The following is a 54,984-nucleotide window of genomic DNA, read 5'->3' as shown; positions in this document are numbered from 1 at the left end:
CTACACCCTGAGCGGCAACGGCGGCTCGTACCAGCAGTGGCGCTGATCGTCCATCAGGTCGAAGAATCGTCGGTTCATGTCAATGATGTGACTGCTCATCATCCCTGAACTGCACTTTCGTCGACCAGGAACTGCCCTCCCCGACGCCTCAATCGCCGGGGAGGGCATCACCATGCTACGGTGCCCGGCCAGGGGCCTGTGCCCGGCGGCGTTCGCTCACGGCCGAACCAGCCCGCCGCCCCGGACCGCCGACCAGAATCGGCCGCAAGACCACTCGCACCCGGAACGACGGGGATGTTCAGTGACAATTAGTACACTCACATCAGCACTCCACCGTAGGACGGAGGGTGACGAACCGTCGGTCGTGTTATCCCCCGCCGATCGGCGGGTGCGGGTCATTCCCTGGGCGGTCGCCCTGACGCTGTTCCTGGTTTACGCGTTCTTCACCGTCCGCCGCCACGACCTGCTGCTCACCAGCGGGTACGACCTCGGAATCTTCGAACAGGGCGTGCGCGGCTACGCCGAGGGCCGCGGCCCGATCGTCGAACTCAAGGGCCCCGGCTTCAATCTGCTGGGTGATCACTTCTCCCCCGTCCTCGCCGCCCTCGCCCCGTTCTACTGGATCTGGCCCTCGGCCAAGACCCTGCTGCTGGCGCAGTCCGCCCTGGTGGCCGTCGCCGCCGTACCGATCTGCCGCTGGGCGCTGCGCGGCGCCGGGACGGCCGTCGCGCTGGCCGCCGGCCTCGGCTACGGGTTCTCCTGGGGGCTCGCCTCGGCGCTCGGGTTCGACTTCCACGAGATCACCTTCGCGGTGCCGCTGATCGCCTTCGCGGTCTGCGCGCTCGGCGAGCGGCGCTGGCTCGCCGCCGCCCTCTGGTCCGCGCCGCTGGTGCTGGTCAAGGAGGACCTCGGCATCACCGTGGCCGCCGTCGGCGCCTACATCCTGTGGCGCGGCGACCGCCGGGTCGGCGCGGCCACCGTGCTGTTCGGCATCGGCGCCTCGCTGCTCGAACTCCTGGTGCTGCTGCCGGCGATGAGCCCCGGGGGCAGCTTCGCGTACTGGGACAACCTGAGCGGCGGCTCGGGCGGCCGCAACCTGCTCACCCTGCCGCTCGACCTGATCACCCCGGGCGAGAAGGTCACCACCGTCCTGCTGCTGCTCGCGCCGACCCTCCTGCTGGCCGCCCGTTCGCCGCTGATGATCGTCGCGCTGCCCACCCTCGGCTGGCGGCTGCTCTCCAACAACCCGGCCTACTGGGGAACCAGTTACCACTACAGCGCGGTGCTGATGCCGATCGTCTTCGCGGCCTTCGTGGACGTCCTGGTGAAGGCGCGGGAACGGGACGGCGTGCTGCCCAGGTGGCTCGCCCGGGCCGCGCCGCCGGTCAGCGCGGTGATCACCCTCGCGCTGCTGCCCGGGTTCGCGTTCAGCCAGCTGTTCACCCTCGACCTGTGGCGCACGCCGGCCCGGGTCGAGGCGGCCCGGTCGGTGCTGGCCACCGTCCCGGACGACGCCCGGGTCGCCGCCTCCAACCGGCTGGTGCCGCAGCTGACCAACCGCTGCGAGGTCATCGTGTTCGGCTGGCCGCAGAAGTGGTCGAGCGCCGAGTGGATCGTGGTCGACGAGGACCAGCCGATGGGCTGGCCACTGTCGCCCGACAAGGAGCGCGAGGAGATCGCCACCGTCAAGCGCAGCGGCTACCGGGTGGTCCGCAGCGACCACGGCATCACCCTGCTGCGGCGCACGCCCGCCGCCACCGCGGTGGCGGCCGAGGCGCCCGCGCCCGGTACACCCGACGCCGGTACGTCCGGAGCCGGTACGTCCGGAGCCGGTACGTCCGGAGCCGGTACACCCGGAGCCGGTACGCCCGCGCCCGGTACGCCCGAGGCCGGCTGACCCGCCGCCCGCCTCCGAACCAGCCCCCGTCTCCGACCAGTTCAGGGATCCCGTGCCAGTCGAAACCGGGCTCAGCCCGTCCACCCGCGCGAACCGGCCGCTGCTGCCGCGCGCCGTCCGTCCGTCCACGCCCGGCAGCACCGGCCCGCTCACCGGGCGCCGGACCGCCGTGCTGACCCTGCTCTGCTTCGCCGTGACCGCGGCCTGCGGACTCCAGCAGTGGTCGGCGGTCCTGCTCGGCGGCTTCGACCTCGGGATCTTCCACCAGGGCGTGGCCGGATACGCGGACTTCGGCCTGCCGATCTCCCCGGTCAAGAGCTACCACCACGAGTTCCCGCCGGGCTTCTCGCTGCTGGGCGACCACTTCTCGCCGATCCTGGCCGCGCTCGCCCCGCTGTACTGGCTCTGGGAGGACCCGCGCACGCTGATCCTCGGCCAGGCGTTACTGCTCGCCGCCGGCGTACCGCTGATCCGCCGGATCGCGGTGCACTGCTTCCCCCGCCCGGCCGGCGGCACCGGGGCGACCGGGGAGAGCACGGAGGGCGGCGCCGGAGCGGGCGGGGCCGGGGAGGGCGAGGCCGCGCACACCCGCGCCGTCCGCCTGGTCGCCGACCTGGCCGGCCTGGCCTACGGCCTCGGCTGGCCGCTGCTGGCCGCCGGGCGCGGAGGCTTCCACGAGGTCGCCTTCGCCGTCCCGCTGACCCTGTTGATGCTCGAACGCGGCCTGGCCCGCCGCTACGGCACCGCCGCCCTCGCCGCCGCCCTGCTCTGCCTCACCAAGGAGGACCTCGGCCTGCTGGTCGGCGTCCACGGCCTCGTCCTGCTCTGGCGCAGCCGCCCGCGCGGCGACCGGCAGGGCGAGCGGGCCGGGGACCGCCGCGGCCTCGCCTACGGCGCCGGTCTGCTGGTCGGCGGCCCGCTGGCCTCCGCGCTGGCGATCGGCTGGCTGATCCCCGCGATGGGCGGACAGCCGGACTACTACTGGGTGTACGGCCCGATCGGCCCGGACGCCGGGACCGCGTTCGGCAACCTGCTCCGCGACCCGCTGCTGCTCTTCGAGGTCGCCACCAACGCCACCATCAAGCCGTTGCTGCTGCTCTGGCTGTTCGGCACCCTGCTGCTGCTGCCGCTGCGCTCCGCGACCACGCTCTGCCTGCTGCCGCTGCTCGCCGAGCGCGTGCTCTCCGACAACCCCAACCACTGGTCGATCGCCCACCACTACGACGCCCTGCTCTGGCCGGTGCTGCTCACCGCCTCTCTGGAGGTGCTCGGCCGCCTGTACGCCCGGGGCGGGACGCACCGCCGCGCCGCCTACGGCCTGGGCGGTGTGGTGGTGGCGGGCTCGCTGGTGTGCAGCCTGCTGCTGGGCGGGCTCAGCCTGCTCACGCCGAGTTCCTGGCGGCCGTCGGCGAGCAACGCCGCCCTGGTCCGGGGCGCCGAACAGATCCCGGACGGCGCGCTGGTGGAGGCCGACAACCAGGTGGTGCCCCGGCTGGTCGGCCGCACCGACGTCGTCCTGGTGGACGCCACACCGCGCGGACGCGACTACGTCCTGATCCGCTCCGACACCCGGACCTTCCCGTTCCAGACCTCGGACGAGCAGGCCGACCGGATCGAGCTGCTGCTCGCCCACGGCTACCGGCAGGTCTGGGCCGAGGACGGGGTGGTGCTGCTGCACCGCGAGAGCGACGAGCCGGTCCCGGGCGAGGCGGTCCCCGGCGAGGACAGCACCCCGGTGAAGGAGATCGTCCCCTCGGACGTCGGCCACAACCTGTTCAAGGGCTGACCACGCGACGGTGTCCCCGGCCGTTCGGCACGGACCGGGGACACCGGCTGCGGGTGGGGTCAGACGGCCACCCGGTGTCGGGTCGGGAGGGACGTCCGCCAGCGCACGAACATGCCGGCCAGGGCGAGCAGGGTGGCGCCCCAGACGATGCTGAAGATCACCAGCATCGGCAGCCAGACCACCTGGGAGGCGACGGCGCCGAGGCCGAGCGAGAGGCCGACCATGAAGACGACGGCCGTCGGACTGAGACTGCACAGCCAGTGCAGGGCCCGGTGCGCCCGGCTCGGGTGCTCCGGCGCGTCGGGGCCGGTGTCCAGGGCCTTGTAGGTGATGAGATCCATCGGGCATCGCCTCCGGGGGCGTCAGGGGAGGTCACGGGGCCTTCCGAGGTCACGAGGCCTTCCGGGGAGTGGCGGACTTCCGGGTCGTGGTCTTCTTCGCGGCGGCCTCGGTGGTCTTCTCGGCCGTCGTGGCCTTCTTCGCCGACGTGGCCTTCTTCGCCGACGTGGTCTTCTTCGCCCCGGCGCGCTTGCGCGGGGCGGGCGCCGTCTCCGCCGACGCCTCCGCCGCCGCGGCGTCCTCCGGCTCCTCGGCGCGGGTGCGGCCCGGGTGGGCGTCCTTGGCCTGCCGCAGGCTGCTGCGCAGCGCCTCCATGAGGTCGATGACGTTGTCCGGCGCCGCCCCCGCCTCCTCCTCGTGCGGCACCTCGACGCCCTGCAGCCGCGCCTCGATCACCTGCTGGAGCGCCTGCTGGTAGTCGTCGTGCAACTGGTCGAGGTCGAAGTCCTCGGACAGCGTCTCCATCAGCGAGCGCGCCATCTTCAGCTCCTGCGGCCGCACGGTGACGCGCTCCTCGGGCGCGATGCCGGCCGCCGGGCGGACCTCGTCGGGCCAGATGCAGGTCTGGAGCACCAGGGTGCCGTCGTGCACCCGCAGCACCGCCGGGGACTCCCGGGTGCGCAGCGCGATCTTGGTGACGGCGATCTGCCCGGACTCGACGAGGGCGTCGCGCAGCAGCGCGTAGGGCTTGGCGGCGGCCTTGTCGGCGACGCCGACGTAGTAGGCCTTGGAGAACATCAGCGGGTCGATCTCGCCCTCGTCGACGAAGGCCAGCACGTCGATGATCTTCTTGCTGGGCAGCGGGAGGTCCGCGAGGTCCTCGTCGGTGAGGGTGACGGTCCGGCCGTCCGGCGACTCGTAGCCCTTGGCGATCTCCGTGTACGGGACCTCCTTCTCCTCCTGCTCGCAGTACCGCTTCATGCGTACCCGGCCGCCGTCCCTGGCGTGCACCTGGTGCAGGGGGACGTCGTGCTCCTTCGTCGCGGAGTACAGGTGGACGGGGATGGAGACCAGGCCGAAGCTGATCGTCCCCTTCCAGGTGGTCTGCATGGGGTCGCTCCTTCCCGGAGCCGTCCCGGCGGTTCGCGCTGACCGGGGCGCCCGGCCCCGGAGGATTCCACTCTGCCCGGGTTTGCCCCGTTCGGCCACAGGATGCCCGCCGGGGCGGCCTTCGCGGGCCGGTCCGGCGGACAATGGACGACGGGGCTCAGGTGGGAGCGCGGGGGCGGGGACGGAGGTGGGCGGATGGCACGGAGCGCCGGATCGGCCCCGCCGCCGGCCGCGACGACGTACCGGGTGCGGTACGCGCTCGCCGGCACGGCGGAGGTGCGGCAGGCCGAGGTCACCGTGCTGCCCGGGTACTCGCGGGAGGACGACATCCCGGCGATCCTGGCCGCCCGGCTCACCGGGCGGCCGGCGGACGCGCGGCGGATCGTCCTGCTGGGGGTCACCGAGGCCCAGGAGTGTGTCAGGCCCGGAGCGAGGCCAGCGTGACGATGGTGATGTCGGACGGCGCGCCGACCCGGACGGGCGGCCCCCAGGCCCCGGCGCCGCGCGTCACGTAGAGCTGGGTGTCGCCGTAGCGCTCCAGCCCGGCGACCGTGGGGTTGGGCAGCTTCGCGATCAGGTTGCCCGGCCAGAGCTGCCCGCCGTGGGTGTGACCGGAGAGCTGGAGGTCGACGCCGTGCCGGACCGCGTCGTGGATGGTGACCGGCTGGTGCGAGAGCAGGACGGCGGTACGGGCCGGGTCGCGGTCGCCGAGCGCCCTGCCGAAGTCGGGGCCGTCGCCCTCCCGCGTCCCGGCGATGTCGTTGACGCCGGCGAGGTCGAAGCCGTCCAGCTCCACCCGGGCGTTGCGCAGCGGGTGGACGCCCAGCTCGCGGACGAAGTCCACCCAGGGCGCCGCGCCGGAGATGTACTCGTGGTTGCCGGTCACGAAGTACGCCCCGTCGCGGGCCCGCAGCTGCGCCAACGGTTCGGCGTCGCGGCCGAGTTCTGGCACCGTGCCGTCGACCAGGTCGCCCACGACGGTGATCAGGTCGGGCTGCGCGGCGTTGATGGTGTCCACGATCCGCTGGGTGTGGGCGCGGCCGAGGATCGGGCCGAGGTGGATGTCGCTGACGACGGCGATCCGGTACCCGTGGGCGCGGGCCGGCAGTTTGGCGAGCGGGACGGTCACCTGCTTGAGCCGGGGTCCGCGCAGCACCCCGTAGGTGCCGGTGCCGACCACGGCCGCCGCCGCGCCGGAGGCGCCGATCGCGACCGCCCGGGCGACGAACAGCCGCCGCTCCGGAGAGGGGGCGACGGGCCTTGACGGACCGTCACCCTCCGGCGCCGGAGCCGCTTCGGCGACCTCCGGGGCCTCCGCACCCTCCGCGGCATCGGCGGCGTCCGGGGTCTTCACGGCCGCCCCGGCCGGTACGGCACGCCGGGTCGGCAGCCGCAGCAGCAGCGGCCGCAGCAGTTCGCCGAGGCCGAGCGCGATCAGCAGGTAGAGCAGCACCGGCAGCCACAGGTAGCCCGGCCAGGCGAACCAGCGTTCGACCGCCATCGGGAACGCCTTCCCGCCGATCAGCGCGCCGACCGAGAGCAACGGCAGCAGGACGGCGAGTACCGTCCCGGCCCGGCGCCAGAGCCCGCCCGGCGCCGAGACGTCGCGCACCAGCCGGCGCCAGAGGTACCAGTGGACGAGGGTCAACAGGGCGAGGACGAGGAGGGCGCCGAGCACCATAAGGACGATCATCACGCGAAAAGTATGGACGGCCGCCTGACAAACCCCGCCGGAGGGCCCCAACCTGCTGGCGCTGCGTCAGATTTGAGCTTTCCGCCAGCTTTTCGCACCTGCGCTGACCTGGCCTATTACGTCCGCTGAACGGACACTTGGCGGCGCCTTGTTCCGATAGCCGGAGGCAGCGGTTAGGTTGCACCGCAATGCGCGGATCCGTCCCCCACCCTCCGGCGTTCGAGCCGAGGGTCAGGCCGCGCTGGAAAGGCACAGGGCACCCTCACGATGCGTGCGGACATCACCACCCGGGCCGGATCCTCACCGGCCGGCTCCTCCGTCTCCGGGCACGGCCACGGCGGCGACGGCCATCTCAAGGCCGGGCTCAAGAACCGGCACCTGTCGATGATCGCCATCGGCGGCGTGATCGGCGCGGGCCTCTTCGTCGGTTCCGGCGCGGGCATCGCCGCCACCGGCCCCGGCATCCTGCTCTCCTACGCGCTGGCCGGTGTGCTGGTCGTCCTGGTGATGCGGATGCTCGGCGAGATGGCCGCGGCCGACCCGCAGAGCGGCTCCTTCTCGGCGTACGCGGACCGGGCACTGGGCCGCTGGGCCGGGTTCACCATCGGCTGGCTGTACTGGTTCTTCTGGGTGGTGGTGCTGGCCGTCGAGGCCACCGCCGGCGCGAAGATCCTCAACAACTGGATGCCGGGCGTGCCGCAGTGGGCGTTCGCACTGATCGTGATGGCCGTGCTGACCGCGACCAACCTGGGCTCGGTCGCCTCCTACGGCGAGTTCGAGTTCTGGTTCGCCGGGATCAAGGTGGTGGCGATCGCCGCCTTCCTGGTGATCGGCACGCTGGCCGTGTTCGGCCTGCTGCCCGGCACCCACGCGGTCGGCGCCTCCAATCTGACCGGCCACGGCGGCTTCCTGCCGCACGGGGTGGGCGCGGTGTTCACCGGCATGCTGACCGTGGTCTTCGCCTTCATGGGCAGCGAGATCGTCACCCTGGCCGCCGGTGAGTCGGAGGACCCGGAGAAGGCGGTCAGCAAGGCGACCAACAGCGTCATCTGGCGGATCGGGATCTTCTACCTCGGCTCGATCCTGCTTGTGGTGACCCTGCTGCCGTGGGACTCCGCCGCCGTCAAGGGCAGCCCCTACGTCGCGGTGCTGGAGCACGTGGGCATCCCGGGCGCCGGCCGGGTGATGGACGTGATCGTGCTGACGGCCGTGCTGTCCTGCCTCAACTCGGGCATGTACACCGCCTCCCGGATGGCCTTCTCGCTGGGGCAGCGCGGCGACGCGCCGAAGGCCTTCGCGACGGTGACCAAGCGCGGCGTGCCGCGGGTGGCGATCCTCTCCTCGGTGGTGTTCGGCTTCGTGGCGGTGTTCTTCAACTACACCTCGCCCGACACCGTCTTCGCCTTCCTGCTGAACTCGTCCGGCGCGGTGGCGCTCTTCGTGTGGCTCGTGATCTGCTTCTCCCAGCTCCGGATGCGCCGGATCATCGAGCGCGAGTGCCCGGAGCGGCTGACCGTCCGGATGTGGCTGTACCCGTACCTCACCTGGACCGCGATCGGCATGATCGGGTTCGTGGTGTCGTACATGTTCACCGACGCCGACGGTCGGAAGCAGATGTACCTGTCGCTGGTCGCCGCGGGCATCGTGCTGGCGGCGTCGGCCGTGGTGGGCCGCCGGCGGCGGGCCGCGGCGGTGGCGTCGGCATCCTGAGCCGGCGCGCGACACCGTCCGCGGGGACCGGGCCCGGGAGCCGTTGCGGAGGCTCCCGGGCCCGGCCCGTTCCCCCCGGCGCCGCCCCGGTTCCCCGCCCCGCCCCTTCCGGTGCCGTTCCGTGACGGGCCGGACATGATCCGGGGATGCCGCAGCCCCTACCCTTTCCCCTCATGCGAGATCTTGCGGCGGGGATGGGGTATCTGGCCAAGGGCCAGAGGTGGGTGGCGCGGCACGGCCGCTGGTGGGCGTTCGGGATGATCCCGGCGCTGATCACGCTGGCCGGCTACGTGGTGGCGCTGTTCCTCCTCGGCGGCTGGGCCGGGGACATCGCCGCGTGGGCCACCCCGTTCGCCGACTCCTGGTCCTCGCTCTCGCAGGGCCTGCTGCGCACCACGCTCGCCGCGCTGGTCTTCGTCGGCGGGCTGCTGCTGTCCGTGCTCACCTTCACCGCGGTCACGCTGCTGGTCGGCCAGCCGTTCTACGAGGCGCTGTGCGCGCGGGTCGACGAGACCGAGGGCGGCGCGCCCGCCCCGCCGGAGGTACCGCTCTGGCGCGAGCTGGTGGTGGCGGCGCGGGACAGCCTCTTCGTCCTGGTGCGGGCCGGCGGCTTCGGCGTGCTGCTGTTCGCGGCCGGGTTCATCCCGGTGGTCGGGCAGACCGTGGTGCCGGTGCTGGGCTTCGCGGTCTCCGGCTTCTTCCTCTCCCTGGAGCTGACCTCGGTCGCGCTGCAGCGGCGCGGGGTGGCGCAGCGCGAGCGGCTGCGGCTGCTGCGCGGGCGGCTGGGGCTGGCCCTCGGCTTCGGCGTGCCGCTGGCGCTGGGCTTCCTGATCCCGCTGGTGACGGTGATCGCCATGCCGGGCGCGGTGGCCGGTGCCACCCTGCTGGCCCGCGACCTGGTGCCGGTGGAGGAGACGCGGCCCCCGGCCGAGGACGGCGACGAGCCGCGGGACGCGGCGGCCGTGCCGGAGCTGCCGGAGTACGAGGTGCGGCGGCCGGTGGCGGGCAACCCGTACGCCGCCGCCGCGCGACCGGTGGAGCCGAACCCGTACCGGAGCGCGTGAGCGGCCCGTCACTCCGCGTCCGATCGGGCCCGGCCCGCGTGTGAGGCCTCCCACAGGGGCCGGGCCGTCTACTGCCGTCGATAGTGGACGCCCGCCCGGCGGGGCTCCGCCGAGCGGGCGCGGGGCACCCCCCGGCGTACGGCGGCACGGACGGCCTGACGGCACCGGGCCTGAACGACGCAGGCGGCGGGCCGGTTCGGACCACTCGTTCGCGGGCGATCTCCGGGATCCGCCCATCGGTTCAGCAAAACGGACAAATCACCATGAAGCGCCCGCCGTCGGCCGGGCGCTTCGCCGTTCCGGTCGCTCGCTCCACTACCGTCCGTCGTAGCAGACGGCTTTGCCGCCCGTGCCGGGCTCTGCCAAGAATGGCCCGTCGCCGGGCAGCGCGGCCGGTCCCCCCGCCGCGCGTCCCCTCCCGCCCCACCGTCCGCACCGGGGCACGCGCCGCGGCCGTCCCGTACGCCGCCGCGGGCCGCTCCCCCGAGCCGGTCCCGCGCGATGCCCGGCGCCGTGCCACCGCCCCGCCCGGGGCCGGCACGCCCCGACGGCCACCGGGGTGCCGACGGCACCCCGACGGCACCCCGACGGAAAAGGATCGTCCGCTCCATGCAGCTCAGCCATGCCCGCCGCAACTCGCTGATCACCGGCATCACCACCCTGGTGGTGGCGAGCGCGGCCACCGCCGCCCTCGCCATCCCGGACAGCGGGACCGCGGTCGCCGAGGCCCCCGCCGCCGCGGTGGTCGGCACCGCCGGCGACACCTCGGCGGACGCGGAGGCCGCCGCGGCGCAGGCACAGGCACAGGCGCAGGCCCAGGCACAGGCGCAGGCGCAGGCGCAGGCGCAGGCCGACGCCCAGGCCGCGGCCACCGCCGCGCAGGCCCAGGCCGAGGCGGACGCCGCCGCCCAGGCACAGGCCGCCGCGCAGGCGCAGGCCGAGGCCCAGGCGAAGGCCCAGGCGGACGCGAAGGCCAGGGCCGACGCCGAGGCCGCCGCCTCCCGCTCGCAGGAGCGCTCCGCCCTGAACAGCAAGCCGTCCTACTCCGGCAGCCCGCGCGAGATCGCCGCCCAGATCGTCCCGGCCGGCCAGCTCCAGTGCTTCAACAACATCGTGTCCCGCGAGAGCAGCTGGAACGTCACCGCCACCAACGCCTCCTCGGGTGCGTACGGCCTGGTCCAGGCGCTGCCCGGCTCCAAGATGGCCTCGGCCGGCGCCGACTGGCGCACCAACCCGGCCACCCAGATCAAGTGGGGCCTGAACTACATGAACTCCCGCTACGGCAGCCCGTGCGGCGCGTGGGCGTTCTGGCAGTCCCACCACTGGTACTGAGCCACCCCTTCGCCCCCCGGGCCCGCAGGCCACCGGCCTGCGGGCCCGGGGCGTTCCTGGCCGAAATCCTGATGGTCCCGGAGGCCCCCGGGCGGAAGAGTGGGGCCATGGATCATGTGAGGCTCTCCGACGGGGTCGTCACGCTCACGCCGTTCGGGCCGGCGGACATCGACGCGCACCTGGCCGGCGAGGACGCGCTGCTGGTGCGGTGGCTGAACGGCGGGCCGAGCACCCGGGCGGGCGTCGAGGAGTACGTGCGGCGGTGCACCGCGCAGTGGGTGTACCGGGGGCCGGCCCGGGTGTTCGGGATCCGGACCGGTCCGGAGCCGGTGCTGGCGGGCACGATAGACCTGCGGTTCGCGATGCCGTGCCTCGGCCCGGGGCAGGTCAACATCGCGTACGGCCTCTACCCGGCCTGGCGCGGGCGGGGACTGGTGACCAGGGCGGTGCACCTGGTGAGCGGGTACGCCGCGCAGGAGGGCGCGCGCGAGGGCGTGATCCGGGTCGACCCGGAGAACCTCGCCTCGGCTGCCGTGGCCCGGCGGGCCGGCTTCCGGTACGTCGGCCGGCTGCCGGAGCCGCCCGGGATCCCGCTCGACCGGTACGTCCGCCCCCTGGCCGGGATACCCTCCGGGGCCCGGACGGCGGCTGCCCACGCGGTCTGAACGAGCCCCCTGGAACAGCCCCTCCAGGCGCCGAGCACGACGGTGACGGCGCGCGCCGGGGCGTGCGTCGTGACGTGGACGCGCCCGGGGCAGCCGGTGAAGATATGGCGTACGTCCGTACGATTTGATGGGTATTGCCCGACCTACGGACCGTCAGGGCTTTGCGACCGTCCGCAGGCGCTCCTACGCTCCCGCGTCATGCCCTCACCCCTGATCAGCGTCGTGATCCCCGCCTATGACCAGCAGAAACAGCTGGCGGACTGCCTGGACTCGCTGCTCGCCCAGTCCTTCCGCGACTTCGAGGTGCTGGTGGTCGTCGACCGCTCCCCCGAGTGCCCGGCGCAGCTCGCCGAGCGCTACGCCGCCCGCCACCCCCAGGTCTCCGTACTGCGCCTGGACGCGGCCGTCGGCGTCGGCGTCAGCCGCAACGCGGGCGCCGGCCACGCCCGGGGCGAGTACCTGCTCTTCCTCGACGCCGACCACCTGCTCGCCCGCGACGCCCTGCGCTCCTTCGCCGACCGGATGGCCGTGACCGGGCCGGTCGACCTGCTGCTCTTCGGCCACACCCGGCAGCACGCCGGGCGCGACTGGCCCGGCGCCGCCGAGGCGCTGCTCGCCGAGGCCGGACCCGAGGTCTTCGGCCCGCTGGAGCACCCCGAGCTGCTGGGCGCGCCCGCGCTGATCTGGGACCGCCTGGTCGGCCGCGCGCACTGGCACCAGCAGGGCCTCACCTTCCCCGACGGCCGCTACGAGGAGATCCCGCCGGTGCACCGGGCGATGCTGACGGCCGGCCGGATCGCCGTCCTGCCGCGCGCCTGCGTGCAGCTGCGCCGCCGGGAGACCGTCCACCCGACCGGCTCCCCGGGCGACAGCAGCTTCGACGTCTTCGAGCAGTACGAGCGGACCTTCGCGCTGCTGGACGTCCTGGGCTCCCCGGACGCCGTCCGGGATGCGCTGTTCACCCGGATGATCCGGCACTACCTGTTCGTCTTCGAGCTGGCCGGCTGCGTCGCCCGCGCCGAGCGCCCGCAGTTCTTCCACCGGGCGGCCGAGCACCACCGCCGCTTCCAGCCCCCCGGCCACCGCCGCCCGGGCGGCCGCGAGGGCGTCAAGTTCTCCCTGCTGGCGGGCGGTGCCTACCCGGCGTTCGAGGTCGCCAAGCTCTCCCACATCGCCGCCGGCACCCTCACCGGAGCCGCCCGCCGCCGCTGACGCCCGGTAGGGGGGTGTGTGGTGGATCGGCCCCGGCCGTCACCGCGGCCCGCGGTACTCCAGGCGGACGGCGTCGAGGTCCACCGGCCGCTCGTAGTACGCCTCGGCCCAGTCGCGGAAGGCCTCCGGGGTGCCGTCGAGCAGCAGCCGGAACAGGTGGCCGGCGCCGTCCGGGTCCTCGCCGTCGGCGGGGTCGAAGCGGACGTCCCCGGTGCGCCACCGGTCGTCGCCGGCCTCCCGCCACAGGCAGACCGTCACATCGGGCACGTCGCCGTCGGCCACCTCCCCGAGCAGGGGGCGGAACACCTCCGGCACCGCGTCGAGCACGCCCGGCCACACCGTGCCGTCCCCCGCGTGCGGGCTCAGCGGCGACTCGTGGTCGAAGCCCAGGGCCATCGCGCCGTCGGCCGTGAAGACGATCGTGTAGGAATCCCCCGCACCGTTGTCCATCCAGGCGACCTCGCGGCCCGGCGCCCCGTCGGCGGCGAAGCCGTGCCGGCGGTACGGGTCGTCGGGCGCGAGCGCGGCCTCCGCCGCGGCCAGCGCGCGGCAGAGGTCGCGCAGGGCGGGAACGGCCGGCAGCCGTCGGGCGACGTCATGCACACTCATGGCCGAATTCCAGCAGACGCCTCCGACAACGGCGCCGCGGACCGGGTGGTCAGCGGTGCGCGGTGCCGCCGTCGGCGGCGAGGGCCGCGGCGATCCGGCGCAGGCTGTCGGCGCGGACGTCGTCCGGCAGCGGCGGCAGGAGGTCCATCCACAGCGGCAGGGTGGAGCCGACCAGCTGCCGCTGGCCCTCGGGTCGGGCGATCAGCCACAGGTGCAGGTGGGCCGCGCCGTCGCCCCAGCGGCTCACGTGGACCCGGCCGATGCCGCCGAGTCCGAGGATCGCCCGCTCCACGCGCTGGAGCACCGGGCCGAGCTCGGCGGCCCGGGCCGGCGGGAGGTCGAGCAGGTCGTGGTGGCCGCGCGGGTTGAGCAGCAGCACGGCGGGCAGGCCGTGCGGCTCGCCGTAGGCGCGCAGCCGCCAGTGCTCGTCGGTCCAGACGAAGTCCTCGTCCGTGCGGCCGCACTCACCGCACTCCGCCGGCCCCGCCTCGCCGTGCCGGGGCGGTTCGGGCAGCTCGGGGGCGTCCAGCGTCCGCGCCCGCAGCTCGCCGCCCTCGGAGGGCTCGTACGGGAAGATCGACCAGGACGGCGCGGCGTCCTCGGGTATCGGCAGCCGCTCGCCGACCGGCAGGTGGGCGAGGAAGGGGTGGGGGGCTTCGTGAGGGTCGGTGATCATGGAAAGGACACTGCCAGACGCCCCGGGTGCCCGGCCAGCCCTTTCCCGGTACCGCCCGCCGTTCGCGGCTGCGATGATCGGCACAGTCACGAAGCCGCACCGCCGCACCGCCGCACCGCTCAGCGTTCACCGCCCGGGAGGACCCGCCCGTGAGCCGCCCCGACACCGCGCCCGGCACCGACCTGGCCCGCGAGCTGTCCGCCGTACTGCGCGGCGACGTCCGCTTCGGCGCCGCCGAGCGCACCGCCTACAGCCACGACGCCTCCAACTACCGCCAGCTGCCGCTCGGCGTGGTCAAGCCCGCCGACCTGGACGACGTGCGGACCGCGCTCGCGCTGTGCCGTCGCTACGAGGTGCCGGTGGTGGCGCGCGGCGCCGGGACGAGCATCGGCGGGCAGGCGATCGGCCCCGGCGCGGTGGTGCTCGACTTCCGCCGCCACCTCGGCGCCGTCCTCGGCGTGGACCCGGAGCGCCGCACCGCACGGGTCGAGCCCGGCGCCGTGCTGGACGACCTGCAGCGCGCCGCGCGACCGTACGGGCTGCGCTTCGGGCCGGACCCGTCCACGCACAGCCGCTGCACCCTCGGCGGCATGATCGGCAACGACTCCTGCGGCGCGCACTCGGTGGCCTGGGGCCGGACCGCCGACAACGTCGAGTCGCTGGACCTGCTGCTCGCCGACGGCACCGAGCTGACCGTCGGCGGCCCGCTCGGCCCGGACGAACGCGCCGCGCTCGCCGCCCTGCCCGGACGCGTCGGCCAACTCCACCACCGGCTCCAGGAGTTCACCGACCGGAACCTGTCCGTCATCCGCCGGGGCATGCCCGCGCTGCCGCGCCGGGTCTCCGGCTACCCGCTGGACGCGCTGCTCCCCGAACGCGGCCACCACCTGGCCCGGGCGCTCACCGGCACCGAGGGCACCTGCGCCCTGCTGCTCGGCGCCACCGTCAAGCTGGTCGAGGACCCGCCCGCGCGCGCCCTGGTGGTGGCCGGCTACCCGGACGAGACGGCCGCCGCCGACGCCGTCCCCGCCCTGCTGCCGCTCGGCCCGCTCACCGTCGAGGGCATGGCCGCCGACCTGCTCGCCGCGCTGCTCGCCGCCGGTCCGCGCCCGCCCGCCCTGGACCGGCTGCCCGACGGCGCCTGCTGGCTCTTCCTGGAGGCCGGCGGCGCCACCCCCGCCGAGGCGCTGGACGCGGCCCACCGGCTCGCCGACGCCGTCCGGCGCGAACGCACCGCCAACGCCGCCGTGGTGACCGACCCGGCCGAGCAGCGCCAGCTGTGGGGCGTGCGGGAGGCGGGCGCCGGCACCGTCACCCGGTTGCCCGGGGGCGGTGAGGCGTGGCCCGGCTGGGAGGACTCCGCCGTCCCGCCGGAGCGGCTCGGCGACTACCTCCGCGAGCTGCGCGCCCTGCTGCGCCGGCACAGCCTGCGCGGCGTCCCGTACGGGCACTTCGGCGAGGGCTGCGTCCACCTGCGGATCGACTTCCCGCTCGCCCAGCCCCACGGGGTGCTGGTGTTCCGGGAGTTCCTGGAGCAGGCCGCCGATCTGGTGGTCTCGCACGGGGGTTCGCTCTCCGGCGAGCACGGCGACGGCCAGGCCCGCGCCGAACTGCTTCCACGCATGTACCCGGCCGAAGTCATCGACCTGTTCCGGGAGTTCAAGCGGATCTGGGACCCCGAGCGGCTGCTCAACCCCGGCAACCTGGTCGACCCGCGCCCGCTCGACACCGACCTGCGGTTCACCGGGCCGGCGCCGACGCTGCCGCTCGCCCTGCCGTACGAGCAGGACGGCGGCAGCCTCGCCAAGGCGGTGCGCCGCTGCGTGGGCGTCGCCAAGTGCGTCGATACGAGCACCGGGGTGATGTGCCCCAGCTACATGGCCACCGGCGAGGAACGGCACTCCACCCGCGGCCGGGCCCGGCTGCTCGCCGAAATGCTGCGCGGCGGCGGCCCGTTCGGCGGTGCGATCGCGGACGGCTGGCGCTCGGCGGAGGTCCGCGAGGCACTGGACCTCTGCCTCGGCTGCAAGGGCTGCGCGAGCGACTGCCCGGTCCACGTCGACATGGCCACCTACCGGACCGAGTTCCTGTACCAGCACTACCGGCACCGGCCGCGGCCCGCCGCGCACTACGCGCTGGGCCGGCTGCCGCTCTGGCTGCGCGGCACGTCCCTGGCACCCGCCCTGGCGCCCGCCGTGGCCAACACCCTCGCCCGCTCACCCGCCGCCGGGGCGCTCAAGCGGCTCGCCGGGATCGACCCGCGCCGGGTGCTGCCGGTCCTGCCGCCGGAGACCTTCACCCGCTGGTACCGGCGCCACCGCGCCGCCGCCGGACCGGCCCCGGCGGGTGCGCCGCCCGTGCTGCTCTGGCCGGACACCTTCGCCAACCACCTGCAGCCGGAGGTGCTGCGCGCCGCCGTCGAGGTGCTGGAGCACCTGGGCTTCGACGTCCGGCTGCCGGCAGGACCGGTCTGCTGCGGCCTGACCTGGTACTCCACCGGCCAACTCCCCGGCGCCCGCCGGGTGATGCGGCGCAGCCTGGCCGCGCTCGCCGCCACCGGTCTGCCCGCCGGCACACCCGTCGTCGGACTCGACCCGAGCTGCACCGCGACGCTGCGCGAGGAGGTGCCGCGCCTGCTCGGCCCCGAGGGCCGCCCGCTGGCCGAACGGACCCGTACGTTCGCCGAGTTCATCGACGAGTACGCGCCCGACGCGCCGCTGCCGCAGCTGCCGGTGGACGCCGTCACCCAGACCCACTGCCACCAGCACGCGGTGCTCGGCAGCGCGGCGGACCGCCGGGTGGAGCGGCGGATGGGCGTCAACAACCGGGTGCTGGACTCGGGTTGCTGCGGGCTGGCGGGCAACTTCGGCTTCGAACGCGGCCACTACGAGGTCTCGGTGGCGATCGCCGAGCGCGTCCTGCTACCCGAGCTGCGCGCCGCCGGGCCGGACACCGTGGTCCTCGCGGACGGCTTCAGCTGCCGCACCCAGATCGCCCAACTCGCCGAGGGCCGCCGGGCGCTGCACCTGGCGGAGCTGATGCGGCGGGCGCTGCACGCGCAGACGTACGACGGCCGGCGGACCCCTCGGTGACGGCGAGACCGACGGCGAGCCCGACGGCGAAACCCTGACACCGTGCGGCGCGGCCGTCACAATGACGGCATGACCACGCTCAGCACCGCCGAGGCGGACCGCATCCTGGCCGACAACTTCGCCCCCTGGGTGCGGGCCCTCGGCCTCTCGGTCGTCGGGACCGGCGAGCGCCACGCCGTGCTGCGGCTTCCCTGGTCCGACCACCTGGCCCGGGAGGGCGGCGCGCTGTCCGGGCAGGCCCTGATGGCCGCCGCCGACACCGCCTGCGTGATCGCGCTCTCGGCGGCCCGCGGCGGCTTCGGCCCGATGACCACCGTCCAGCAGTCGACCAGCTTCCAGCGCGCGGTGACCGGGCGGGACGTCCTGGTCACCGCCCGGGTCACCAGGCTCGGCCGGCGGATCGCCTTCCTGGACATCGGCCTGACCGCGGAGGGCGAGGAGGACGAGGCGGCCCACGCCACCGCGGTCTACGCGCTGGCCTGAGCCTCCTCATGGGGTCCTCGGAAGGTCCTCACACGGTCTGCCGGTCCTCACGCGGTCTGCGGTGTCTCCAGCACCTCCTTCGAGCGCGGCGAGTCCTCGGCGCAGACCGCCGTCACGAACTCCGCCACCAGGGCCTGGGGCATGCCGCGCGCGATGTCCGCCTCGCTGATCATGCCGACCAGCTCGTGCTCCGGGTGGTTGATCACCGGCAGCCGGCGCACCCGGTACTGCTCCATCACCCGCAGCACCTGCTCGACGTCCTCGTCCGCCTCCACCGTCATCGGCCGCCCCTGGGCCACGTCCCCGGCCGTCACCCGCTCCGCGTCGAGGCCCTCGGCCACGCACTTGAGCACGATGTCCCGGTCGGTGAGGATGCCCAGGAGCTTCTGCCGCTCTCCGCAGATCGGCAGTGCCCCGACTCCGCGTTCCTTCATGATCCGGGCCGCGGCGGCGAGCGTCTCGTGCTCGCCCACGCATTCGGCGCCCCGGTGCATGATGTCGCCCGCATTGGTCATGATCGGCCTCCTGACGTGCCTGCCACTGCCACTTCTCCATCGTGGTCCGGCGCCGGGAGCCCCGCCACCGGGCCCGCTACGTCCTTCCGCCGCTCTTCCCGCCGTCGTTCTCGCCGACGTCCTTGCCGGCGTCCTTGCCGTCTCCGGCGCGCCGCTCCGGCGGATCCAGCGGCGAGCTGTCCAGCACCTCCTCCAGCGGAGGAAGTTCGAGCTGCTCCATACCCGGCAGCGGCGGCGCCTCGACCTTCCCGGGCTCCACCGAGTCCACGCCGTCCGCCCCGGAGCCGCCCTGCTCCGCGCCGCGCCGGTGCGTCTCGGCGGCGCTGTCCAGGAACCGCAGCAGCTCCACCGGGAACGGCAGCACCAGCGTCGAGTTCTTCTCCGCCGCGACCTCCACCACCGTCTGCAACAGCCGCAGTTGGAGCGCCGCCGGGGTCTCGCTCATCACCGCGGCCGCCTCCGACAGCCGCGCGGACGCCTGGTACTCGCCGTCCGCCGTGATGATCCGCGCCCGCCGCTCCCGCTCGGCCTCCGCCTGCCGGGACATCGAGCGCTTCATCGCCTCCGGCAGGGCGACGTCCTTGATCTCCACCCGGTCGATCTCGATCCCCCAGCCCAGCGCCGGACTGTCGATCATCAACTCCAGGCCCTGGTTGATCGGTTCGCGGTTGGCCAGCAGGTCGTCCAGCTCGCTCTTGCCGATGATCGACCGCAGCGAGGTCTGCGCCACCTGGGAGATCGCGAAGTTGTAGTCCTGCACGTTGACGATCGCCTTCACCGGGTCCACCACCCGGAAGTACACGACGGCGTCCACCCGGACGGTCACGTTGTCCCGGGTGATGCCCTCCTGCGCCGGGATCGGCAGCGTCACGATCTGCACGTTCACCCGGCGCAGCCGGTCCGCGACCGGCACCAGCGCGACCAGCCCCGGATCGCGCACCTCGTCGCGCACCCGGCCGAAACGGAACACCACGCCCCGCTGGAACTGCTGCACGACCCGCAGGCTCATCCCTCCCACCACGGCCGTCAGCAACAGCACCACGACGATGACCCCGACCACCACATCGACGACCATGACGGCCTCCTCGCGCAGCAGCGAGCACCGGCCGTCGCCGACCCGCTCCGGCCGACGGCCACCGGAACCACTGGTTCCACGCTACGCCTGCCCGGCCGGCGCCAGAACGAACCCGGTGCGCGGGCCTAGGATCGTCGCCATGCCGCAGTCCCCCGCGCGCCCGCCGGACCCTGCACGCCCGCCGGCCCCCGCCGACGACCCGGGCCACCCGCGCCACCCCGCCGAGGCGGCCGCCCGCGCCGTGGACCTCGCCGCCCTCGACCGGGTCGTCACCGGCTGCCGGGCCTGCCCGCGGCTGGTCGAGTGGCGCGAGGAGACCGCCCGCACCAAGCGCCGCGCCTACCTGGACTGGGACTACTGGGCCCGCCCCATCCCCGGCTTCGGCCCGCCCGACGCCCCGCTCCTCCTGGTCGGCCTCGCCCCCGCCGCGCACGGCGCCAACCGCACCGGCCGGATCTTCACCGGCGACCCCTCCGGCGACCTGCTCTACGCCGCCCTGCACCGACTGGGCCTCGCCAACCGCGCCGAGTCCGTCCGCCACGGCGACGGCCTGGCCCTGCACGGCGTGCGGATCACCGACCCGGTCCGCTGTGCCCCGCCCGACAACAGGCCCAGCACCGCCGAACGCGACACCTGCCGCCCCTGGATCACCCGCGAACTCGAACTCTGCCGCCCCACCGTACGCAGCGTCGTCGCCCTCGGCGGCTTCGCCTGGCAGGCCCTGCTCCCCGCACTCGACGCGGCCGGCTGGACGCTCCCCCGACCCCGGCCGCCGTTCGGCCACGGCGCCCATGTCACCCTGCCGGCCCGCGACGGCGGCCCGCCGCTGGAGCTGTTCGGCTGCTACCACGTGAGCCCGCGCAACACCAACACCGGCCGCCTCAGCACCGCCATGCTGCGCGACCTGCTCCGCACCGCCGCCCGCACCGCCGGCCTCGACCCGGCCGAGGAGTAGCCCCGCCCCTCAACCGAACCGCGCCAGCTTCGGCCGGGCGGCCCTCGCCCACACCTTGGGCAGCGCGAGCCGGGCCCGCTCCGCCTCCGCCAGCTGCTGCCCGTAGAGCACGCCGTAGGCGAACGGCTCCTCGGTCGCGACCGCCCGGTCCCGCAGCGCGGCCGACGCCACCACCGCGTCCTGGTGCTCCCCCAGCACCTCCTGGACGGCCTTCATCCGCTCCACGTACCGCTCCGCCGCCCGGCCCGCCACCGGCACCGCGGTCTCGCCCGCGTACCGGGCGCGCTTGGCCGCCTTCCGGGCCTCGTGCAGGGCCGCGTCCGGTGCCGAGGCGTCCATGAGCGCCGACCGCACCCGCTCCGCGGTCCGCCGCTGCTCGCGCCCGGCCACCCGGGCCAGCTCCGGACCGGCCGCCCGGTCCGCCCGTCGGCGCAGCGGCGGGTCGGCCAGCAGCGCCGCCAGGCCGGCCGCCAGGGCGCGGCGGCGCGGGCTGTCCAGCGCGGCCACCACCTCCGGCCGGACCCGCCGGTACTCGGCCCGCCCCCAGTGCTCCAACTCCGCCGCGATCCGCTCGGGCCCGCACTCCGCGGGCAGCTCCCGTGCCCGTGCCGCCAGCCGCTCCCCCAGCACCTCCCGGTCCCGGGCCCGCCCCAGCGCCGCCGCGAGCCACCGCAGCTCGGCCACCAACTCGTCCGCGGCCCCGGGCGCGAGCAGCCGTCGGTAGGTGCGGAAGGCACTGCGCAACCGCCGGCACGCGACCCGCATCCGGTGCACCGCGTCCGGCTCGTCCGCCCGCACCGCCTCGTCCAGCCCGGCCAGCACCTCGGCCTGCGCCCGGATCCGCCCGAGCACGACCTCACCCGCGGTGACCACATCACCCGCCATCCGCCCGCACCCCCTCCAGGGGCCGTCGAGAACCCCTCCAGGCTAGCCCGCCCACCCCACCCGCGACCAAGCCGGCAGCTCGAATTGGCAGGAGCACACGGCGCGGCGGCAACCGGCACGGGAAGTCGATCCGGCCGACTTCTGATGCCACCGCCCCACAGGTAGTGGCCGGCGAGGGAAGTCGGGGGCTGGGACCTCGTGGGGGCGGGTCAGGGGCGGAGTTGGACGGCGAGGGACATGGTGTAGCCGACGAGGGCGGCGAAGAAGACGACGGCGGTGGTGTAGCGGGCGGTGAAGGGGAGGCCGGCGAGGGCGGGGTAGAGGAGGACGGCGGTGCCGGCGGCGAGGTCGGCGAGGTAGAGGCCCCGGGGTGGGACGGTGCCGGTGGTGCGGGCGGCCCAGCCGGTGGCGACCAGGAAGCCGGTGAGCAGGATGAAGCCGGACAGCAGGCCGGAGCCGATGCTGGAGAGCACGGGGTGGGGTTCGGGCGGGAGTTCGCCCTCGGGGACGGCCGGGCGCACCCGGTGGGCGATGGCGAGGGCGCCGACGGCGAAGGTCACACACGCGGCGGCGCTCAGCAGGGGCGCGGGGTTCATCGGCGGCTCCGGGAGGTCGTGTGGTGGTGGCCGAGCGCGGCCGCGAGGGCGGCCGGGAGGAGGACGGTGAGGACGAGCACGGCCGTCCAGGCGGTCGCGTCGAGCTCGCCGGCGGGCGGTGCGGCGGGCGGCGGGGGCGCCGCGGCAACCACCGCGACGGTGGCCGTCGGGCCGGGGGCGGGCGGCGGGGCCGGGGGCGGGGGTTGCGCCGTCCAGCTCGGCGAGGTCTGCACCGGGGCGGGGGCGGGCGGCCGGACGGGCGGCACCGCTTCCACGGTGATCGGGGCCCGGGGCGGCAGCGGGGGCGGTTTCACCGCGTGCGGCGGTGGCGGGGGCGGGGTCGGCGAGGCGGTCGGGGCAGCCGGGGAGGTCGGCACCGCCGGAGGAGACGGGGGCGGAGCGGGCGTGGACAGCGGCGAGGGCGAGGGGACCGGCAAGGGCTCCGGGGAGGGAGTCGGCGCGGCGGTCGGCACCACAGGCGTCGGCGCCGGCGTCGACGCCGGCGTCGACGTCGGCGAGGGCGGCGGGACCGACGGCGTCGGCGACGGGCAGTGCCACGGCCAGGCCCACGACGGCCACGGCGGCGACGGCCGCGGCGGCACCGTCGGCCCCGGGCCAAGGGCGTAGTCCATCGCCCGATTGTCGGACCGCCCCACCACCCCCGTCAGGGCCTGACGGCCCCTCACCCGACCGGCGCCCCGCCAAACCCATCGCCGCGGTGAACTCCCCACCCCCGGCTACCGAACACACGACCGATGCGGGACAACCTGTACCCGGATCCGGCCGTAACCGGGGACGCACCCTCGTGCCCGATGTAAACGCCGTGACATACTCCCGAACGTGATGACGACCTCCACCCACACGACGAGGGCCCTGCGGGCCGCGGTGTTCACCGCGCTCGCCGTGCCGCTGTCCGCGCTGGGCCAGGTCCTCATCACCGGCCGTCCGCTGCCGCTGGCGCTGGTGGGGATGGCCACCGCCGTCGTCTTCCTGGTCTCGGCCGCGCTGGCCGGCGGGGAACGGCGGCTGTCGCAGATCGCGGCCGTGATGGTCCCGGTCGAACTGCTGCTCAACACGACCTTCAATCTGGGCCAGACCAGCTGTGGTCCGGTCCTCGGCGGCGACCTCCCGGCCCGCGGCATGAACCTGCTGGTCTGCGGCGGCGGCTCGGTGGACGGATCGTCGCTGTTCTACGGCCAGTTGGGCCATTCCGGACGACTGGCACCCGCCGCCACCCAGGTACTGCTCCTGCTGGTGCACCTGGTGATCGCGCTGGCCGCCGCCGCCTGGCTGCGGCTCGGGGACGCCGCCCTGTCGAGCCTCGGGCGGGCGCTGCGCGCACTGCGCCAGGCCGTCGCCGCGCCGCTGCGGGCGCTGGTCCTGCTGCTCGTCCCGGCGCCGGCCCGGCCGGTGCTGCGGGTGCCGCTGCCGGTCTCGGACCGCCGCCGCCCGCGCCGCGAGGACGTGGTGCTGAGCCCGGCGCCGCGCCGCGGCCCGCCGTTGCTCGCGCCTGCCTGCTGACGAGCCCCTGGAACCCGGTCCCTCGCCCGAAGTCCGAAGAAGCGACGGCCGGTCCTCCGTGGGCCCGCGGCGGGCGGCGCACGACTCCGCCTCCCGTCCAGTCACCCCTCCGCCCTCGCGCGCCCGTGCTCAGCACGCCGTGCCGCGCGCCGGAGCGGGACACCCCCGCGCGCCCTGCTGCGCGCCCCCAATACGGAGTTGACCGAGCATGGCCCAGCCCACCCAGAAGCCCGCCCAGAAGCCCTCCCGCAAGCAGGCCCAGAAGATCAGCGCCCGCGAGCGCATCCAGGAGGCCCAGCGCCAGGAGAAGCAGGCCGCCAAGCGCCGTCAGCGGATCGTCGTCGGCGTCTCGGCCGCCGTCGCGCTCGCCCTCGTCGGCGGCACCGCGCTCGCGATCAGCATGGCCGACGACAAGAAGTCCTCCTCGACCGCGGCCGAGCCGACCGCGCTGGTCGTGCCGGCCAACACCTCCGGTCCGGACGGCACCGTGATCACCTACGGCAAGCCCGATGCCGCGCACACCCTCCAGGTGTTCGAGGACTTCCGCTGCCCGGTCTGCAAGACCTTCGAGGCCGCCAACGGCGACACCGTCAAGAAGCTGGCGGACGAGGGCACCGTCAAGGTCGAGTACCACCTGGCCGCGTTCCTGGACAAGAACCTCAGCGGGAAGGGCTCGCGCACCGCGCTGGCCGCGATCGGCGCGGCGGTGAACGAGGGCGTGGACAAGTTCAAGGCCTACCACGACGTGCTGTACGCCAACCAGCCGGACGAGCGCGAGGACGCGTTCGGCGACGTCAACCACCTGCTGCAGCTGGCCGACCAGGTGCCGGGGCTGAAGACGGACGCGTTCGTCAAGGCGGTCACCGACCGGACGTACGCGCCGTGGGCGAAGAAGGTCGCGGACGCGTTCAACGACAGCGGGGTGACCGGGACCCCGACGGTGAAGGTGGACGGCAAGCCGCTCACCCTGTTCAGCGGCAACCGCGCGATGACGCCGGAGCAGTTCACCGCCCAGGTGAAGCAGGCCGCGGGCTTGCAGTGAGCACCACCGGCCCGGCCGATTCCCGGCCGGGCCGGCCCCTTCCTCACCCACGGAGTGCTCTGCCATGACCGCATCGACCGCTCTGACCCCCTCCTCCCCGTCCTCCCGCCCCGCCTCCCCCGCGCCGGCCGCGCCCGGTTCGGCGCCGATCGGCGCGGGCCGCGCGTTCTCGCTCTTCCTCCTGATCGCCGCCCTGATCGGGCTGGCCGCCTCGGCCGTGCTGACCTTCGACAAGCTCCGCATCCTGGAGGACCCCTCCTACATCCCGAGCTGCAACCTCAACCCGGTGATCAGCTGCGGCTCGGTGATGCGCACCGACCAGGCCGAGGTGTTCGGCTTCCCCAACCCGCTGCTCGGGCTGGCCGCGTTCGGCGCGCTGGCGGCGGTCGGTGCCGGGCTGCTGGCGGGGGCCGCGTACCGCCGGTGGTTCTGGCTCGGCCTGCAGGCGGGGACGCTGTTCGGAGTGGGCTTCGTGCACTGGCTGATCGACCAGGCGCTGTACGACATCGGCGCGCTCTGCCCGTACTGCATGGTGGTCTGGGCGACGGTGGTGACGCTGTTCTGGTACACCACGCTGCACAACCTGCGCTCCGGGGTGATCCCGGTCGGACCGCGGCTCCAGCCGGTGGCCCGGGAGGCGGCCCGTTACCACTGGGCGCTGCCGGCACTGTGGGCCGCGGTGATCGCGCTGCTGATCCTCAACCGGTTCTGGTCGTACTGGTCCACGCTGATCTGACGCGACATCACTCCGACGGTCCGGCGGTCCGCCGATCCGTACGGTGTTCGCGTCCCCGTACGCGACCAGTTCTCGCCCTGGACCCGAAGTGTTCGCGAGGCATCGAGTACAGGCCTCCTCCCCTGCTAGAGATGACGTGTCCCCGACGGATCCGGGTCGGCCGCGACTGCGGCGGCCGGGTCCGGTCCGGGGGCACCGTCGTCCCTACACCCGGTGAGAGGAGGTGACCTTCATGAAGAAGATCGCCATTCGCAAGGCGGGCTCCGTCCGTCTGACCAGCGGCGCCTCGCTCTACGGCGGCGGCCCCTGTGGCCCGACCTGGCCGCCCGTGGTGCTCCCGGCCTAGTCCCGAGTGCTACGCCCCGGCGGCGGGCGTTCCAGATCCGCGCCCGCCGCCGGTGGCCCACCGGCCCACCCCGTCGGCGATCCGCTTGGAGGAGCGATGCCAGACCGGCCTGCCACCGCACCGCCACCCGGACCGGCGAGCAGCGGCCACCCGTCCCCCGGACAGCCGCACGGAGAAGGCCCGTTGACCTTCCACCCGCTGGTCTTCCAGCCGGAGGGCGACGAGGTGACGGTCGGCCGGCTCGACGAGGGCACCTTCGTCGTGCTGCCCGCCGACGGCGCCGCCCTGCTGCGACGGCTGGTCGACGGCGCCGAACCCGCCGAGGCCGCCCGGTGGTACGCCCGGAGCTACGGCGAGACGGTCGACATCGCGGAGTTCGTCGCCGACCTCGGCGAGCTGGGCTTCCTGCGCGACCCCGACGAGGCCCCCGCGCCACCGCCCGCGCCGGTGCGCTGGCAGCGGCTGGGCCGTGCGGTGTTCTCCCCCGTCGGCGCCGCGCTCTACCTGGCGCTGCTGGCCGGTTCGGTGGTCACCCTGGCCCGCTCACCCGAACTGGTCCCCGGCTACCGGCACCTGTTCTTCACCCCGTACCTGTCGGTGCTGGTCATCGTGATGTTCCTGGCCCAGGCCCCGCTGATCCTGGTGCACGAGGCCGCGCACGCGCTGGCCGGCCGCCGGCTGGGCCTGCCGTCCCGGCTGTCGGTGGGCCGGCGGCTCTACTTCGTGGTGGTGCAGACCGAGCTCGACGGCCTGGTCACGGTGGACCGCCGGCGCCGGATCCTGCCGATGCTCGCCGGGGTGCTCGCCGATCTGGGCGTCCTGGCCGTGCTGACGCTGGTCGCGGCCGGCACCCGGCACTCCGACGGCGCGCTCTCCGCGGTCGGCGGGGTCGCACTCGGCCTGGCCTACTCCACCGTGCTGCGGGTGATCTGGCAGGCCCTCTTCTTCCTGCGCACCGACGGCTACTACCTCGTCGTCACCGTCCTCGGCTGCGTGGACCTGCACACCACCGCCAAGCAGCTGCTCGCCGACCGCTGGGCGCGGCTGCGCGGCCGCCCGGCCCCGTACGACCCGGAGGGCTGGCACCCCCGGGACCGCGCGGTGGCGCGCTGGTACTCGGTACTGATGGCGCTCGGCTACGCGACGGCCCTGGCGACGCTGGCGGTCAACCTGCCCCCGATCGTGGCCAGGGCGTCCCGGTCGGTGCTCGACCAGCTGTCCGCGGGCGGCGCCCACCGCTGGGCCGGGCTGGCCGACAGCATCGTCTTCCTGTTCCTGACCGTCGGTGAACTCGCCGTCTCCACCGCGCTGTACCTGCGCGAGCGGCGGGCCCGGCGCGCGGCGGCCGCCCCCGACGCGCTCCCAGCGGCCCCCTGATCCCGCCTCGCGATCCCACCCCTGTCCTGCCCCGGCGCCCGCCACCCCTGGAGGTCCGATGTCCACACCGCCCACCGGATCCGGCCACCACGTCCTGGTGACCGGGAGCCTGCGCCGCGACCGCGCCGCCGCCCGCGCCGCGCTGGCACTGCCGGCGCCGCTGCTGCCCGGGCTGCCCGAGGTCTCCGCGCACCGCCGGCTGCGCGGGCCGTACACGGCGGCCGGTACGGTGCTGCGCGCCGTGGTGCCCGCGGCGGCGGATCGCTGGCCGGAACTGGTCGCCGCGCACCAGGTGGAGCTGCTGACCGCCGCGCCGGAGCTGCGCGAGCGGGTGCCGGCCGACCGGGAGACGCTGACCTCGCTGGCCGTCCCGCAGGAGCGGACCAGGTTCTACTCCCGCTGGCGGACGCTGCGCATCGCCCACGGCCTCCAGGAGTTCCTGGCCGAGCTGCTGACCCGGCGGGCCGACGGACCGCACGCCCTGGTCGTCGAGGACCTCGACCACGCCGACCCGACCGACCTGGAGTTCCTCTCCGTCCTGCTCCGCCGCACCGACCCGGCGCTGCTGACCGTGGTCGTGGGCGGGACCGCCGCGTTGCTCGACCCGCTGCCCGTGGACCGGGCGGTGGAGGCCGGCACACCGCTCGGCGAGAACCTGCCCGAGGAACTGGCCCGGCACTGCACCCTGGTCGAGGCCCCGGCCGCCGCCAAGGACGAACCGCAGGACGGGCCACGGCACGAACCGCAGGGCGAGACCGACCCGGGCGCCCTCGCCGCCCGCTACGTGGCCGCGGACGGCACCGACGACGACCCGGCCGTCCTGGCCGGCTACCGGGCGCTGCCCGTGCGCGAGCGTCGCGAGCTGCACGACCGGCGGGCCGCGGAGCTGGCCGCGCTCGGCGAGCCCTCGCTCGACCTCGGCGCCCTCCCCTACCACCTGGAGCACGGCAGCGACGTGGGCGGCGCCGGCCTGCCGGCCCTCGCCAAGGCGATGGACGCCTGCATGCTGCTCGGCTTCTACCACGCCAGCCTGGAGTTCTGCCGCCGCGGCCGCTCCCACCTCGACCCGGTGGCGTTCCCCCAGGCCTGGTGGCACTTCACCGGCAAGATGCCCACCTCGCTGTCCGCCCTCGGGCGCGCCGACGAGGCCGAGGCGGTCTGCCAGGAGGTCCGGGTCCACTCCGTCGACCCGACCGCCCACCTGCAGTGCGCGTACGCGACCGCGATGCTCTACACCCGGCACCGCTCCCCGGACCGCCGCGACCACGAGCGGGCGGTCGCCTGGATCAACCAGGCCATCGCCATCGCCTCACTGCTGCCGGACCCGCGCCAACGCGCCTTCAACACCGTCTTCCACAACAACGGCCTGGCCCTCGTCGAGGCGCACCGCGGCCGCCCGCAGGCCGCGCTCGACCTGGTCACCGCCGGGCTGGCGGAGCTCGACCGGGACCTCGGCGCGGACGAGCACGGCCTGCACCGCTCGGTGCTGCGGCACAACCGCTCCACCGTGCTGACCGGTCTCGGCCGGCTCGACGAGGCGCTCGCCGACCTGCGGTCCGTCATCGAGAGCGACCCGAACTACCCCGAGTACCACTTCGACCTCGGCAACCTGCTGCGCCGGCGCGGCGACGAGGAGGGCGCCCTGGCCGCGTACGAGACGGCGCTGCGGCTCGGCCCGCCGTTCCCCGAGGTGTACTACAACCGCGGCGACGTGCGCTGCTCGCTGGGCGACGTCGAGGGCGCGCTCGACGACTTCGGCTACGTGCTGGTGCTGGACCCGAGCTTCGTCGACGCCTACGTCAACCGGGCCGGGCTGCTGCTGGACGAGGGCGACGTGGCGGGGGCCGAGCGCGACGCCCTGGCCGGCCTGGCACTGGCCCCCGAGAACGCCCACCTGCTGGCGGTGCTGGGCCGGGTGCACGCCGAGCAGGACGACCAGCGCTCGGCGATCGAGGCCTTCGACCGGGCGCTGAGCACCGATCCGGACCTGCTGCCCGCGCTCTGCGGGCGCGCCGGGGCCGCCTACCGGGCGGGCGAGCCGGAGGCCGCGCTGGCCGACCTCCAGCACGCCGTCAGCCTCGCGCCCGGGGATCCGCTGGTCCGCTACAACCGCGCCTACGTGCTGCTGCGCACGGACCGCTGGGAGGCGGCGCTGGCCGACCTGGACATCGCCGCCGAGCTGCTCCCGGACGACGAGGACGTGCTCGCCGCCCGCGCCGAGTGCCTGGCCCGGCGCGCCGCGACCACCGGCTGACGGTGCGCCCGTCGCGTTCCTCACCCGCGCCAGCGGTCGACCACGACGCGGGTGCGGGAGAGGACCGCGACGGCGAGCCGGGCGGCCGCGTCCAGCACCGAATCGGGCGCGGGCGGCCGGTGCGGGCCGCCGCCGGGGACCGCCCGGGCGGTCCCCGGCGCGACAGGCGGGGCCGGTGCGACAGGCGGGGCCGACGGGGCCGACGGGGCCGGTGCCGACGGCGCCGCGGCAACCGCCGGACGGTCGGTCAGCCGGCGGGCCCGGTCGGCCAGGGCGCGCCGGCGCAGCGGCAGCAGCGTGCCCGGCGGCAGACCGAAGCACTCCTCGTAGGAGCCGGTCAGCGACTCGGAGGGGATCCGGCGGCCGGCCTCGATGTCGGAGAAGACGCTGTGCGCGCTGTAGCCGAGCCGCTGGGCGAGCGCCCGCATCGACAGTCCGCGCTCCAGCCGCAGCCGCCGCAGCGCCGTTCCGAACTCCTCGCCCGCCAATTCCGCGCGGGCCGCTTCCGAATCCGGCCGGGCGGCCTTGTCGGACACTCCCGCGAATAACTCACGACCGTCGCCCGGGAAGGCCCGGCGCCGGCCTCCGGCGGAGTTCTGAAACACCATGGAATCACCGCATTCCTGAAATCGTGCGCTGCCCTGGAAACTCACGGTCGCCGCCGCCCGGGCCGTGTTCCTCCGGGCAGAACGGCGCTGACCTCGGCCGATCCCGGCCGAGGCGGAGCGGCCGACACCCCCCGAAAGGCCGGAGCGGATTCACCCCCCAGAAACCTGGGGGGTCTTCCGGCCCTGTTTCCGGCGCCCATCCCCCGGGGCGTCGGAAATATCGGTGACAGCCTTGCGCAATAGTCCCGCAACAGGGATCAGCATGCCCCTCGGCGCCGCCCCCGTCAATGGCGTGAAGCATCGTCCGAAAGGCCCACCGAATTCCCGCTGGACGCCTTTCGCCGCAGGCCTAACCGAAGACCGCCCGGCGGAAGGCGTTGCGCAGGTCGGTGAGCGGCCGGAAGTCCCGGTCGTAGTGCACCTTGTTGGTGAGCAGCAGCGCCCAGCGGCCGCGGCGGCGGGAGACCCAGACGCCGGTACCGGTGAAGCCGTAGTGGACGAAGGTGCCCTCGGCGGGGTCGGTTCCGGCGGCGCAGAGCCAGGACAGGCCGCGGGCGGGTGCCAGCCCACCGGTCTGCACCCGCAGCGATTCGGCGATCCACGGCTCGCCCCACGGAGCCTCCGCCCCGGCGGGCGGGGCGAGCAGCGCGGCGAGGAAGCGTTCCAGGTCACGGGCGGTGGAGAAGGCGCCGGCGTTGCCGGAGACGCCGCCGAGCAGCCGGGCCGAGGGGTCGTGGACGACCCCGCGCAGCACCGCGCCGGCCGCCGCTTCGTACTCGGTGGGAGCGGTGCGGGCGGCGAGCTCCGGTGCGAGCGGGCCGTAGCGGGTGTCCGTCATGCCGAGCGGCCGCCAGGTCTGCCGGGCGGCGAGCTCGTCGAGCGGAGCGCCGGCCAGGTGCTCGACCAGGTGGCCGAGCAGCACGGCGGCCCGGTCGGTGTACTCGACGGCGGCGCCGGGCGGACGGTGCAGCGGGGCGGCCAGCACACCGGACCGGATCGCCGCCGGGTCGCTCCCGTAGAGCTCGGCGAACCGGGTGCGCAGCGGCAGTCCCGCTGTATGAGTAAGGAGTTGACGGGCCGTCAGCACTCCGGCGGGGCGACCCTCGGCCGGCGGCCAGTACGCCCCGACGGGCCGGTCCAGCGGAAGGCGGCCGGCCTGCCACAGGGCGCCGGCGCACGGCCAGAGCGCGACGATCTTGGTGACACTGGCCAGGTCGAAGACCGTGTCGTGGTCCATGAGCCGCTCGCCGTACGGGCCTCGGCCGAAGACGCCGGCCCGGCCGCGGCCCCGGACACCCTCCGCGTCGCCGACCGACCAGACGCCGCCGGTCCCGACGGTGCGCAGGCCGGTCGCGACCAGTCGTTCCAACGGGCCGCCGGGAGCCGCGAGTTCGGCGAGCGGGGCGGGTCGCACCGATCCGGTCATGCGTGCCGCCCCCTGTCCCGCGGTCCCTCCCGAGCGGGCCCCTCGGACCCGTCGGGAGGCTACCCGTCCGGAGCCCGGGTCAGACGGCGGGCGCGCCGTCGAACTCCTTGCCCAGGCAGATGCTCTGCTCGTGCTCGCGGTAGAGGCCGAACTTCTCGATCGCCGCGTAGCCCTCGGAGGCGTAGAGGGCGACGGCCTCCGGCTGCTCGGTGCCGGTCTCCAGGATGAACCGGGTGCGCCCGGCCTCGGCGGCGGTCCGCTCCAGGTGGCGCAGCACCACCCGGGCCAGCCCCCGGCCGCGGGCCACCGGCCGGACGAACATCCGCTTCAGCTCGGCGTCGGTGGCGCGGATGCCGAACGGCGCGGCCTGCTTGGCCCGCCAGCCGCCGCAGGCGACCGGCTCGCCGTCCAGGTAGGCGACCAGGAAGAGCCCGGCCGGCGGGTCGAAGTGCTCGGGGTGCAGCTCGGTGAGGTCGGCCTCGCCGTACCGGCGCACGTACTCCTGCTGCACCTCGGCCGCGAGGAGCTGGGCGTCGGGGTGGCCGAAGCCGGTGATCCGGATCTCTATGCTGCCGCCCTTCGCGTCGCGCGCGAAGGTTCCGCCGTTGGTGGTGCTCTCCATGGTGGTCAAGCGTACGGCCCGGGCTCAGCCCGCCTCGGGGCGGCCCTCGAAGCGGGCGACCAGCGCCTCCTTGCCGAACATCCGGGCGGTGTCGACGGCGGACGGGGTGCCCGCGGCGGGGTCGGCGCCGGCGGCGAGCAGCGCGTCGAGCACGTCGTCGCTGCCCTTGAAGACGGCCCCGGCGAGCGGGGTCTGGCCGCGGTCGTTGGCCCGGTTCGGGTCGGCGCCGCGCTCCACCAGGGCGGTGACGGCGGCGGCGTGGCCGTGGTAGGCGGCGAGCATCAGCAGGGTGTCGCCGCGGTCGTTGGTGAGGTTGGCCGGGGCGCCGGCGTCGACGTACGCGGCGAGGGTCGCGGTGTCGCCGGCCCGGGCGGCGTCGAACAGCTTGCCGGCCAGGGCGATCACATCGGCGTCGGGGGTGTCGGTCATCTCGGGGCCTTTCTCCGGGGACGCGCCCGCGCGGGGCCCGTCGGGGGTGGTCGGTGTCGCGCCGGACGCACGGTAGCGCACGCCGCACCGGGCACGAGGCCGCGCGGCCGTTCGGAGGAACTTTCCGGACGGGAGCGGCAAGTCCGGTAAACCACCCATTTGCCCCGTTCCATCCGCTATTACCTTTTGTCACGATTGTGGCACTTTCCGTGGCACCGTCCCCGCACCCTCCCCCGAGGAGCAGCTCGTGATCCTCTCGATTTCCGGCATCGTCCTGTTCGGCACCATCGCCTTCCTCTTCTTCCGCAGGGACGGACTCAAGGTCTCCCATGCCCTCGTCTGCGCCCTCTTCGGCTTCTACGTCGCCGGATCCTCGATCGCACCGAGCATCACCGCCGGCGGCGCCAGCCTCGCCAGCCTGCTCGGCGGCATCAAGTTCTAGCGCGTTCTCCGAGACACCCCCCGGGCCCGGGCGCGGATCCCACCGCCCGGGCCCGGCCGTTGCCGCAAGTCCTTCCCACCGACCGTCCCACCCGCCCGGGGAGCCAGGAATGCCGCTCAACCGCCACCACCTCAGCAAGGGCCGCGACCTCGTCCGCACAGCCGGCGACCACGCCTCCGACATGTTCGCGCCGCTCACCGTCATCGGCCGCGGGCTGCGCCACCACACCGCCTGGGCCAAGGAGCGCTGGCGGAGCACCCCCAAGGACCGGCGCGGCCCGACGCTCTTCCTGACCGCCGCGATGCTGACCGGGATCTACCTGCTGCCGCACGGCCTGCTGTTCGCGCTGATCGCCCTGATGGCCAGCGCCGCCTGGACGGGCCGCGCGCCCAAGGACCCGCCCGCCGCGCCCGAGCCGGACGTCGCCGAGGTCAAGCTCACCGCGCTGTACGCCGCGCTCACCCCGTACCTGGCCGGGCCGGAGGGGTTCGGCCCGCTCTACCACCACGAGGGCGGCTACCGGGACGTCTTCTCCGGGTGGGAGTTCGACGCCGAGGGCCGGCTGGCCCGGCTGGAGATCGCCTACCCGCCCTACTTCACCGACACCGAGCCGGCCGCCCGCACCCGGATCGAGCAGGTCGTCCAGGGCAAGGCCGGCCGGGCCCGGGAGTACCGCTTCGACTGGGACGAGGAGTCCAACAAGCTGCGGATCGCCGCCCTGGCGCCGCTGCCGACGGACATCGCCGCCCAGCGCTTCGTGGCGGCCCCGGGCGAGATCGTGCTCGGCTTCACCGACGAGAACGGCAGCGCCCGCACCATCCCGGTGCACCAGGGCGGGGCGCTCGCCCAGCAGCCGCCGGTGGTCTGGCGCACCGGCCCGCGCTCGGCCGAGCCGCACCTGCTGGCGCTCGGCGTCAGCGGCTACGGCACCTCCAGCCTGATCCGCTCGGTGGCGCTGCAGGCGCTGCCGTTCGCCGACCTGGTGGTGATCGACGGCGCCGGGACCGGCGAGCACGCCTGCCTGGTCAACCGGCCCGGGGTGCACACCGTGGAGACCAGCCTGCACGGCGCGCTGGCCGCGCTGCAGTGGGCGGCCGGCGAGACCGAGCGTCGGCTCACCGTGCTGAACGCCGCCCGGCACGCCGGCACCGCCCCGCCGGAGGACGTCTCCCGGCCGCTGTGGCTGCTGCTCGACCACCCCACCGAGCTGAGCGAGCTGGCCCACGCCGAGGGCCGCCCGGACCCGCAGGACCTGCTGGAGCTGCCGCTGCGGCACGGCCGGGCCGCCCGGGTGACCGTGGTGGTCGCCGACGACGTCGAGGCCCGGGACCGGATCTCCCCCAGCGTGCGGGCCACCACCCGGGCCCGGGTGGTGCTCGGCCCGGCCGGCCCCGAGGAGGGCCACGCGGCGCTCGGCGTGCCGCTGGACATCGTGCCCGCCGCCCAGGCCCCCGCCGGGCGCGGCTACGCCCGGATCGGCGCAGGCGCCCCGGTCCGCCTGCAGGTCCCGGCCACCGTCGATCCGCTGGACGAGGACGCCCCGGCCGCGCTGCGGGACGCGGTGATCGCCCTGCTGCCGCACCGCGACACCCGAACCGAGGCGCCCGCCCCGGCCGAGCCCCCCGCCGGGCCGCGCACCGAGCCGCAGGGAGGGGTGGACCTCGCCAAGGGCCCGGGCGCGCTACGCTTCCGCCCGCTCGCCTGATCGCCCGGCCGGCACCCGAACGGGGAGGGGCGGCGCGGACCGTCACCGCCCGTCCCGGTACGCTCGTCCAGGAACGGCCGACCGATCACCAGATGTGAAATAGGTGACACCTGGGGTGATATCACCGGCCAGATGTGACAAATCGGGCGCCGGTGGGTACAAACAGGGGCGGCACGACAGACGACGCATGTCCCGGGACGGGAATCTTCGTCGGAAGCCGAGCGTTAACCGAACGACGAAGAACAGCGACCACTAGTCCTGTGGGCCATAAGCCCGGGAGGCACGATTCATGAGCGAGCGAGCTCTCCGCGGCACGCGACTCGGGGCCACTAGCTACGAGACCGACCGCGGTATCGACCTGGCTCCCCGCCAGACCGTCGAGTACGCATGTCAGAACGGACACCGATTCGAGGTTCCCTTCTCGGTCGAGGCGGAGATCCCCGCGACCTGGGAATGCCGTTTCTGTGGCCAGGAGGCGGCACTTCTCGACGGCGACGAGCCGGAGGAGAAGAAGGTGAAGCCGACGCGCACCCATTGGGACATGCTGATGGAGCGTCGGACGCGCGAGGAGCTGGAGGAGGTGCTGGCCGAGCGGCTGGCCGTTCTCCGGTCCGGTGGGATGAACCTCGCGGTGCACCCGCGGGACACCCGCAAGAGCGCCTGACCCCGCTCCCGCCCACCGGCGGGGGCACGCGAAAAGGGACCCTGGTCACCAGGGTCCCTTTCGCGTGGCCGGGCCGGGCCACCCGGTTCGGGCGGCCCGGCCCGCGGTCAGCCGTCGATCGGTGGGCGGTAGGTGGTGTCCGGACCCTGCGGACCGGCCTGCGGGCCGTGGCCCGGCTCGACCACCTCGCCCTGGATCACCTTGCCGTCCGGGCGGTGGATGCGCAGCTGCTCCTGCAGCCGCATCGCGTCCGCGAGCGGGTCGGTGCCGACGCCCGCGGTGGAGCGCAGCGCCTTGTCGGCCACCCGGCGCCCGGCCGCCCGCCACAGCGCGCGGGTCGGCGGGAACAGCAGGGTCAGCGCCAGGCCGTCCGAGAGGAAGCCGGGCAGGATCAGCAGCAGGCCGGCCAGCACGGTCAGGCTGGTGCCGGTCTGCGGCTGCTCGGACTTCGGGTCGCGGGTCTGCTCGAAGGCCGCCGACAGCGCCCGCGCGCCGGCCCGCTTGATCAGCGAGCCGCCGATCACCGCGCCGGCGATCAGCAGCAGCACCACGGTCAGGCCGCCCAGCCACGAGCCGACCTGGACCAGCAGCCAGATCTCCAGCACCAGCCAGGCGGTCAGCAGCAGCGGCAGCACCCGCCGCAGCTTCGAGCGCGGCGCCGGACGGGCGGGGGAAGCTTGCTGGGTCACGGTACGAATCCACTCCAGGCGGTGCTCTGCGCGCCGCACGGGAGGTCCGGGCCGGCTACGGCACCACCTGGTCCAACGGTCAGCCGGCGGCCGGTGTTCCATCCGGGGTGCCGGCCGCGTCGCTCCGCCGCCTGCGGGCGAGCAGGACGCCGCCCGCGCAGGCGAGCAGGCCGGCCACGGCGAGGGTCCACTCGGGGACGGCGCCGACCCGGTCGGCGACGGTGGTGCCGTCGCGCAGCGGGACGGTCGCGGACAGCTCGGCCGCGGTCAGCTCCTCGGTGCGCTGGACGACGGTGCCGTCCGGGGCGATCACCGCGCTGATGCCGCTGGTCGCGGCGATCAGCACCGCGCGGCCGTGCTCGACGGCGCGCAGCCGGCTCATCGCGAGCTGCTGCTCCGGCTGGCCGGTCTTGGCGTAGGTGGCGTTGTTGGTCTGTACGACGAGCACCCGGGCACCCTGGTCGACGGTGTCGCGGACGATCTCGTCGTAGGCGACCTCGAAGCAGATGACGTCGCCGATCCGGGCCGGGCCGAGCTGCATGACGCCGTTGTGGTCGCCGGGGTAGAAGTCCCGGGCGACCCGCTGGAGCCGGGTGATGACCTTGGACAGCTGGTCGCGGAAGGGCACGTACTCGCCGAACGGCACCGGGTGCTGCTTGGTGTAGGAGGCGCCGGGGCCGGTCGTCGGGTCCCAGACGATGCCCTCGTTCTGCACGTGCTGCTCGTCGGGGCCGTCCACCAGGGTGCCGACCAGGGTGGGCACGCCGATCGCCCGCACCGCCTCGTCGATCCGCGCGTAGGCCAGCGGGTCGCTGAACGGGTCGAGGTCGGAGGAGTTCTCCGGCCAGATCACGATGTCCGGCTTCTCGGCCCGGCCCGCCTTGATGTCGGCGGCGAGCTTCTCGGTGGCGGCGGCGTGGTTGTTGAGCACCATCATCGGGCGGCCGAGGAAGTCCATGCCGGGGTTGGGCACGTTGCCCTGGACGATGGCGACCTTGACGGTGTCGGCGGGCGCGGTGGGCACCGGCACCAGGTAGCCGGCGAGCAGCGCGGCGACGGCGCCGAGGCCGGCCGCCGCGGCCTGCACGGGGCGGCGCGCGGTACCGCGGCCGGCCGCCCGCACGGCGGCCCAGGCCAGCAGGGTGCCGGAGAGGGCGACCGCGAAGGTCACCAGCGGGGCGCCGCCGAGCGCGGCCAGCGGGGTGTACGGGGTGGCGGTGTTGGCGAACGCCAGCCGGCCCCAGGGGAAGCCGCCGAGCGGCAGCCGGTCGCGGGCCCACTCCTGGGTGATCCACAGGCAGGCGCCCCAGAGCGGCCAGGCGGGCAGCCGGGAGGTGACCGCGAGGCCGGCGCCGAGGACGGCCAGGAACAGCGCCTCGACGACCGAGAGGCCGACGGTGGCGTCCCAGCCGATCACCCGCAGCCAGCTGAGCAGCATCAGGAAGAACGGCAGGCCGAAGGCGAAGCCGGTCCAGGCGGCCTGCCGGGCGGTGCGGCCCCGGGTGAGCAGCGAGAGCGCGGTGACGCCGAGGACCGAGAACGGCCACAGGTCGAAGGGCGGGAAGGCCAGCGCGAGCAGCAGTCCGGCGAGCGCGGCCAGCCCGGTGCGGGGAAGGCCGGCCCGAACTCTGGCGAGGGCGCGGGCGCCGCGGCCCGGGCCTGATGCCTCGTCGGGGGTCTCGGGTGCGGTCCCGGACCGCTCCTGGGTGACGGGCATGGCCACCGTCGCACCATCTCTCTCGCCGCCGCCCCGCGGGGGGTACGGGGACGGCTGTTCGGACGCTGTCCGAAGAAGGTACCCCGGAACGACACCCGGCCGTGAGCTGAGGGTCGTACCGGAGGCGGGCGGGTGGTCCGGGGACCGCCCGCCCGCCTCACCGCCGCCCGGTGCTACTCGGCGGCCAGGTGGACGGTGCGGCCGCGGACCACGGTGCGCAGGCAGGTGGGCAGCGGCTCGCCGGGGGTGAGGTCGGGCAGGCCCGGGGTGCCGGAGCGCGGGTCGGTGGACCAGCCGGCCACCCGGTCGTCCGGGGCCTGGACGACCAGGTCGCCCGCGGCCCAGACGGCGAAGCTGGCGACCGCGCCGGGGACGAGCACGCCGTCCTGGTCGCGGCCGATCGCGCGCCAGCCGCCGCGGGTGTGGGCGGTGAACGCGGCCCGCACCGAGATCCGGTGCTCGGGGGTGCGGTGGAAGGCGGCGGCCCGGACGGTGCCCCAGGGGTCGAGCGCGGTGACCGGGGCGTCCGAGCCGAAGGCCAGCGGGACGCCGGAGCGCAGCAGCGCGGCGAAGGGGTTGAGCGCGGCGGCCCGCTCGGCGCCCAGGCGCTGGACGTACATACCGTCCGGGCCGCCCCAGGCGGCGTCGAAGGCGGGCTGCACGGAGGCGGTCAGGCCGAGTTCGGCGAAGGCGGCGACGGTCTCGTCGTCCAGCGCCTCGGCGTGCTCGACGCGGTGGCGCAGCGCCCGGACGCGCTCGGCGCCGACCCGGTCACCGGCGGCCCGGACGCCCTCGACGACAGCGGCGATCGCGGCGTCGCCGATCGCGTGGAACCCGGCCTGGAGGCCGGCCTCGGTGCAGGCGGCGACATGGTCGGCGACCTGGGCGGCGGTGAGGTAGGCGGCGCCGGTGTGCGCGGCGTCGCTGTAGTCGCGGTGCAGGCAGGCGGTGTGCGAGCCGAGCGCGCCGTCGACGAAGAGGTCGCCGCCGGCGCCGACCGCGCCGAGCCGGCGGGCGGTCTCGACGCCGCCGCGCTCGCCGAGCTCGCCCCAGTAGCCGAACACCTCGGGGCCCTCGCCCTCGGCAGCCAGCTCCAGCAGGGCCGCGAGGTCCTGCTCGGAGGAGACCTCGGGGCCGGCGCACTCGTGCAGGGCGCCGATGCCGAGTTCGGCGGCGCGGGCCAGGGCGGCGCGCTGGGCGCGGCGGCGCTGCTCGGGGGTGAGGCGGCCGAGCGCGGTCTGCCGCACGGCGTGGTGGGCGTCGCGGGTGAGCGGGCCGTCGGCGTCGTGGCCGGGCCGCTCGGCGAGGCCCTCGGTCAGCGCGCGCAGCGCGCTGGTGGCGAGGCCGGAGTGCACGTCGGTGCGGGAGAGGTAGACGGCGGCGCCCGCGGCGGCGGCGTCCAGCTCGGCGAGCGTGGGCGGGCGGCCCTCCGGCCAGCCGGTCTCGTCCCAGCCGTGGCCGATCAGCACGCCGCCGGGCTCCTGCTCGGCGGCGACGAAGGCGCTGATCGCGGCCAGCGCGGCGGCCAGCGAGGGGGCGCCGGTGAGGTCGAGGCCGGTGAGCGCGAGGCCCGCGGAGGTGGTGTGCACATGGGCGTCCACGAAGGCGGGGGTGACCAGGGCGCCGTCCAGTTCGACGATCTCGTCGGCGGTCTGCGCGTACGCCTCGGCGGCGCCGTCGCTGCCGACCCAGGCGACGTGCTCGCCCTCGACGAGCATGGCGGTGGCGAAGGGGTCGGCGGGGCTGTAGACGGCGCCGCCGCGCAGCAGGACGGTCCGGAAGGTGCGTTCGGTCATGCGACCTAGTCTGCACCCCCGCGCGGACCGGTCAGAGCTTCGGGGGTCGGGCCTCGTAGGGGGTGGACAGGACGACGGTGGTGCGGGTGGAGACGCCGGCGGCGCTGCGGATCCGGGCCAGCAGGTCCTCCAGGTCGCCGGGGGCGCCGACCCGGACCTTGAGGATGTAGTTCTCGTCACCGGCGACGCTGTGACAGGCCTCGATCTCGGGCAGATCGGCCAGCCGCTCGGGCGTGTCGTCCGGGGCGCTGGGGTCGAAGGGTTTGACCGAGATGAAGGCGGTGAGCGCCAGGTCGACGGCGTCCGGGTCGACGATCGCGGTGTAACCGCGGATCACCCCGCGCTGTTCGAGCCGGCGCACCCGCTGGTGCACCGCCGAGGTGGACAGGCCGGTGGCCTTGCCCAGGTCCGTGTAGCTCATCCGGCCGTCCTGGAGGAGCAGCTGGACGATGCGTTGGTCGAGATCCTCCACAAGGCGCAAACCTACCCCCTCGGGGGCGCGCGGATCGCGGCACGGGGGGCGCACGGCCTCCGGCCTCGGAGGGCGCGTGCGGCGGCAGGGAGGGGGCGCGCGATGTCACCCGGCGCGCCCCGGGGTGCCGCGGGGCACATGCCGGACGAATGTGGCGAAGGACACACCCGGTGCATCACAGTGCGACGGACCGCAGGGTTATGAGTCCGTTTCGGCGGGAAGTGCTGGTTGTGGCCCCGGGCGACCACGCCGGGCCCGATCCGAGGGGGATCACCATGCGCGTTACCGACGAGCGCCCGACGGGCGCGGACGACGCCCACGATACGACCGACCGCGAGGACCTCGCGGTCCCCTACGAGACCGCGCCGGAGGTGGATCCGGGCGAGGTCGACGGCTGGGAGATCGTCCGGGTGCACTGCCCGTCGTGCCGGCGCCCGATCGCCCTCGTGGGTGACGAGGAGCGGCTGCCGCAGCACGCCGTCCTGCCGCGGCCCTGGCACCCCTTCTCGCCCACCCTCTGCCCCGGTTCGGGCGCGCCGACGGACGACCTCTTCGAGGTGGACAGCGAGGAGGAGGCCGGGTCCGCGGGCCCGGACGCGCTGCTCACGCCGCCGGGCGAACTCGACTGGCGCACCCAGCCGTTCTCCCACGCGATGGTGCACCGCCCGGTCCGCTCGGCCGTCGCGCCGGCCATCCCGGAGCAGCGCGGACGCTTCTCGCGGCGCTGAACCCCCGCCCGCCGCAGGGTCGCCGACGGTACGTCAGAACGGCCCCCGGGCGTCACTCCGCACCCTGGAGCGACGCCCGGGGGCCGTTCCGGGCCGCCCCGCCCGGCGCCCGCGCGGGGCGGGCACCGGGGGCGGCCGGTCAGGGGGCCGGTCGGGGGCCGGGACTACTTGGTGAGGTGGCGGCCGATCACCAGGCGCTGGATCTGGTTGGTGCCCTCGACGATCTGCAGCACCTTGGCCTCGCGCATGAAGCGCTCGGCCGGGAAGTCCTGGGTGTAGCCGTAGCCGCCGAGCACCTGGACGGCGTCGGTGGTCACCCGCATCACGGTGTCGGTGCAGAACAGCTTGGCCATCGCCGCCTCCTTGGAGAACGCCAGACCGGCGTCCCGGCGGCGGGCCGCGGACAGGTAGAGCGCGCGGCCGGCCTCGATCTGGGTGGCCATGTCGGCGAGCATGAACGACAGGCCCTGGAAGTCGGCGATCGGGCGGCCGAACTGGCGCCGGGTGCGCGCGTAGTCGACGGCGACGTCCAGCGCCGCCTGGGCGACCCCGATCGCGCAGGCGGCGATGCCGAGCCGGCCGGAGTCCAGCGCGGCGAGCGCGATCTGGAAGCCCTGGCCCTCGGCGCCGACCAGCCGCTCGCGGGGGACCCGGGCGCCGTCGAAGTGCAGCTGGGCGGTCGGCGAGGACTTCATGCCCATCTTGTGCTCCGGCGGGGCCGCCGAGAGGCCGGGCTGGGTACCGGGCACCAGCAGACAGCTGATCCCGCGCGCCCCCTCCTCGCCGGTGCGCACCAGCGCGCTGTAGAAGTCGGCCTGGCCGCCGTGGGTGATCCAGGCCTTGGTGCCGTTCACCACGTACTCGTCGCCGTCCAGCTCGGCGCGGGTGCGCAGGGCGGCGGCGTCGGAGCCGGACTGCGGCTCGGAGAGGCAGTAGGCGCCGAGCTGCTCGCCGGAGAGCATGCCGGGCAGCCAGCGCTCGCGCTGCTCGTCGGTGCCGAAGGTGGCCAGGGCGTGGCAGGAGAGGGTGTGCACGCTGACACCGAGGCCGACGGCCAGCCAGCCGGACGCCAGCTCCTCCAGGACCTGGAGGTAGACCTCGTAGGGCTGCTCGCCGCCGCCGTACCGCTCGTCGTAGGGCAGCGAGAGCAGGCCGGCCTCACCGAGCGTGCGGAAGACCTCGCGCGGGAACCGGCCGGCGGCCTCGTCCTCCGCGGCGCGCGGCTGCAGCTCGCGCTGGACGAGGTCCCGGCTCAGGCTGAGGAGCTCGCGGGCCTCCTCGCTGGGCAGCTGGCGGTCGACGGCCTTCGCGGGGGAGGTGGTCATGGTGGCTGGTTCGCCTCCTCGGTCGTGCGCCGGGCCGCCCGGGTGTGGTCGGGCCCGCGCGGGGTGTGGCAGCTCGGCGCGGCCGGCACCGGATCGCGGTGAACGGCCGTTCACATGCTCGGCGATGCGAGTATGCCCGATCACGGCCCCGTCGTCACGACCTGCACCGGATCACTGTCCGTATCGGCGCACCGGCCCCCGTAGGGTTGCCGATGTGGCTTCTTCCGAGACTTCCGCCGCCCCGGTAGTGGGGACACGCACCGCCGACGTGCCCGGCCCGCGCGACGCACCCACCGCCCTCGACGCGCTCGCGGCCGGGCTGCGGGCGCTGCCGCCGCGCTGCGGCCCGGTGCGGCTGGTCGCGGTGGACGGACACGCGGGCTCGGGCAAGACGACCTTCACCGGCCGGCTGTCGGCCGCGCTGGGCGGCGCCCCGGTGGTGCACCTGGACGACCTCGCGACGCACGCAGAGCCGTTCGAGTGGTTCGGGCGGCTGCGCGCCCAGGTGCTGGAGCCACTGGCCGCCGGCCGGGACGCGCGGTACGCGGTGTACGACTGGACGCTGCGCCGGTTCGCGGGGACGGCCGCGGTGCCGCTCGCGCCGGTGGTACTGGTCGAGGGGGTGGGCGCCGGGCGGCGCGCCGTGCGCCCGTGGTTGAGCCGGCTGGTGTGGATGGAGCTGGACGCGGCGGCGGCCCGGCGGCGCGGGGAGCAGCGCGACGGTCCGGAGCTGGCGGAGTTCTGGGCCGGCTGGGCCGTCGCCGAATCGGCGCATTTCGCCGCGGACCCGAGCCGCCCGCACGCCGGAACGGTGGTCGACGGGGTGACCGGCCGGATCGCGCCGAGCACCGTCGGTGAACCTTCAACAATCCCCTTGACCTGCGGCGTCGCCAGGAAATAGGTTCACACCCGTTGCCGGAATGACGCGTTCCGCAACCTCGGACCCGGTATCCCCGGCTTGTTCCCCCGTGAGCCGGGGATACCGTCCGGCCTCCCCGCGCCGGATTCGGCCATCCGTCAACGGCCGTCCGCCGGATCGCTTTTGACATCGTGCGGCACCCTTCCGGATCAGCTCCGCGCCGGTACGATTCCTGGCAGGCGCATATGCGCCCCGGGGGCAGACGCCCACCGGCGGGGTCCGCAACACCACCGCACCGGCCGGGCCCCGAGCCACACCGCGGGGGGCGTTGAGTGACGACGGACAGTTCCCAGAGCAGCAACGCGGGCGGCCCGGCACCGAACCGGCTCGCCGACCGCGCCTGGCTGCGTGCCATGGACGCCTACACGGCCGGGGCGTACAGCCGCGCCGAGGAGGAGTTCCGCGCCGCCGTGCGGCTCGACCCCGGCATGGCCGACGCCTGGCTCGGCCTGCACGCGCTGCGCAGCGACACCTCCGGCGCGCTGCTCGCGATGTACCGCCACCGCAAACGGTTCGGCGAGCAGCGCCGCCGGCACGCCCGGCCGCTCAGCTCCTGGTACTGGCTGGGCTGGTGGGTGCAGCCGGTGCTGGAGAGCCCCCGCGACCTCGCCCTCGCGCACGCCTCGCACTGGCTGGACGGTCGCCATCTCGCCGAGCTGGAGCAGGCGTTGGCGCAGTGCCCGACCCCGGCCGAGGACCCTTCGGCGCGTTTCCTGAACGCCTGCCGCTCCTATCTGCTCAAGGACTGGGAGCAGTTGATCCGGGACACCGACCGGCTGCTCGACGACCCGCTGCTCGGCATCGAGGCCGGACTGTTCGCCGGCATGGCGAGGGTCCGGCTGGACATGTGCGCCCAGGCCCAGGCCCCGCTCGCCGCCTCGCTCGCCCGCTGCCGCTCCGAGCAGCCGCAGCGCAAGGAGTTGCGGTACTGGCTGGGCCGCGCCTACGAGGGCGCCGGGCGCAGCGCCGCCGCGTTACCGCTCTACCGGGCGGTGCACCGGGCCGATCCGGCGTTCATGGACACCGCGGCCCGGCTCGCGGCGATCTCGGCCGAGGACGCCGTCGCCGACACCCTGCTGGACGCCGTCGCGGGCGGTGGCCGGGAGGCCGGCCGGACGGGCGGGCCGGAGGAGGACGCGCTGGACGCCGCGCTGCTGGACCAGCCGGACTTCGAGGCGTTCGGCATCGACCCGGTCGGAACGGACGGCGCGAGCGGCTTCCCCGGCGTCCCGGACCCATTCGGCGGGCCGGTCCTCGGCGGGCCGGACCTCGACGATCCGCTCCTGGACGGAGCCGGCGGAGCGGACGGGGCCGACGGCGCAGGCGAGCCGGAGCCGGACGGGACCACGCCGGACGACGACGGCTTCCCGGTCGTCCCGACCGGCGCCGGACCGGGCGGCGCGGGCACCGACAACCGGTCCGGCGGCACCGGCGCACCGCCCCCGCTGGCCGCCGGCGGACGCTCGGGCTCCACCGCGCCGCAGCCCGCCGCCGTCTCCCCCGCGGCGCCCGCGCCGGCGCGCGGCGAGGCCGCGCTCCCCCGGGTCGCCAACGCCTATCCGGCCCTCGAACGCGAGGGCGACCAGACCGAGTTGGACGCCGCGCTGGCCGAACTCTCCCGGATGGTCGGCCTGGAGCCGGTCAAGCGGCAGGTCCGGGCGCTGTCCGCGCAGCTGCGGATGGCCCGGCTGCGCGCCGAGCAGGGCCTGCCGGTCCAGCCGCCCAAACGCCACTTCGTCTTCTCCGGCCCCTCCGGCACCGGCAAGACCACCGTCGCCCGGATCCTCGGCCGGGTCTTCCACGCCCTCGGCCTGCTCTCCGGCGACCATCTGGTGGAGGCCCAACGGGCTGACCTGGTCGGCGAGTTCCTGGGCCAGACCGCCGTCAAGGCGAACGAGCTGATCGACTCCGCGCTGGACGGCGTGCTCTTCATCGACGAGGCCTACAGCCTCTCCAACTCCGGCTACAGCAAGGGCGACGCCTACGGCGACGAGGCGCTCCAGGTGCTGCTCAAGCGCGCCGAGGACAACCGGGACCGGCTGGTGGTGATCCTGGCCGGCTACCCCGAGGGCATGAACCGGCTGCTGGCCGCCAACCCCGGCCTCAACTCCCGCTTCACCACCCGGGTCGACTTCCCCAGCTACCGCCCCGGCGAGCTGACCGCGATCGGCGCGGCGCTCGCCGGGCAGGACGGCGACGGCTGGGACGAGGACGCCGCCGAGGAACTGGCCTCGATCTGCACCCATGTGGTCCGCGAGGGCTGGATCGACGAACTCGGCAACGGCCGGTTCATCCGCACCCTGTACGAGAAGTCCTGCGCCTACCGGGACCTGCGGCTGACCCTGCTGCGCGAGCCGCCCGGCCGGGAGGACCTCGCCACGCTGCGACTGCCGGACCTGGTGCAGGCCTACGGCGAGCTGATCGACGGCCGGGGCTGAGACCGCGGAGCCCGGGGCGGGACCGCGCGCGCACGGCCCCGCCCCGGGCGTCCGGTGCCTCAGCCGGCCAGGGCCGCGGCCTCGGTCTGCGGGTCCAGCCCCACCGTCGGCCGGTCCGGTCGCTGCGGCGCGACGCCGCCGATCGACCGCAGCCAGGCCCAGGTGTCGGCGACCGTGTCGGCCGTCGGCCGGCAGTGCAGCCCGGCGGCCGGCGCCTTGGTGACGGCCGCGCCGTGCATGGCGTCGTGGAACTCGCCCGGCGGGACCCAGAACGGCAGCTGGGTCCACGGCTCGATGCCGGCGGCGGCGATCGCCTCCGGGGCCGTCCAGCGCAGCTCGGCGTCCGAGCCGGTGACCGCCGCGCAGGCCTCCAGCAGCTCGCCCATGCTGCTGTGGCCGGGCGGGGCGACCAGGTCGTACGGGCCGCCGAGGCCGGCCGCGAGGGCGTCCAGGGTCCAGCCGGCGAGGTCGCGGACGTCGATGAACTGGAGCGCGAGCCCGCGCGGGCCGGGCGCGAGCACCGGGCCGCCCCGGGCGATCCGGTTCAGCCACCACGGCAGCCGGCCGATGTTCTCGTAGCGGCCGACGATCAGCCCGGCGCGGACCAGCAGCGCCCGGTCGCCGAAGGCGTCCAGTGCCGCCAGCTCGCCGCCGCGCTTGGACTCGGCGTAGGGCACCTCGCCGTCGTCCGGCGAGCCCGCCCTCGGCCGTGCGGTCCCCGCGCAGGACCCGCGCCCCGGGCGGCGCGGCGTGCGTCCCCCGGTGGAAGACCGTGACCTCCCATCCCCGTTCCAGCGCCGCCTCGGCGACGGCCCGCCCCACGAACTCCGTACCACCCAGCAGGAGAAGTCTCATGCCGACCACCCTGCGGTCAGGGTGGCCGGCATGGGAACGGGCGCACGCTCAGAGCGGAATCGCCGAGAGCGAAGCGTCGGCGGGAACCCGGCGTCCGGCGTTACGCGGCGGAGCGGTGGTCCGGGTCGTGCACCTCGCCGACCAGCTCCTCCAGGACGTCCTCCAGCATCACCACGCCGAGCGTCCGCCCGTCCTGGTCGAGGACGGCCGCGAGGTGGCAGGCGGCCCGGCGCATCGCGCCCAGCGCGTCGTCCAGCGGCATGGTGCCGCGCAGCACGGTGATCGGCCGCCACAGCCGGGCCGGGACGGGCGTGGTCGGGTCCTCGACGTCCAGGATGTCCTTGAGGTGCAGGTATCCGAGGTAGCCGTGGCCCGCCGGGTCACCGTCGGTGACCGGGAAGCGCGAGAAGCCGGTGCGCAGCGCCAGTTCCTCGATCTGCGCGGCGGTCACCTTGGTGTCCACGGTGACCAGCTGCTCGGGGGTGAGCAGGACGTCGGTGAGCGGGCGGCGGCCCAGCTCCAGGGCGTCCTCCAGGCGCTCCTGGCGGTCCTTCTCCAGCAGCCCGGCGTCCCCGGAGTCGGCGAGCAGGTAGATCAGCTGCTCGGTGGTGAACACCGACTCGACCTCGTCCTTGGCCTCCACCTTGAACAGCTTGAGCACGCCGTTGGCGAAGGTGTTGAGGAAGGAGATCACCGGGGCCAGCCAGCGGGCCAGCCGGTCCAGCGGCGGGCCGAGCCAGAGCGCGGCCTTCTCGGGGCCGGCCAGTGCCATGTTCTTCGGCACCATCTCGCCCATCACCATGTGCAGGTAGACCACGACGGCCAGCGCGATGCCGTACGCCAACGGGTGCTGCAGGCCGGCCGGGATGCCGATCGCGTCGAACGGCCCCTCCAGCAGATGGGCGATGGTCGGCTCGGCGAGCGCGCCCAGGCCCAGTGAGCAGACGGTGATGCCGAGCTGGGCGGCGGCGAGCATCGCGGAGACGTTGGACAGCGCGTGCAGCACGGTGCGGGCGCGCTTGTTGCCGGCCTCGGCGAGGGGTTCGATCTGGCTTCGCCGGACCGAGACGACGGCGAACTCGGCGCCGACGAAGAAGGCGTTGCCGAGCAGCAGCAGGACGGCGACGGCCAGTTGGAGCGCGGTCATCGGGTTCCGTCCTCGTCGTCGCCCAGGAAGTGGTGGTGGGCGGTGCGTTCCACCCGGACCCGGCTGGTGCGGTGCCGGTCCACGGCCTCGACGGTGAACCGCCAGCCGGGCAGCTCGGCCTGCTCACCGGGGACCGGCAGCTTGCCGAGCAGGTCGGCGACCAGGCCGGCCAGCGTCTCGTACGGCCCCTCCGGAGCGTGCAGGCCGATGGCCTCCAGTTGGTCGAGCCGGGCGCGGCCGTCGGCCGCCCAGACGGGCTGCCCCTCGACCGGCGGCAGCGACAGCAGCTCGGGGGTGTCGGCCGGGTCGTGCTCGTCCTGCACCGCGCCGACGATCTCCTCGACGATGTCCTCGACGGTGACGACGCCGGCGGTGCCGCCGTACTCGTCGACCACGATGGCCATCGGCTGCAGGCGGCGCAGCTGGTCGAGCAGCCGCTCCGCGGGGAGCGTCTCGGGCACCAGCAGCGGCGGGACGGCGAGGTCGGCGACCCGCACGGTGGCGCGCCGCTCGGCCGGGACGGCCAGCGCGTCCTTGAGCGTGACGGTGCCGGTGACCTCGTCCAGGCTGTCGGTGTAGACCGGGAAGCGGGACAGGCCGGTGGCCCGGGTCAGGTTGAGGACGTCGGCGGCGCTGGCGTCGCGCTGGAGCGCGGAGACGTCGATGCGCGGGGTCATCACGGACTGGGCGGTGAGGTCGCCGAGGCCCAGGGTCCGCACGAACAGGGTGGCCGACTCCTCGTCTATGGCGCCCGCCTTGGCGGAGTGCCGGGCGAGCGAGACCAGTTCGGCGGGGGTGCGGGCGTGGCCCAGCTCCTCCTGCGGCTCGATGCCGAAGGCGCGCACAGTGCGGTCGGCGGAGCCGTTCAGCACGCTGATCAGCGGGCGGCAGGCCCGGGAGAACGCCATGTGCGGAGCGGCGACCGCGCGGGCCACCTGGAGCGGGTGGGAGATCGCCCAGTTCTTCGGGACCAGCTCGCCGATCACCATCTGGACGACGGTGGCGGCCAGCATGCCGATGACCACGGCCGCGCCGCGGGCGGCGCCGGCGGGCAGGCCGATCCCGGTGAACACCGGCTTCAGCAGGGTGGACAGCGCCGGCTCGGCGAGCATGCCGACCACCAGCGAGGTCACGGTGATGCCGAGTTGGGCGCCGGACAGCTCGAAGGAGAGGTGGCGCAGGGCCTTGGAGACCCGGCCGGACTTGGCGTCCCCGGTCTCGGCGCTGCGCTCGACGGCGCCGCGCTCCACGGTCACGAAGGCGAACTCGGCGGCCACGAAGAGGCCGTTGGCGAGGATGAGCAGGAGGGCTGCGAAGAGCAGCAGCCAGGCGGTGATCACAGTGCCGCCTGCCTTCCGTCGGGAGGAAGGAGGGCGGCGCAGGTACTACCGGACGGATCGTCCATGGACGGGGAGTGTCACTCCTCAGGTCGATTTCGGGCAGGGCAATGCCTTTGCCCCGCTTTTACCAGCGTAGACCATACCCGTGCGGACGTCGGATCCGCGTTCGGACCCGCCCGGCGACCGACCGTTGTGCGTCAGCCGCCGTGCTTCAGCTGCCGTGGTGGACGACCAGGTCGCGCAGGGCGCGGGCGTCCGCGATGGCCTGCGCCTTGCCCACGCCGGACTGGATGCCGACGGCGGCCAGCGAGGTGCCGTCGGCGAGGTCGAGGGTGGCCCACGGGTCGCCCTGGCGGAAGTTCACGCCGACGATCTCGGCCCAGGCCAGCCGGCGGCTGCGGACGAAGTTGACCACGGTGACGCCCTCGGCGTCGGCGCTGACCCGCGGGCGGGCCAGCATCAGGCCGACGGCGGCGAACAGCACGCCGCTGACCGCCATCATGATCCGGTCGTTGAGCTGCCAGTTCGCCGGCAGGGCGACCGCCATCACGGCGAACAGCACCACCAGCAGCGCGCAGACCGGCAGCAGCACGGCACGGGTGCGGCGCGGGGCCCAGGTGACGGGGAACTCGGCGGGGGTGGACACGAGGGGCTCCGGGGTGGTTCGTGGGTCGGGCAACGGAAAGGGTGGGGACGCCTGTCGGCGGCCCCACCCTATTCAACCGGTGCTTACCCCCGCGGCCGGGGGCCGGTGGGTGTTCAGAGGCGGCAGGCGTGGATGTTGGTCACCAGGATGGCCCGGGCGCCGATGCCCCACAGGTCGTCCATGATCTGCTGGGCCTCCTTGCGGAGCACCATCGAGCGCACCGCCACCCAGCCCTCGGTGTGCAGCGGGGAGACGGTCGGCGACTCCAGGCCGGGGGTCAGCGCGACGGCGGCGCCGACGTGCTCGGCGCGGATGTCGTAGTCCATCAGCACGTAGCGGCGGGCCACCAGCACGCCCTGCAGACGGCGCAGGAACTGGTCGACGCCCGGGTCCTCGCCGGCGCCCTTGGGGCGGATGACCACGGCGTCGGAGATCAGGATCGGCTCGCCGAAGACCTCCAGGCCGGCGTTGCGCAGGCTGGTGCCGGTCTCCACCACGTCGGCGATCACGTCGGCGACGCCCAGCTGCACCGCGGTCTCCACCGCGCCGTCCAGCTTGGTGACGGTGGCCTTCACCCCGTGGTCGGCGAGGTGCTGCTCGACCAGGCCGGTGTAGGAGGTGGCGATCCGCAGGCCCTCCAGGCCCTTGACGTCCTCGACGTCCACGCCGACCGGGCGGGCGAAGCGGAAGGTCGAGCCGGCGAAGCCGAGCGCGAGCACCTCCTCGGCGTTGGAGTGCGAGTCCAGCAGCAGGTCGCGGCCGGTGATGCCGACGTCGAGGCGGCCGGAGCCGACGTACACCGCGATGTCGCGCGGGCGCAGGAAGAAGAACTCGACCTGGTTGCCCGGGTCGACCAGGACCAGCTCCTTGGCGTCCTTGCGCTGCCGGTAGCCGGCCTCATGGAGCATCTCCGCCGCAGGACCCGAGAGCGAACCCTTGTTGGGGACGGCGATGCGCAGCATGGAGGTCAGTTCCTTACCTGTTCGGTGTGGGTGTAGGGGGTTCCGGGCCGGGGGACCTGAGGGACCGGGGCCCGGAGGTGCGTGCCTAGAGGTACTTGTAGACGTCGTCGAGCGTCAGCCCGCGGGCGACCATCATCACCTGAAGGTGGTAGAGGAGCTGCGAGATCTCCTCGGCGGTCTGCTCGTCGGACTGGAACTCGGCGGCCATCCAGACCTCGGCGGCCTCCTCGACGACCTTCTTGCCGATCGCATGGACGCCCTGCTGGACGAGCTGCGCGGTACGGGAGGACGAGGGGTCGCCGGTGGCGGCCTTCTGCTGGAGCTCGGTGAAGAGCTCCTCGAATGTCTTCGAAGCCATGATGGGACTCACCTTACGGCGTGCGGAGGGACGGACGGTAAACGGTTCCGGACCGTGGACAGTCCGGTGGACGTCCACGGTCCGGAGCGCGGCCCGGCCGGCCGCCTCAGAGCGCGCGCAGGGCGGCGGCGGTGGCGACGGCCGCGGTGACCGCCTCGTGGCCCTTGTCCTCGCCGGAGCCCGGCAGGCCCGCGCGGTCGAGCGCCTGCTCCTCGTTGTCGCAGGTCAGTACGCCGAAGCCGACCGGGACACCGGTGTCCACGGCGACCTGGGTGAGGCCGACGGTGGCGGCCTGGCAGACGTAGTCGAAGTGCGGGGTGCCGCCGCGGATCACCACGCCGAGGGCGATCACGGCGTCGTAGCCGCGCTCGGCGAGGCGCTTGGCGGCGACCGGCAGCTCGAAGGCGCCGGGGACGCGCAGGACGGTCGGCTCGGCGACGCCCAGCTCCTTGAGGGCGCGGTGGGCGCCGTCGAGCAGGCCGTTCATCACCTGCTCGTGCCACTGGGCGGCGATCACGGCGACCTTGAGGCCGGCGGCGTTGTCGATGGTCAGCTCGGGGGCTCCGTGGCCGCTCATGTGCGGGTGCCTTTCGGTGGTTCGGGATCGGTGGTTCGGGATCGCTGGAAGGTCGATGGAGGGCGGTGGCGGCGCTCAGGCGCCGAGGCCGGGCAGGTCGTGGCCCATCCGGTCGCGCTTGGTGCGCAGGTAGCGCGCGTTGTGCTCGCCCGCCGGGATCTCGACCGGCTCGCGGCCCTTGACCTTGAGCCCGTGCTCGGTGAGCGCGGTGAGCTTCTCGGGGTTGTTGGTCAGCAGGGTCAGCGAGCGCACGCCGAGGTCGCAGAGCATCTGCGCGCCGATGCTGTAGTCGCGGGCGTCGGCAGGCAGGCCGAGGTCGAGGTTGGCGTCGACGGTGTCACGGCCCTGCTCCTGGAGCTCGTAGGCGCGCAGCTTGTGCGCCAGGCCGATGCCCCGGCCCTCGTGGCCGCGCAGGTACAGCACCACGCCGCGGCCGGTCTCGGCGACCCGGCGCAGCGAGGACTGCAGCTGGGGGCCGCAGTCGCAGCGCAGCGAGCCGAGCACGTCCCCGGTCAGGCACTCGGAGTGGACCCGGACCAGCACGTCCTCGCCGTCCGGCAGCCGGCCGTCGGCGTCCAGACCGCCCGCGACCAGCGCGATGTGCTCGACGCCGTCGAGGGTGCCCCGGTAGCCGACGGCGGTGAACTCGCCGAAGGCGGTGGGCAGCGCGGTGACGGCGGCGCGCTCGACGTGCAGTTCGGTGCGGCGGCGGTAGGCGATGAGGTCCTCGATGGAGATGATCGCCAGGTTGTGCGCACGGGCGAAGGCGACCAGCTCGGGCAGCCGCGCCATGGTGCCGTCGTCGTTGACCACCTCGGCGATGGCGCCGGCCGGCGCCAGTCCGGCGAGCCGGGCCAGGTCGACGGCGGCCTCGGTGTGGCCGGGGCGGACCAGCACGCCGCCCTCGACGGCGCGCAGCGGGAAGACGTGCCCGGGGCGGGCGAGGTCCTCGGGCCCGGTACCGGGCGAGGAGAGCAGCCGCACGGTGCGGGCCCGGTCGGCGGCCGAGATGCCGGTGTCGACTCCCTCGCGGGCGTCCACCGAGACGGTGTAGGCGGTGCCCTTGCGGTCCTCGTTGACCTGGGTCATCGGGGGGAGCTTGAGCCGGTCCAGTTCGGCGCCGGTCATCGGGGCGCAGATCACGCCGGAGCTGTAGCGGATGGTGAAGGCCATCAGTTCGGGGGTGGCGGCGGAGGCCGCGAAGACGATGTCGCCCTCGTTCTCGCGGTCCTCGTCGTCGACGACGATCACCGCGCGGCCGAGCGCGATGTCGGTGATGGCCCGCTCGACCGGGTCGAGGACGAGTTCGTCGGACTGGTTCTCGGTCATGCCGTTGCTCCCTGCGGGACGGTGGAGGACGTCGGACGCGGCGCGCGGGTGCGCAACCACCACGAGCGCAGCCCGAGCAGGACCAGGACGAAGTAGACGGAGTAGGTGAGGCCGGAGAAGGTGTAGCCGGTGTTGAAGGCGAGCGGCACGCCGACCGCGTCGACCGCGATCCAGGCGAACCAGAACTCCACCCAGCCGCGGGCCTGGGCGACCATGGCCGCCAGGGTGCCGACGAAGATGTAGGCGTCCGCCCACGGGCTCCACGAGCCGAGCGCGGGGATCGTCAGGAAGGCCCAGGCCAGCAGGCCGGTGCCGACCGCCGTGCCGGCGACCAGGGCGGCCCGTTCGGGCCAGGTGGCGAAGCGGACGGCGATCTCCCCGCCGCCCTGCCGGCCGTTGCGCCAGCGCGTCCAGCCCCAGGCGGCCGTGGCGATGACGATCAGCTGCTTGCCGACCAGGCCCGGCACGTCGCCGGACAGGTAGGCGGCGATCAGGACCGCGCCGGAGAGCAGCTGGACCGGCCAGCTCCAGACCGAGCGGCGCCAGCCGAGGGCGAGGCCGGCCAGGCCGAACAGGTTGCCGATCATGTCCGACCACTTCACGGTCTGGCCGAGGACCGTGAAGGCGTCCGAGTTGAGCCAGTTCACCGCTCCTCCCCGGTGACCGTCGGGGGCAGCGTGCGGGACTCCAGCAGCCGCTCCACGTACTTGGCGAGGACGTCGACCTCCAGGTTGACGCTCTCGCCGACGGCCCTGGTGCCGAGCGTCGTCAGCGCGAGGGTGGCCGGGATGAGACTGACGGTGAAGGTGTCGCGGGCGGCCTCGACCACGGTGAGGCTGACGCCGTCGACGGTGATCGAGCCCTTCTCCACCAGGTAGCGGGTGACGGACTCCGGCAGCGAGAAGCGCAGCACCTCCCAGCGGAGGTTCCCGGCAGCGTCCCGCTCCCCCGGCTCGCGGCTCAACAGCCGTCCGGTGGCGTCGACATGACCCTGCACCAGATGGCCGCCGAGCCGGGCGCCGAGCGCCATGGCGCGCTCCAGGTTGACCGACGAGCCGGGCTTCAACTCGCCCAGGCTGGAACGGCGGAGGGTCTCGGCCATCACGTCGGCGCTGAACTCGCCGGTGCCGGCGGCCAGTTCGTCGGGGGTGTCGACAACGGTCAGGCAGACGCCGTTGACCGCGATGGAGTCGCCGTGCCGCGCGCCCTCACAGACCACCGGGCCGCGCAGGCGGATCCGCGAGGAATCGCCGATCTCCTCGATCGACACGACCTCGCCGAGCTCTTCGATGATGCCGGTGAACACCCGGGTTCTCCTCGCGCTTGGGGCGCGGACTCCGGGGTGCGGCATGGGAGATGACGCGGACGGGCACGCTGCCGCACGGTTCGCCGGACGGCCTCGCGACCCGTCGCCGGGCCAGGGCCGCACCGGACACCGGAGGAGGGAAACCCTCGACCGCCGCCGTGCACCATCCCCACGGTCCACCGGGGACCACGGGTGTCGCTCACTCGTCCGCCGCGCACGCCTCCCATCCGGACTTTAACCGTCGGTCCAGGAATTTCACCTGGTCAACCGGCCGCTGGCTGCGGACGGGTCGCGGACTGTAACCGCCGGTTCGGATTTTCACCGACCCCGGAGTGCGCTGAACGTCACTGCTACTTCTGCGGTCATTGTGCCACGACCGGAGCGGGCCCAGGGAGAGGCCCCGGCTGTGGGCTGTTTCACGACCGCGGCGGGAATGCGCGCCGGTGCGCGGGGGCGCAAGCTGGTGGGAGGGGGGCGGATTGCGGGCCGGGCGCGGGCCCGGTCCCCAGGAGGTGCGAGCGTGATGGCCAAGTTCATGGACGTCCACCGAGGGATGGCCGGCATCACCGAGGAGCAGTTGCGGATGGCGCACCGGGCCGACCTGGAGATCCAGGGCACCGAGGGCGTGCAGTTCGAGCAGGCGTGGGCCGACCCGGAGGCGGGCGTCGTCTACTGCCTCTCCGAGGCGCCGTCGAAGGAGGCCGTGCAGCGGGTCCACGAACGCGCCGGGCATCCGGCCGACGAGGTGCACCCCGTCGCGTTCACGGTCTGAGCCGAGCGCGCTACGTTTCCGGTATGACCAGCACACCGGAGATCGCCGTTCCGTCAACTCCCGGCCCGTCCGGCCCGTCCGGCCTGTTCGCCGCCCTCAGCGCGGAGGCCGTGCGCGACGCCGCGCAGCTGCGGGACGTCTACGAGCAGCCGAGCGACCACGCCCGCCGCAAGCAGGTGGACCGCATCCACGACGTCGCCCGGCAGTTGATCGCCTGCTCCTCGCTGGTGCTGGTGGCCAGCGCGGACGCCGCCGGGCGCTGCGACGTCTCGCCGCGCGGCGGGCCGCCCGGACTGGTCTCGGTGCTCGACGACTTCACCCTGGCGATCCCGGACGCGACCGGCAACAAGCGGCTGGACACCCTGCACAACGTCGTCGAGACCGGCCGGGTCGGGCTGATCTTCGTGGTTCCCGGCCGGGACACCACGCTGCGGGTCAACGGGCGGGCCTGCGTCTCCACCGACCCGCGGCTGCTGGAGCAGCTGACCGCGGTCGGCAAGCCGCCGCGCAGCGCGATCGTGGTGGCGGTGGAGGAGGTCTTCGCGCACTGCCCGAAGGCCTTCCTGCGCTCCTCGGCGTGGAAGCCGGAGAACTGGCTCGCCGCGGACGCCCAGCCGAGTTCGGCCGAGATCACCCTCTCCCACCTGGCGGACCCGGCGCTGACCATCGAGGCGATCGAGCGCAACGAGCGGGAGGCCCTGCTCTACCGCTACGAGTAGCGGGCGCCGGCGGGCGCGGGGAGCGGGGGCGCCCGCGACCGGCGCCCGCGGCCCCGGAGCCCGGCCCCACGCCCGCGGCCGGG

The 54,984-nt window shown here is 74.6% G+C and carries 54 protein-coding genes, 1 pseudogene and 1 riboswitch (1 of these 56 cut by a window edge); of the genes and pseudogenes, 26 read left to right on the top strand and 29 right to left on the bottom strand.

Features of this window, described 5'->3' with window-relative positions; all coding sequences use genetic code 11:
- The 3 genes from ACFU9E_RS18415 to ACFU9E_RS18405 form a co-directional block, all read left to right on the top strand.
- Window positions 1–46 carry the end of an RICIN domain-containing protein gene (locus ACFU9E_RS18415; protein ID WP_380684163.1) on the top strand. 410 nt of this gene lie to the left of the window's left edge, so only the last 46 of its 456 coding nucleotides appear in the window; its start codon lies off the left edge, out of view; its stop codon occupies window positions 44–46.
- A 342-nt stretch (window positions 47–388) separates the two neighbouring features.
- Window positions 389–1,897, top strand: coding sequence for a DUF2079 domain-containing protein (locus ACFU9E_RS18410; protein ID WP_380684162.1), 1,509 nt, complete (start codon window positions 389–391; stop codon window positions 1,895–1,897).
- Window positions 1,898–1,949: 52 nt separating this feature from the next.
- The gene (locus ACFU9E_RS18405; RefSeq protein ID WP_380684160.1) at window positions 1,950–3,683 is read left to right on the top strand and encodes a DUF2079 domain-containing protein; all 1,734 of its coding nucleotides are present in this window, start codon (window positions 1,950–1,952) and stop codon (window positions 3,681–3,683) included.
- A 59-nt stretch (window positions 3,684–3,742) separates the two neighbouring features.
- Here ACFU9E_RS18405 and ACFU9E_RS18400 read toward each other — a convergent pair whose 3' ends face one another.
- Window positions 3,743–4,024: a hypothetical protein gene (locus tag ACFU9E_RS18400; RefSeq protein WP_380684159.1), complete on the bottom strand. Its 282-nt coding sequence runs from the start codon at window positions 4,022–4,024 to the stop codon at window positions 3,743–3,745.
- Window positions 4,025–4,073: 49 nt separating this feature from the next.
- Window positions 4,074–5,072: a Ku protein gene (locus ACFU9E_RS18395; protein WP_380684158.1), complete on the bottom strand. Its 999-nt coding sequence runs from the start codon at window positions 5,070–5,072 to the stop codon at window positions 4,074–4,076.
- Window positions 5,073–5,267: 195 nt separating this feature from the next.
- On the opposite strand from ACFU9E_RS18395, the gene ACFU9E_RS18390 reads away from it, so the two are divergent.
- Window positions 5,268–5,516 (top strand): hypothetical protein, encoded by a 249-nt coding sequence (locus ACFU9E_RS18390; RefSeq protein WP_380684157.1) that lies wholly within the window; start codon window positions 5,268–5,270, stop codon window positions 5,514–5,516.
- On the opposite strand, the gene ACFU9E_RS18385 is transcribed toward ACFU9E_RS18390, so the two are convergent.
- Complete coding sequence (locus ACFU9E_RS18385) at window positions 5,491–6,765, bottom strand: metallophosphoesterase (RefSeq protein ID WP_380684169.1); 1,275 nt, start codon at window positions 6,763–6,765, stop codon at window positions 5,491–5,493. The two genes, ACFU9E_RS18390 and ACFU9E_RS18385, sit on opposite strands and share 26 nt — an antisense overlap.
- A 267-nt stretch (window positions 6,766–7,032) precedes the next feature.
- Between ACFU9E_RS18385 and ACFU9E_RS18380 the strand changes: the two genes are divergently transcribed.
- The 5 genes from ACFU9E_RS18380 (at window position 7,033) to ACFU9E_RS18360 (ending at window position 12,748) form a co-directional block, all read left to right on the top strand.
- A complete protein-coding gene (locus tag ACFU9E_RS18380) occupies window positions 7,033–8,475 on the top strand; it encodes an amino acid permease (RefSeq protein WP_380684156.1) in 1,443 nt (480 codons plus the stop codon).
- A gap of 173 nt (window positions 8,476–8,648) precedes the next feature.
- Entirely contained in the window at window positions 8,649–9,539 is an 891-nt protein-coding gene (locus ACFU9E_RS18375) for an EI24 domain-containing protein (RefSeq protein ID WP_380690013.1), read from the top strand.
- A 609-nt stretch (window positions 9,540–10,148) separates the two neighbouring features.
- Entirely contained in the window at window positions 10,149–10,871 is a 723-nt protein-coding gene (locus tag ACFU9E_RS18370; RefSeq protein ID WP_380690015.1) for a lytic transglycosylase domain-containing protein, read from the top strand.
- 107 nt (window positions 10,872–10,978) lie between these two features.
- The gene (locus ACFU9E_RS18365; protein WP_380684936.1) at window positions 10,979–11,536 is read left to right on the top strand and encodes a GNAT family N-acetyltransferase; all 558 of its coding nucleotides are present in this window, start codon (window positions 10,979–10,981) and stop codon (window positions 11,534–11,536) included.
- A 198-nt stretch (window positions 11,537–11,734) separates the two neighbouring features.
- Window positions 11,735–12,748, top strand: a complete 1,014-nt coding sequence (locus ACFU9E_RS18360; RefSeq protein WP_380684935.1) for a glycosyltransferase family 2 protein — start codon at window positions 11,735–11,737, stop codon at window positions 12,746–12,748.
- 39 nt (window positions 12,749–12,787) lie between these two features.
- Here the strand turns inward: ACFU9E_RS18360 and ACFU9E_RS18355 are convergent, their stop codons facing one another.
- A complete protein-coding gene (locus tag ACFU9E_RS18355; protein WP_380684934.1) occupies window positions 12,788–13,357 on the bottom strand; it encodes a hypothetical protein in 570 nt (189 codons plus the stop codon).
- Window positions 13,358–13,406: 49 nt separating this feature from the next.
- A complete protein-coding gene (locus ACFU9E_RS18350) occupies window positions 13,407–14,033 on the bottom strand; it encodes a hypothetical protein (RefSeq protein WP_380684933.1) in 627 nt (208 codons plus the stop codon).
- A gap of 149 nt (window positions 14,034–14,182) precedes the next feature.
- Between ACFU9E_RS18350 and ACFU9E_RS18345 the strand changes: the two genes are divergently transcribed.
- Complete coding sequence (locus ACFU9E_RS18345; protein ID WP_380684932.1) at window positions 14,183–17,125, top strand: FAD-binding and (Fe-S)-binding domain-containing protein; 2,943 nt, start codon at window positions 14,183–14,185, stop codon at window positions 17,123–17,125.
- A 69-nt stretch (window positions 17,126–17,194) separates the two neighbouring features.
- Window positions 17,195–17,608: a PaaI family thioesterase gene (locus tag ACFU9E_RS18340; RefSeq protein WP_380684930.1), complete on the top strand. Its 414-nt coding sequence runs from the start codon at window positions 17,195–17,197 to the stop codon at window positions 17,606–17,608.
- A 47-nt stretch (window positions 17,609–17,655) separates the two neighbouring features.
- On the opposite strand, the gene ACFU9E_RS18335 is transcribed toward ACFU9E_RS18340, so the two are convergent.
- Together ACFU9E_RS18335 and ACFU9E_RS18330 are read right to left on the bottom strand one after the other, a co-directional pair.
- Window positions 17,656–18,123 carry a CBS domain-containing protein gene (locus tag ACFU9E_RS18335; RefSeq protein ID WP_380684929.1) on the bottom strand — a complete coding sequence of 156 codons (468 nt, stop codon included), beginning with the start codon at window positions 18,121–18,123 and terminating at the stop codon, window positions 17,656–17,658.
- A 76-nt stretch (window positions 18,124–18,199) separates the two neighbouring features.
- A complete protein-coding gene (locus tag ACFU9E_RS18330; protein ID WP_380684928.1) occupies window positions 18,200–19,198 on the bottom strand; it encodes a slipin family protein in 999 nt (332 codons plus the stop codon).
- Window positions 19,199–19,337: 139 nt separating this feature from the next.
- On the opposite strand from ACFU9E_RS18330, the gene ACFU9E_RS18325 reads away from it, so the two are divergent.
- Window positions 19,338–20,153 (top strand): uracil-DNA glycosylase, encoded by an 816-nt coding sequence (locus ACFU9E_RS18325; RefSeq protein WP_380684927.1) that lies wholly within the window; start codon window positions 19,338–19,340, stop codon window positions 20,151–20,153.
- Between the two features lie 9 nt (window positions 20,154–20,162).
- Here ACFU9E_RS18325 and ACFU9E_RS18320 read toward each other — a convergent pair whose 3' ends face one another.
- The 3 genes from ACFU9E_RS18320 to ACFU9E_RS18310 form a co-directional block, all read right to left on the bottom strand.
- Window positions 20,163–21,038: a CHAD domain-containing protein gene (locus ACFU9E_RS18320; RefSeq protein WP_380684926.1), complete on the bottom strand. Its 876-nt coding sequence runs from the start codon at window positions 21,036–21,038 to the stop codon at window positions 20,163–20,165.
- Window positions 21,039–21,247: 209 nt separating this feature from the next.
- Window positions 21,248–21,634 (bottom strand): hypothetical protein, encoded by a 387-nt coding sequence (locus tag ACFU9E_RS18315; protein WP_380684925.1) that lies wholly within the window; start codon window positions 21,632–21,634, stop codon window positions 21,248–21,250.
- On the bottom strand, window positions 21,631–22,011 hold the full coding sequence (locus ACFU9E_RS18310; protein WP_380684924.1) for a hypothetical protein: 381 nt from the start codon (window positions 22,009–22,011) through the stop codon (window positions 21,631–21,633). Before ACFU9E_RS18310 ends, ACFU9E_RS18315 begins: the two co-directional genes overlap by 4 nt.
- Window positions 22,012–22,039: 28 nt before the next feature.
- Between ACFU9E_RS18310 and ACFU9E_RS18305 the strand changes: the two genes are divergently transcribed.
- From ACFU9E_RS18305 to ACFU9E_RS18280, 6 genes are all read left to right on the top strand, one after another.
- On the top strand, window positions 22,040–22,261 hold the full coding sequence (locus tag ACFU9E_RS18305) for a hypothetical protein (protein WP_380715140.1): 222 nt from the start codon (window positions 22,040–22,042) through the stop codon (window positions 22,259–22,261).
- A 216-nt stretch (window positions 22,262–22,477) separates the two neighbouring features.
- Entirely contained in the window at window positions 22,478–23,155 is a 678-nt protein-coding gene (locus ACFU9E_RS18300) for a hypothetical protein (protein ID WP_380687402.1), read from the top strand.
- A 208-nt stretch (window positions 23,156–23,363) separates the two neighbouring features.
- On the top strand, window positions 23,364–24,197 hold the full coding sequence (locus ACFU9E_RS18295; RefSeq protein WP_380687404.1) for a DsbA family protein: 834 nt from the start codon (window positions 23,364–23,366) through the stop codon (window positions 24,195–24,197).
- A gap of 64 nt (window positions 24,198–24,261) precedes the next feature.
- Window positions 24,262–24,933, top strand: coding sequence for a vitamin K epoxide reductase family protein (locus tag ACFU9E_RS18290; protein WP_380687406.1), 672 nt, complete (start codon window positions 24,262–24,264; stop codon window positions 24,931–24,933).
- Between the two features lie 529 nt (window positions 24,934–25,462).
- Window positions 25,463–26,656, top strand: coding sequence for a hypothetical protein (locus tag ACFU9E_RS18285; RefSeq protein ID WP_380687408.1), 1,194 nt, complete (start codon window positions 25,463–25,465; stop codon window positions 26,654–26,656).
- Window positions 26,657–26,714: 58 nt separating this feature from the next.
- Window positions 26,715–28,910: a tetratricopeptide repeat protein gene (locus tag ACFU9E_RS18280; protein WP_380687410.1), complete on the top strand. Its 2,196-nt coding sequence runs from the start codon at window positions 26,715–26,717 to the stop codon at window positions 28,908–28,910.
- A gap of 20 nt (window positions 28,911–28,930) precedes the next feature.
- Here ACFU9E_RS18280 and ACFU9E_RS18275 read toward each other — a convergent pair whose 3' ends face one another.
- The 4 genes from ACFU9E_RS18275 to ACFU9E_RS18260 form a co-directional block, all read right to left on the bottom strand.
- Window positions 28,931–29,446, bottom strand: a complete 516-nt coding sequence (locus tag ACFU9E_RS18275) for a helix-turn-helix domain-containing protein (RefSeq protein ID WP_380715138.1) — start codon at window positions 29,444–29,446, stop codon at window positions 28,931–28,933.
- Window positions 29,447–29,867: 421 nt separating this feature from the next.
- The gene (locus tag ACFU9E_RS18270; RefSeq protein WP_380688078.1) at window positions 29,868–30,944 is read right to left on the bottom strand and encodes a serine hydrolase domain-containing protein; all 1,077 of its coding nucleotides are present in this window, start codon (window positions 30,942–30,944) and stop codon (window positions 29,868–29,870) included.
- A gap of 79 nt (window positions 30,945–31,023) precedes the next feature.
- Window positions 31,024–31,566, bottom strand: a complete 543-nt coding sequence (locus tag ACFU9E_RS18265; RefSeq protein ID WP_380688080.1) for a GNAT family N-acetyltransferase — start codon at window positions 31,564–31,566, stop codon at window positions 31,024–31,026.
- Window positions 31,567–31,590: 24 nt separating this feature from the next.
- Window positions 31,591–31,995 carry an ankyrin repeat domain-containing protein gene (locus ACFU9E_RS18260; protein WP_380688082.1) on the bottom strand — a complete coding sequence of 135 codons (405 nt, stop codon included), beginning with the start codon at window positions 31,993–31,995 and terminating at the stop codon, window positions 31,591–31,593.
- A 247-nt stretch (window positions 31,996–32,242) separates the two neighbouring features.
- Between ACFU9E_RS18260 and ACFU9E_RS18255 the strand changes: the two genes are divergently transcribed.
- The 3 genes from ACFU9E_RS18255 to ACFU9E_RS18245 all read left to right on the top strand — a co-directional run bounded on the left by ACFU9E_RS18255 (window position 32,243) and on the right by ACFU9E_RS18245 (window position 34,806).
- A complete protein-coding gene (locus ACFU9E_RS18255) occupies window positions 32,243–32,437 on the top strand; it encodes a hypothetical protein (RefSeq protein ID WP_350541028.1) in 195 nt (64 codons plus the stop codon).
- A 109-nt stretch (window positions 32,438–32,546) separates the two neighbouring features.
- Window positions 32,547–34,142 carry a hypothetical protein gene (locus ACFU9E_RS18250; RefSeq protein ID WP_380688084.1) on the top strand — a complete coding sequence of 532 codons (1,596 nt, stop codon included), beginning with the start codon at window positions 32,547–32,549 and terminating at the stop codon, window positions 34,140–34,142.
- 289 nt (window positions 34,143–34,431) lie between these two features.
- Window positions 34,432–34,806: an RNA polymerase-binding protein RbpA gene (locus ACFU9E_RS18245; RefSeq protein WP_355365562.1), complete on the top strand. Its 375-nt coding sequence runs from the start codon at window positions 34,432–34,434 to the stop codon at window positions 34,804–34,806.
- 107 nt (window positions 34,807–34,913) lie between these two features.
- On the opposite strand, the gene fxsA is transcribed toward ACFU9E_RS18245, so the two are convergent.
- From fxsA to ACFU9E_RS18225, 4 genes are all read right to left on the bottom strand, one after another.
- Complete coding sequence (gene fxsA, locus ACFU9E_RS18240) at window positions 34,914–35,495, bottom strand: FxsA family membrane protein (protein WP_380689954.1); 582 nt, start codon at window positions 35,493–35,495, stop codon at window positions 34,914–34,916.
- A 79-nt stretch (window positions 35,496–35,574) separates the two neighbouring features.
- Entirely contained in the window at window positions 35,575–37,212 is a 1,638-nt protein-coding gene (gene lnt, locus ACFU9E_RS18235) for an apolipoprotein N-acyltransferase (protein ID WP_380689956.1), read from the bottom strand.
- Window positions 37,213–37,385: 173 nt separating this feature from the next.
- Window positions 37,386–39,008 carry an amidohydrolase gene (locus ACFU9E_RS18230; protein ID WP_380689781.1) on the bottom strand — a complete coding sequence of 541 codons (1,623 nt, stop codon included), beginning with the start codon at window positions 39,006–39,008 and terminating at the stop codon, window positions 37,386–37,388.
- Between the two features lie 31 nt (window positions 39,009–39,039).
- Window positions 39,040–39,480, bottom strand: coding sequence for an Lrp/AsnC family transcriptional regulator (locus tag ACFU9E_RS18225; protein ID WP_350541033.1), 441 nt, complete (start codon window positions 39,478–39,480; stop codon window positions 39,040–39,042).
- Window positions 39,481–39,755: 275 nt separating this feature from the next.
- On the opposite strand from ACFU9E_RS18225, the gene ACFU9E_RS18220 reads away from it, so the two are divergent.
- Complete coding sequence (locus tag ACFU9E_RS18220) at window positions 39,756–40,208, top strand: hypothetical protein (RefSeq protein ID WP_380689779.1); 453 nt, start codon at window positions 39,756–39,758, stop codon at window positions 40,206–40,208.
- Between the two features lie 164 nt (window positions 40,209–40,372).
- On the opposite strand, the gene ACFU9E_RS18215 is transcribed toward ACFU9E_RS18220, so the two are convergent.
- Window positions 40,373–41,533: an acyl-CoA dehydrogenase family protein gene (locus ACFU9E_RS18215; protein ID WP_380688863.1), complete on the bottom strand. Its 1,161-nt coding sequence runs from the start codon at window positions 41,531–41,533 to the stop codon at window positions 40,373–40,375.
- Between the two features lie 268 nt (window positions 41,534–41,801).
- On the opposite strand from ACFU9E_RS18215, the gene ACFU9E_RS18210 reads away from it, so the two are divergent.
- Window positions 41,802–42,434, top strand: coding sequence for a uridine kinase (locus ACFU9E_RS18210; protein WP_380688867.1), 633 nt, complete (start codon window positions 41,802–41,804; stop codon window positions 42,432–42,434).
- Window positions 42,435–42,805: 371 nt separating this feature from the next.
- Window positions 42,806–44,890, top strand: coding sequence for an AAA family ATPase (locus ACFU9E_RS18205; protein ID WP_380688865.1), 2,085 nt, complete (start codon window positions 42,806–42,808; stop codon window positions 44,888–44,890).
- 59 nt (window positions 44,891–44,949) lie between these two features.
- Here the strand turns inward: ACFU9E_RS18205 and ACFU9E_RS18200 are convergent.
- From ACFU9E_RS18200 to ACFU9E_RS18155, 10 genes and pseudogenes are all read right to left on the bottom strand, one after another.
- A pseudogene (locus ACFU9E_RS18200) lies at window positions 44,950–45,745 on the bottom strand (reductase).
- Window positions 45,746–45,845: 100 nt separating this feature from the next.
- A complete protein-coding gene (locus tag ACFU9E_RS18195) occupies window positions 45,846–46,892 on the bottom strand; it encodes a hemolysin family protein (RefSeq protein ID WP_355365586.1) in 1,047 nt (348 codons plus the stop codon).
- On the bottom strand, window positions 46,889–48,232 hold the full coding sequence (locus ACFU9E_RS18190; RefSeq protein WP_380685405.1) for a hemolysin family protein: 1,344 nt from the start codon (window positions 48,230–48,232) through the stop codon (window positions 46,889–46,891). Before ACFU9E_RS18190 ends, ACFU9E_RS18195 begins: the two co-directional genes overlap by 4 nt.
- 211 nt (window positions 48,233–48,443) lie before the next feature.
- Window positions 48,444–48,878 (bottom strand): PH domain-containing protein, encoded by a 435-nt coding sequence (locus ACFU9E_RS18185; RefSeq protein ID WP_380685403.1) that lies wholly within the window; start codon window positions 48,876–48,878, stop codon window positions 48,444–48,446.
- Window positions 48,879–48,991: 113 nt separating this feature from the next.
- On the bottom strand, window positions 48,992–49,840 hold the full coding sequence (gene hisG / locus ACFU9E_RS18180; protein ID WP_380685400.1) for an ATP phosphoribosyltransferase: 849 nt from the start codon (window positions 49,838–49,840) through the stop codon (window positions 48,992–48,994).
- Between the two features lie 85 nt (window positions 49,841–49,925).
- A complete protein-coding gene (locus ACFU9E_RS18175) occupies window positions 49,926–50,198 on the bottom strand; it encodes a phosphoribosyl-ATP diphosphatase (RefSeq protein ID WP_030306151.1) in 273 nt (90 codons plus the stop codon).
- A 106-nt stretch (window positions 50,199–50,304) separates the two neighbouring features.
- Window positions 50,305–50,775: a 6,7-dimethyl-8-ribityllumazine synthase gene (gene ribH, locus ACFU9E_RS18170; protein ID WP_380685398.1), complete on the bottom strand. Its 471-nt coding sequence runs from the start codon at window positions 50,773–50,775 to the stop codon at window positions 50,305–50,307.
- Window positions 50,776–50,850: 75 nt separating this feature from the next.
- Complete coding sequence (locus ACFU9E_RS18165) at window positions 50,851–52,104, bottom strand: bifunctional 3,4-dihydroxy-2-butanone-4-phosphate synthase/GTP cyclohydrolase II (RefSeq protein WP_380685396.1); 1,254 nt, start codon at window positions 52,102–52,104, stop codon at window positions 50,851–50,853.
- Window positions 52,101–52,751 carry a nicotinamide riboside transporter PnuC gene (locus ACFU9E_RS18160; protein ID WP_380685393.1) on the bottom strand — a complete coding sequence of 217 codons (651 nt, stop codon included), beginning with the start codon at window positions 52,749–52,751 and terminating at the stop codon, window positions 52,101–52,103. Before ACFU9E_RS18160 ends, ACFU9E_RS18165 begins: the two co-directional genes overlap by 4 nt.
- Window positions 52,748–53,410 (bottom strand): riboflavin synthase, encoded by a 663-nt coding sequence (locus ACFU9E_RS18155; RefSeq protein WP_380685391.1) that lies wholly within the window; start codon window positions 53,408–53,410, stop codon window positions 52,748–52,750. Before ACFU9E_RS18155 ends, ACFU9E_RS18160 begins: the two co-directional genes overlap by 4 nt.
- A 211-nt stretch (window positions 53,411–53,621) precedes the next feature.
- Window positions 53,622–53,749, bottom strand: a riboswitch (FMN riboswitch).
- Between the two features lie 184 nt (window positions 53,750–53,933).
- Between ACFU9E_RS18155 and ACFU9E_RS18150 the strand changes: the two genes are divergently transcribed.
- Together ACFU9E_RS18150 and ACFU9E_RS18145 are read left to right on the top strand one after the other, a co-directional pair.
- Complete coding sequence (locus ACFU9E_RS18150; RefSeq protein ID WP_355365611.1) at window positions 53,934–54,182, top strand: SCO4226 family nickel-binding protein; 249 nt, start codon at window positions 53,934–53,936, stop codon at window positions 54,180–54,182.
- 23 nt (window positions 54,183–54,205) lie between these two features.
- Window positions 54,206–54,901 (top strand): MSMEG_1061 family FMN-dependent PPOX-type flavoprotein, encoded by a 696-nt coding sequence (locus ACFU9E_RS18145; RefSeq protein ID WP_380715136.1) that lies wholly within the window; start codon window positions 54,206–54,208, stop codon window positions 54,899–54,901.
- The last annotated feature ends 83 nt before the right edge of the window (window positions 54,902–54,984 follow it).

The sequence above is a fragment of the Kitasatospora sp. NPDC057595 genome (assembly GCF_042800875.1).
In the GTDB taxonomy this organism is placed as follows: Bacteria; Actinomycetota; Actinomycetes; order Streptomycetales; family Streptomycetaceae; genus Kitasatospora.
This window is presented reverse-complemented; position numbering and strand designations above follow the sequence as displayed.

Excerpts from the sequence above, each read along its gene's own strand:
- ACFU9E_RS18330 (WP_380684928.1), bottom strand. The coding sequence starts at position 19,198 with ATGGTCGTCGATGTGGTGGTCGGGGTCATCGTCGTGGTGCTGTTGCTG.
- ACFU9E_RS18290 (WP_380687406.1), top strand. The coding sequence starts at position 24,262 with ATGACCGCATCGACCGCTCTGACCCCCTCCTCCCCGTCCTCCCGCCCC.
- ACFU9E_RS18325 (WP_380684927.1), top strand. The coding sequence starts at position 19,338 with ATGCCGCAGTCCCCCGCGCGCCCGCCGGACCCTGCACGCCCGCCGGCC.
- ACFU9E_RS18385 (WP_380684169.1), bottom strand. The coding sequence starts at position 6,765 with ATGATCGTCCTTATGGTGCTCGGCGCCCTCCTCGTCCTCGCCCTGTTG.
- ACFU9E_RS18205 (WP_380688865.1), top strand. The coding sequence starts at position 42,806 with ATGGACGCCTACACGGCCGGGGCGTACAGCCGCGCCGAGGAGGAGTTC.
- ACFU9E_RS18355 (WP_380684934.1), bottom strand. The coding sequence starts at position 13,357 with ATGAGTGTGCATGACGTCGCCCGACGGCTGCCGGCCGTTCCCGCCCTG.
- ACFU9E_RS18375 (WP_380690013.1), top strand. The coding sequence starts at position 8,649 with ATGCGAGATCTTGCGGCGGGGATGGGGTATCTGGCCAAGGGCCAGAGG.
- ACFU9E_RS18395 (WP_380684158.1), bottom strand. The coding sequence starts at position 5,072 with ATGCAGACCACCTGGAAGGGGACGATCAGCTTCGGCCTGGTCTCCATC.
- lnt (WP_380689956.1), bottom strand. The coding sequence starts at position 37,212 with ATGCCCGTCACCCAGGAGCGGTCCGGGACCGCACCCGAGACCCCCGAC.
- ribH (WP_380685398.1), bottom strand. The coding sequence starts at position 50,775 with ATGAGCGGCCACGGAGCCCCCGAGCTGACCATCGACAACGCCGCCGGC.
- ACFU9E_RS18340 (WP_380684930.1), top strand. The coding sequence starts at position 17,195 with ATGACCACGCTCAGCACCGCCGAGGCGGACCGCATCCTGGCCGACAAC.
- ACFU9E_RS18320 (WP_380684926.1), bottom strand. The coding sequence starts at position 21,038 with ATGGCGGGTGATGTGGTCACCGCGGGTGAGGTCGTGCTCGGGCGGATC.
- ACFU9E_RS18150 (WP_355365611.1), top strand. The coding sequence starts at position 53,934 with ATGGCCAAGTTCATGGACGTCCACCGAGGGATGGCCGGCATCACCGAG.
- ACFU9E_RS18220 (WP_380689779.1), top strand. The coding sequence starts at position 39,756 with ATGCGCGTTACCGACGAGCGCCCGACGGGCGCGGACGACGCCCACGAT.
- ACFU9E_RS18270 (WP_380688078.1), bottom strand. The coding sequence starts at position 30,944 with ATGACCGGATCGGTGCGACCCGCCCCGCTCGCCGAACTCGCGGCTCCC.
- ACFU9E_RS18175 (WP_030306151.1), bottom strand. The coding sequence starts at position 50,198 with ATGGCTTCGAAGACATTCGAGGAGCTCTTCACCGAGCTCCAGCAGAAG.
- ACFU9E_RS18390 (WP_380684157.1), top strand. The coding sequence starts at position 5,268 with ATGGCACGGAGCGCCGGATCGGCCCCGCCGCCGGCCGCGACGACGTAC.
- ACFU9E_RS18300 (WP_380687402.1), top strand. The coding sequence starts at position 22,478 with ATGACGACCTCCACCCACACGACGAGGGCCCTGCGGGCCGCGGTGTTC.
- ACFU9E_RS18360 (WP_380684935.1), top strand. The coding sequence starts at position 11,735 with ATGCCCTCACCCCTGATCAGCGTCGTGATCCCCGCCTATGACCAGCAG.
- hisG (WP_380685400.1), bottom strand. The coding sequence starts at position 49,840 with ATGCTGCGCATCGCCGTCCCCAACAAGGGTTCGCTCTCGGGTCCTGCG.
- ACFU9E_RS18215 (WP_380688863.1), bottom strand. The coding sequence starts at position 41,533 with ATGACCACCTCCCCCGCGAAGGCCGTCGACCGCCAGCTGCCCAGCGAG.
- ACFU9E_RS18260 (WP_380688082.1), bottom strand. The coding sequence starts at position 31,995 with ATGACCGACACCCCCGACGCCGATGTGATCGCCCTGGCCGGCAAGCTG.
- ACFU9E_RS18195 (WP_355365586.1), bottom strand. The coding sequence starts at position 46,892 with ATGACCGCGCTCCAACTGGCCGTCGCCGTCCTGCTGCTGCTCGGCAAC.
- ACFU9E_RS18365 (WP_380684936.1), top strand. The coding sequence starts at position 10,979 with ATGGATCATGTGAGGCTCTCCGACGGGGTCGTCACGCTCACGCCGTTC.
- ACFU9E_RS18400 (WP_380684159.1), bottom strand. The coding sequence starts at position 4,024 with ATGGATCTCATCACCTACAAGGCCCTGGACACCGGCCCCGACGCGCCG.
- ACFU9E_RS18230 (WP_380689781.1), bottom strand. The coding sequence starts at position 39,008 with ATGACCGAACGCACCTTCCGGACCGTCCTGCTGCGCGGCGGCGCCGTC.
- ACFU9E_RS18280 (WP_380687410.1), top strand. The coding sequence starts at position 26,715 with ATGTCCACACCGCCCACCGGATCCGGCCACCACGTCCTGGTGACCGGG.
- ACFU9E_RS18370 (WP_380690015.1), top strand. The coding sequence starts at position 10,149 with ATGCAGCTCAGCCATGCCCGCCGCAACTCGCTGATCACCGGCATCACC.
- ACFU9E_RS18315 (WP_380684925.1), bottom strand. The coding sequence starts at position 21,634 with ATGAACCCCGCGCCCCTGCTGAGCGCCGCCGCGTGTGTGACCTTCGCC.
- ACFU9E_RS18335 (WP_380684929.1), bottom strand. The coding sequence starts at position 18,123 with ATGACCAATGCGGGCGACATCATGCACCGGGGCGCCGAATGCGTGGGC.
- ACFU9E_RS18380 (WP_380684156.1), top strand. The coding sequence starts at position 7,033 with ATGCGTGCGGACATCACCACCCGGGCCGGATCCTCACCGGCCGGCTCC.
- ACFU9E_RS18295 (WP_380687404.1), top strand. The coding sequence starts at position 23,364 with ATGGCCCAGCCCACCCAGAAGCCCGCCCAGAAGCCCTCCCGCAAGCAG.
- ACFU9E_RS18265 (WP_380688080.1), bottom strand. The coding sequence starts at position 31,566 with ATGGAGAGCACCACCAACGGCGGAACCTTCGCGCGCGACGCGAAGGGC.
- ACFU9E_RS18350 (WP_380684933.1), bottom strand. The coding sequence starts at position 14,033 with ATGATCACCGACCCTCACGAAGCCCCCCACCCCTTCCTCGCCCACCTG.
- ACFU9E_RS18145 (WP_380715136.1), top strand. The coding sequence starts at position 54,206 with ATGACCAGCACACCGGAGATCGCCGTTCCGTCAACTCCCGGCCCGTCC.
- ACFU9E_RS18250 (WP_380688084.1), top strand. The coding sequence starts at position 32,547 with ATGCCGCTCAACCGCCACCACCTCAGCAAGGGCCGCGACCTCGTCCGC.
- ACFU9E_RS18165 (WP_380685396.1), bottom strand. The coding sequence starts at position 52,104 with ATGACCGAGAACCAGTCCGACGAACTCGTCCTCGACCCGGTCGAGCGG.
- ACFU9E_RS18245 (WP_355365562.1), top strand. The coding sequence starts at position 34,432 with ATGAGCGAGCGAGCTCTCCGCGGCACGCGACTCGGGGCCACTAGCTAC.